54 protein-coding genes and 2 tRNA genes (2 of these 56 only partly in view) are annotated in these 55,650 nt (G+C 62.2%); 27 read left to right on the plus strand and 29 right to left on the minus strand.

Features of this window, described 5'->3' with window-relative positions:
* Positions 1-281: the 5' end (the start) of a translocation/assembly module TamB domain-containing protein gene (locus HBH1_RS02290; RefSeq protein WP_102661416.1), read on the minus strand. It extends 3,775 nt beyond the left edge of the window; only the first 281 of its 4,056 coding nucleotides appear in the window; it begins with the start codon at positions 279-281; its stop codon lies off the left edge, out of view.
* A gap of 54 nt (positions 282-335) precedes the next feature.
* Complete coding sequence (locus tag HBH1_RS02295; protein ID WP_102661417.1) at positions 336-2,111, minus strand: autotransporter assembly complex protein TamA; 1,776 nt, start codon at positions 2,109-2,111, stop codon at positions 336-338.
* Positions 2,112-2,476: 365 nt separating this feature from the next.
* On the opposite strand from HBH1_RS02295, the gene HBH1_RS02300 reads away from it, so the two are divergent.
* A complete protein-coding gene (locus HBH1_RS02300; protein WP_199181515.1) occupies positions 2,477-3,268 on the plus strand; it encodes a ferredoxin--NADP reductase in 792 nt (263 codons plus the stop codon).
* A 398-nt stretch (positions 3,269-3,666) separates the two neighbouring features.
* Positions 3,667-4,332 carry a response regulator gene (locus HBH1_RS02305; RefSeq protein ID WP_102661419.1) on the plus strand — a complete coding sequence of 222 codons (666 nt, stop codon included), beginning with the start codon at positions 3,667-3,669 and terminating at the stop codon, positions 4,330-4,332.
* A gap of 150 nt (positions 4,333-4,482) precedes the next feature.
* Here the strand turns inward: HBH1_RS02305 and HBH1_RS02310 are convergent.
* The 4 genes from HBH1_RS02310 to HBH1_RS02325 form a co-directional block, all read right to left on the minus strand.
* Positions 4,483-4,558 (minus strand) — tRNA-His (locus HBH1_RS02310).
* 128 nt (positions 4,559-4,686) lie between these two features.
* On the minus strand, positions 4,687-5,580 hold the full coding sequence (murI, locus tag HBH1_RS02315; protein ID WP_102661420.1) for a glutamate racemase: 894 nt from the start codon (positions 5,578-5,580) through the stop codon (positions 4,687-4,689).
* Between the two features lie 37 nt (positions 5,581-5,617).
* On the minus strand, positions 5,618-7,159 hold the full coding sequence (locus HBH1_RS02320; protein ID WP_077237926.1) for a fumarate hydratase: 1,542 nt from the start codon (positions 7,157-7,159) through the stop codon (positions 5,618-5,620).
* A gap of 32 nt (positions 7,160-7,191) precedes the next feature.
* Positions 7,192-7,812, minus strand: coding sequence for a YqhA family protein (locus tag HBH1_RS02325; RefSeq protein ID WP_102661421.1), 621 nt, complete (start codon positions 7,810-7,812; stop codon positions 7,192-7,194).
* Between the two features lie 445 nt (positions 7,813-8,257).
* Between HBH1_RS02325 and acs the strand changes: the two genes are divergently transcribed.
* Both acs and HBH1_RS02335 read left to right on the plus strand, forming a co-directional pair.
* Positions 8,258-10,240, plus strand: coding sequence for an acetate--CoA ligase (gene acs, locus HBH1_RS02330; protein ID WP_006462450.1), 1,983 nt, complete (start codon positions 8,258-8,260; stop codon positions 10,238-10,240).
* A 195-nt stretch (positions 10,241-10,435) separates the two neighbouring features.
* Positions 10,436-10,526, plus strand: a tRNA-Ser gene (locus HBH1_RS02335).
* A 475-nt stretch (positions 10,527-11,001) separates the two neighbouring features.
* Here the strand turns inward: HBH1_RS02335 and HBH1_RS02340 are convergent.
* Positions 11,002-11,673, minus strand: a complete 672-nt coding sequence (locus HBH1_RS02340) for a hypothetical protein (protein WP_102661422.1) — start codon at positions 11,671-11,673, stop codon at positions 11,002-11,004.
* Positions 11,674-12,092: 419 nt separating this feature from the next.
* Between HBH1_RS02340 and HBH1_RS02345 the strand changes: the two genes are divergently transcribed.
* Entirely contained in the window at positions 12,093-12,803 is a 711-nt protein-coding gene (locus tag HBH1_RS02345) for a GntR family transcriptional regulator (RefSeq protein WP_208399218.1), read from the plus strand.
* Positions 12,804-12,948: 145 nt separating this feature from the next.
* Here HBH1_RS02345 and HBH1_RS02350 read toward each other — a convergent pair whose 3' ends face one another.
* The 4 genes from HBH1_RS02350 to HBH1_RS02365 all read right to left on the minus strand — a co-directional run bounded on the left by HBH1_RS02350 (position 12,949) and on the right by HBH1_RS02365 (position 16,466).
* Positions 12,949-13,959, minus strand: a complete 1,011-nt coding sequence (locus HBH1_RS02350) for a TRAP transporter substrate-binding protein (protein WP_102661423.1) — start codon at positions 13,957-13,959, stop codon at positions 12,949-12,951.
* Between the two features lie 35 nt (positions 13,960-13,994).
* Positions 13,995-14,792 carry an SDR family NAD(P)-dependent oxidoreductase gene (locus tag HBH1_RS02355; protein ID WP_102661424.1) on the minus strand — a complete coding sequence of 266 codons (798 nt, stop codon included), beginning with the start codon at positions 14,790-14,792 and terminating at the stop codon, positions 13,995-13,997.
* A 109-nt stretch (positions 14,793-14,901) separates the two neighbouring features.
* Complete coding sequence (locus HBH1_RS02360; RefSeq protein WP_102661425.1) at positions 14,902-15,696, minus strand: phytanoyl-CoA dioxygenase family protein; 795 nt, start codon at positions 15,694-15,696, stop codon at positions 14,902-14,904.
* A gap of 83 nt (positions 15,697-15,779) precedes the next feature.
* The gene (locus HBH1_RS02365; protein WP_102661426.1) at positions 15,780-16,466 is read right to left on the minus strand and encodes a GntR family transcriptional regulator; all 687 of its coding nucleotides are present in this window, start codon (positions 16,464-16,466) and stop codon (positions 15,780-15,782) included.
* 348 nt (positions 16,467-16,814) lie between these two features.
* On the opposite strand from HBH1_RS02365, the gene HBH1_RS25545 reads away from it, so the two are divergent.
* A complete protein-coding gene (locus HBH1_RS25545; RefSeq protein WP_255411858.1) occupies positions 16,815-16,949 on the plus strand; it encodes a hypothetical protein in 135 nt (44 codons plus the stop codon).
* An 87-nt stretch (positions 16,950-17,036) separates the two neighbouring features.
* Here HBH1_RS25545 and HBH1_RS02370 read toward each other — a convergent pair whose 3' ends face one another.
* Both HBH1_RS02370 and HBH1_RS02375 read right to left on the minus strand, forming a co-directional pair.
* Positions 17,037-17,450 carry a response regulator gene (locus tag HBH1_RS02370; RefSeq protein ID WP_102661427.1) on the minus strand — a complete coding sequence of 138 codons (414 nt, stop codon included), beginning with the start codon at positions 17,448-17,450 and terminating at the stop codon, positions 17,037-17,039.
* 87 nt (positions 17,451-17,537) lie between these two features.
* Positions 17,538-17,885, minus strand: coding sequence for a hypothetical protein (locus HBH1_RS02375; RefSeq protein WP_102661567.1), 348 nt, complete (start codon positions 17,883-17,885; stop codon positions 17,538-17,540).
* A 191-nt stretch (positions 17,886-18,076) separates the two neighbouring features.
* On the opposite strand from HBH1_RS02375, the gene HBH1_RS02380 reads away from it, so the two are divergent.
* Positions 18,077-19,636: a sensor domain-containing diguanylate cyclase gene (locus HBH1_RS02380; protein WP_102661428.1), complete on the plus strand. Its 1,560-nt coding sequence runs from the start codon at positions 18,077-18,079 to the stop codon at positions 19,634-19,636.
* A 117-nt stretch (positions 19,637-19,753) separates the two neighbouring features.
* Complete coding sequence (locus tag HBH1_RS25035) at positions 19,754-19,900, plus strand: hypothetical protein (protein ID WP_158243267.1); 147 nt, start codon at positions 19,754-19,756, stop codon at positions 19,898-19,900.
* A 163-nt stretch (positions 19,901-20,063) separates the two neighbouring features.
* On the opposite strand, the gene dinB is transcribed toward HBH1_RS25035, so the two are convergent.
* On the minus strand, positions 20,064-21,209 hold the full coding sequence (gene dinB, locus HBH1_RS02385) for a DNA polymerase IV (protein ID WP_102661429.1): 1,146 nt from the start codon (positions 21,207-21,209) through the stop codon (positions 20,064-20,066).
* A 272-nt stretch (positions 21,210-21,481) separates the two neighbouring features.
* On the opposite strand from dinB, the gene HBH1_RS02390 reads away from it, so the two are divergent.
* A complete protein-coding gene (locus HBH1_RS02390; RefSeq protein ID WP_102661568.1) occupies positions 21,482-21,904 on the plus strand; it encodes an EamA family transporter in 423 nt (140 codons plus the stop codon).
* 89 nt (positions 21,905-21,993) lie between these two features.
* On the opposite strand, the gene HBH1_RS02395 is transcribed toward HBH1_RS02390, so the two are convergent.
* Positions 21,994-22,239, minus strand: coding sequence for a hypothetical protein (locus HBH1_RS02395; RefSeq protein ID WP_102661430.1), 246 nt, complete (start codon positions 22,237-22,239; stop codon positions 21,994-21,996).
* A 107-nt stretch (positions 22,240-22,346) separates the two neighbouring features.
* Positions 22,347-22,787, minus strand: coding sequence for a MarR family winged helix-turn-helix transcriptional regulator (locus HBH1_RS02400; RefSeq protein WP_077235013.1), 441 nt, complete (start codon positions 22,785-22,787; stop codon positions 22,347-22,349).
* Between the two features lie 176 nt (positions 22,788-22,963).
* Here HBH1_RS02400 and HBH1_RS02405 point away from each other — a divergent pair, with 176 nt between their 5' ends.
* Both HBH1_RS02405 and HBH1_RS02410 read left to right on the plus strand, forming a co-directional pair.
* Positions 22,964-23,509: a VOC family protein gene (locus HBH1_RS02405; protein ID WP_102661431.1), complete on the plus strand. Its 546-nt coding sequence runs from the start codon at positions 22,964-22,966 to the stop codon at positions 23,507-23,509.
* Positions 23,510-23,548: 39 nt separating this feature from the next.
* Positions 23,549-25,183: an FAD-dependent oxidoreductase gene (locus tag HBH1_RS02410; protein ID WP_102661432.1), complete on the plus strand. Its 1,635-nt coding sequence runs from the start codon at positions 23,549-23,551 to the stop codon at positions 25,181-25,183.
* Here the strand turns inward: HBH1_RS02410 and HBH1_RS02415 are convergent.
* The 4 genes from HBH1_RS02415 to HBH1_RS02430 all read right to left on the minus strand — a co-directional run bounded on the left by HBH1_RS02415 (position 25,168) and on the right by HBH1_RS02430 (position 27,525).
* On the minus strand, positions 25,168-25,836 hold the full coding sequence (locus tag HBH1_RS02415; protein ID WP_006462466.1) for a GGDEF domain-containing protein: 669 nt from the start codon (positions 25,834-25,836) through the stop codon (positions 25,168-25,170). The genes HBH1_RS02410 and HBH1_RS02415 overlap by 16 nt on opposite strands.
* Complete coding sequence (locus HBH1_RS02420; protein ID WP_233207496.1) at positions 25,820-26,359, minus strand: response regulator transcription factor; 540 nt, start codon at positions 26,357-26,359, stop codon at positions 25,820-25,822. The genes HBH1_RS02415 and HBH1_RS02420 overlap by 17 nt, the downstream gene beginning before the upstream one ends.
* A 525-nt stretch (positions 26,360-26,884) precedes the next feature.
* Entirely contained in the window at positions 26,885-27,115 is a 231-nt protein-coding gene (locus HBH1_RS02425; RefSeq protein ID WP_102661433.1) for a hypothetical protein, read from the minus strand.
* 8 nt (positions 27,116-27,123) lie between these two features.
* Entirely contained in the window at positions 27,124-27,525 is a 402-nt protein-coding gene (locus HBH1_RS02430) for a response regulator (RefSeq protein WP_102661434.1), read from the minus strand.
* A gap of 550 nt (positions 27,526-28,075) precedes the next feature.
* On the opposite strand from HBH1_RS02430, the gene HBH1_RS02435 reads away from it, so the two are divergent.
* Complete coding sequence (locus HBH1_RS02435) at positions 28,076-29,647, plus strand: methyl-accepting chemotaxis protein (protein ID WP_102661435.1); 1,572 nt, start codon at positions 28,076-28,078, stop codon at positions 29,645-29,647.
* Positions 29,648-29,875: 228 nt separating this feature from the next.
* Here the strand turns inward: HBH1_RS02435 and HBH1_RS02440 are convergent, their stop codons facing one another.
* Positions 29,876-30,094, minus strand: coding sequence for a hypothetical protein (locus HBH1_RS02440; RefSeq protein WP_102661436.1), 219 nt, complete (start codon positions 30,092-30,094; stop codon positions 29,876-29,878).
* Positions 30,095-30,745: 651 nt separating this feature from the next.
* Here HBH1_RS02440 and HBH1_RS02445 point away from each other — a divergent pair.
* Positions 30,746-31,543, plus strand: coding sequence for a transporter substrate-binding domain-containing protein (locus HBH1_RS02445; protein ID WP_102661570.1), 798 nt, complete (start codon positions 30,746-30,748; stop codon positions 31,541-31,543).
* A 225-nt stretch (positions 31,544-31,768) separates the two neighbouring features.
* Positions 31,769-33,430 (plus strand): methyl-accepting chemotaxis protein, encoded by a 1,662-nt coding sequence (locus HBH1_RS02450; RefSeq protein WP_166758211.1) that lies wholly within the window; start codon positions 31,769-31,771, stop codon positions 33,428-33,430.
* Between the two features lie 105 nt (positions 33,431-33,535).
* Here HBH1_RS02450 and HBH1_RS02455 read toward each other — a convergent pair whose 3' ends face one another.
* The 6 genes from HBH1_RS02455 to HBH1_RS02485 form a co-directional block, all read right to left on the minus strand.
* Entirely contained in the window at positions 33,536-34,333 is a 798-nt protein-coding gene (locus tag HBH1_RS02455; protein WP_102661438.1) for a transporter substrate-binding domain-containing protein, read from the minus strand.
* Positions 34,334-34,871: 538 nt separating this feature from the next.
* Positions 34,872-35,663 (minus strand): MetQ/NlpA family ABC transporter substrate-binding protein, encoded by a 792-nt coding sequence (locus HBH1_RS02465; RefSeq protein ID WP_102661439.1) that lies wholly within the window; start codon positions 35,661-35,663, stop codon positions 34,872-34,874.
* Between the two features lie 90 nt (positions 35,664-35,753).
* The gene (locus tag HBH1_RS02470) at positions 35,754-36,434 is read right to left on the minus strand and encodes a methionine ABC transporter permease (protein WP_102661440.1); all 681 of its coding nucleotides are present in this window, start codon (positions 36,432-36,434) and stop codon (positions 35,754-35,756) included.
* A complete protein-coding gene (locus HBH1_RS02475) occupies positions 36,431-37,441 on the minus strand; it encodes a methionine ABC transporter ATP-binding protein (RefSeq protein WP_102661441.1) in 1,011 nt (336 codons plus the stop codon). The genes HBH1_RS02470 and HBH1_RS02475 overlap by 4 nt, the downstream gene beginning before the upstream one ends.
* A 174-nt stretch (positions 37,442-37,615) precedes the next feature.
* Positions 37,616-38,695, minus strand: coding sequence for a YjhT family mutarotase (locus HBH1_RS02480; protein WP_102661442.1), 1,080 nt, complete (start codon positions 38,693-38,695; stop codon positions 37,616-37,618).
* 297 nt (positions 38,696-38,992) lie between these two features.
* On the minus strand, positions 38,993-40,192 hold the full coding sequence (locus tag HBH1_RS02485) for an aminotransferase class V-fold PLP-dependent enzyme (protein ID WP_102661443.1): 1,200 nt from the start codon (positions 40,190-40,192) through the stop codon (positions 38,993-38,995).
* Positions 40,193-40,537: 345 nt separating this feature from the next.
* On the opposite strand from HBH1_RS02485, the gene HBH1_RS02490 reads away from it, so the two are divergent.
* The 11 genes from HBH1_RS02490 (at position 40,538) to gcvH (ending at position 51,582) form a co-directional block, all read left to right on the plus strand.
* Complete coding sequence (locus HBH1_RS02490) at positions 40,538-41,476, plus strand: LysR family transcriptional regulator (protein ID WP_102661444.1); 939 nt, start codon at positions 40,538-40,540, stop codon at positions 41,474-41,476.
* Positions 41,477-41,639: 163 nt separating this feature from the next.
* Entirely contained in the window at positions 41,640-43,112 is a 1,473-nt protein-coding gene (locus HBH1_RS02495) for a SidA/IucD/PvdA family monooxygenase (protein WP_102661445.1), read from the plus strand.
* On the plus strand, positions 43,109-44,083 hold the full coding sequence (locus tag HBH1_RS02500; protein ID WP_006462491.1) for an ABC transporter permease: 975 nt from the start codon (positions 43,109-43,111) through the stop codon (positions 44,081-44,083). Before HBH1_RS02495 ends, HBH1_RS02500 begins: the two co-directional genes overlap by 4 nt.
* Positions 44,080-45,045, plus strand: a complete 966-nt coding sequence (locus tag HBH1_RS02505; protein ID WP_102661446.1) for an ABC transporter permease — start codon at positions 44,080-44,082, stop codon at positions 45,043-45,045. Before HBH1_RS02500 ends, HBH1_RS02505 begins: the two co-directional genes overlap by 4 nt.
* Positions 45,042-46,034 carry an ABC transporter ATP-binding protein gene (locus HBH1_RS02510; RefSeq protein WP_102661447.1) on the plus strand — a complete coding sequence of 331 codons (993 nt, stop codon included), beginning with the start codon at positions 45,042-45,044 and terminating at the stop codon, positions 46,032-46,034. The genes HBH1_RS02505 and HBH1_RS02510 overlap by 4 nt, the downstream gene beginning before the upstream one ends.
* Positions 46,027-47,034, plus strand: coding sequence for an ABC transporter ATP-binding protein (locus tag HBH1_RS02515; RefSeq protein WP_102661448.1), 1,008 nt, complete (start codon positions 46,027-46,029; stop codon positions 47,032-47,034). The genes HBH1_RS02510 and HBH1_RS02515 overlap by 8 nt, the downstream gene beginning before the upstream one ends.
* 87 nt (positions 47,035-47,121) lie before the next feature.
* Positions 47,122-48,708 carry an ABC transporter substrate-binding protein gene (locus HBH1_RS02520; protein ID WP_102661449.1) on the plus strand — a complete coding sequence of 529 codons (1,587 nt, stop codon included), beginning with the start codon at positions 47,122-47,124 and terminating at the stop codon, positions 48,706-48,708.
* 4 nt (positions 48,709-48,712) lie between these two features.
* Entirely contained in the window at positions 48,713-50,044 is a 1,332-nt protein-coding gene (locus HBH1_RS02525) for an acyl-CoA thioester hydrolase/BAAT C-terminal domain-containing protein (protein WP_102661450.1), read from the plus strand.
* Positions 50,041-50,562, plus strand: coding sequence for a CMD domain protein (locus tag HBH1_RS02530; RefSeq protein WP_102661451.1), 522 nt, complete (start codon positions 50,041-50,043; stop codon positions 50,560-50,562). The genes HBH1_RS02525 and HBH1_RS02530 overlap by 4 nt, the downstream gene beginning before the upstream one ends.
* Positions 50,563-50,573: 11 nt before the next feature.
* On the plus strand, positions 50,574-51,176 hold the full coding sequence (locus HBH1_RS02535) for a peroxidase-related enzyme (RefSeq protein ID WP_102661452.1): 603 nt from the start codon (positions 50,574-50,576) through the stop codon (positions 51,174-51,176).
* Positions 51,177-51,204: 28 nt separating this feature from the next.
* On the plus strand, positions 51,205-51,582 hold the full coding sequence (gcvH, locus tag HBH1_RS02540; protein WP_077235039.1) for a glycine cleavage system protein GcvH: 378 nt from the start codon (positions 51,205-51,207) through the stop codon (positions 51,580-51,582).
* Positions 51,583-52,451: 869 nt separating this feature from the next.
* On the opposite strand, the gene HBH1_RS02545 is transcribed toward gcvH, so the two are convergent.
* Positions 52,452-53,348 carry a LysR substrate-binding domain-containing protein gene (locus HBH1_RS02545; protein ID WP_102661453.1) on the minus strand — a complete coding sequence of 299 codons (897 nt, stop codon included), beginning with the start codon at positions 53,346-53,348 and terminating at the stop codon, positions 52,452-52,454.
* A 75-nt stretch (positions 53,349-53,423) separates the two neighbouring features.
* On the opposite strand from HBH1_RS02545, the gene HBH1_RS02550 reads away from it, so the two are divergent.
* The gene (locus HBH1_RS02550) at positions 53,424-54,575 is read left to right on the plus strand and encodes an MFS transporter (RefSeq protein ID WP_102661454.1); all 1,152 of its coding nucleotides are present in this window, start codon (positions 53,424-53,426) and stop codon (positions 54,573-54,575) included.
* A gap of 121 nt (positions 54,576-54,696) precedes the next feature.
* Entirely contained in the window at positions 54,697-54,852 is a 156-nt protein-coding gene (locus HBH1_RS25185; RefSeq protein WP_166758450.1) for a hypothetical protein, read from the plus strand.
* Between the two features lie 19 nt (positions 54,853-54,871).
* Here HBH1_RS25185 and epsC read toward each other — a convergent pair whose 3' ends face one another.
* Positions 54,872-55,650: the 3' portion of a serine O-acetyltransferase EpsC gene (gene epsC, locus HBH1_RS02555; protein WP_199181511.1), read on the minus strand. Its footprint extends 157 nt past the window's final position; 779 of the gene's 936 nt are visible here — the last part of the coding sequence; its start codon lies beyond the right edge, outside the window — the gene reads right to left on this strand; the stop codon is at positions 54,872-54,874.

A 55,650-nucleotide genomic window follows, 5' to 3' on the forward strand; every position in this document is an offset into this window, starting at 1 on the left:
TCGGCCACGGTGCCGCCCAGCAACTGGCCGGAGAGCTTGCCGTCCAGCGCCTTGACCGCGCCGTTCCACAGCAGGCGGGTGCCGCTTTCGGTCTTCAAGGCGTACAGGCTTGTACCGGCGGTGGCCAGGAGCAGAAGGGCGAGCGTGCCGCCGCTCCAGGCCAGGATGCGGCCCGTGCGGCCCATTCGGCCCATCTTGCCAGCGCGCTTGCGCGAGCGCCGTGGACCCGGCGGCTCCGGTGTAGGGGAAGAATCCTGCGATGCTTGTGGCTGGTCGCTCATGCGTGCCTGTCGTTCGAAATCATATAAATCGTTTGGGCGATTCTGGCGCCTGCGTCAGAACGCGATGCCCAGCGAGATGTGCGGACGGATCTGGCGCTTCTGGATGCCATAGGCCAGGTCCAGGTTCAGCGTCCCCACCGGACTGCGCCAGCGTGCACCGGTGCCCACGCCGTGATAGAAGGTCTTGTTGTTCCAGTTGTCGGCGGCTGCGCCGATGTCGTAGAACACCGCAGCACCCCATTTCTCGCTGAACCAGCGCTGGTATTCGGAGCTGCCCACGGCCAGGTACTTGGTCGGATAGACGGTACCGTTCTGCTCGTTGCCGATGCTCTGGTAGCTATAGCCGCGCACCGAATCGTTGCCGCCGGTGCGGAACAGCAGCGAGGGCGGCACCGCCCCGGCACTGCCGGCCGTGAAGACGCCGCCCAGTTCTGCGCGCAAGACCACGATGTCGCGCTTGCCCACCGGCACGAACTGCTTGAAGCGGCCATACAGGCGACTGAAACTCTGGTCGGTCAGCAAGCCCTTGAGCGCGAAGCCGGCTTCCAGCGTCAGCAGGTTGCCCCGGCGCGGAAAGATCGGGTTGTCCACATTGCGGCGTGACCAGGCGAAGCCCGGCACCAGCGCCCGGTGCTTGCCGGGGGTGACGATGGTATTGGCGGGCAGGGTGCTGCCGTCCTCCTGGCTCAGCTCATCGCGGTAATAGGTCAGCGAATAGGTGGTGTCGTAGTTCTCGCTGTTGCGGGCGCGCTTGAGCCCGATCTGCTGGCTGCGCAGGTCGATGCCTTCCAGCTTGGTGCGGTCGTAGGAGGTATTGAGGCTGTTGACGAAGGCCTTGTCGTCCGGCGGCATGGCCAGGGACATCATGCCGTACTGGCGTTTCTGCTCCAGCCGTGCCTGGCTGTCGAAGACATAGGCCTTGTCAAACACGTTGTAATGCGAATAGCGACCTTCGACCTGGGCGCCGGTGTCGGTGCTATAGCCCACGCCGGTGCGAATGCGCTGGGTCGGGAACTCGGTGACCTGCACCTTCACCGGTGTCAGGTCCGGATGTTCGGGGTCATCGTCGATGGCCACGATGGCGTTGGAGAAGTAGGGCGTGTTCTGGATCTGCCGCTGCAGCGCCAGCAGGCGGTCGACGTCATAGGCTTCACCGATGTTGAGCGGATTGACGTTGCGGATGATGGTCTCGGGATAGCGGCGCGTGCCGGTGATCTGCAAGGGCCCCAGGGTGAAGGCCGGGCCGCTGTCATAGCGCACCGACAGGTCGGCCTGGTGTTCGTCCGGATCGACCCGGGCCTGGGAGGAGGCGATGCGGGCGGCCGCGTATTTCTTTTGCTGCAGCTGGTCCAGGCCGGCATTCTTGGCCTTGTCCCAGTCTTCCTGGCGGAACGGTTGGCCCGGCGGCAATGACCAGTTCTCGCGCAGGGCCGCCACCCGGGCCGCGTCCTCACGGGCGGCTACGCCGGTGACGGTGATGTCGGCGCTGCTGATCGCGGTGCGCGGGCCGGGGTCGACGCTGAGCTTGATGCGGCGCGGCGGCTGCTGATCGGCCGCAGCGGGCTCGGTCTGCATGCTGACCTTGGTGACGGGCGCGAAATAGCCCTCGGTCGAGGTCAGTTCGCGCACCTGGTCGCCAGCGGTATCCATCATGAATTTGAGCTGCTCGTCGCTGATGTCGTCGCGGTCCTGATAGCGCGAGAGGTCCAGGAAATCCTTGAGCAGCGACTGCACCGGCTTGGGCGCTTCGATCTCCACCTTGTAGGCGGCATAGGCGGTATCGGCGGCACACCAGAGGAAGGCGATGGCCAGGTGGCGGGTCCAGGTCATTGATTCACTGCATCTTCGTTTATCGGTTGAGGCGGCCGGCCTGCCGCCCCTTGGGGCAAGTCGGGTAGGATGGAGGGCTTGGCGGTTCATACCACCAAGGCCTGACCTGCGTGCGGCGCGGATAGTTCCTGGCCGGCGCCGGGGCAGGCGCTTCATTCCCGGGCCATGTCTCATTGCGGCGTCGTGGGTTCCTGTGGCGATGACAGGTCCTGGCGACATGGGCAGGGCGATCCACCGCCTTGTTCATCCCGCTATTGTAATGTGCCTGCAGCGTCGCCCGGGCAGGTATTGCGGACCAAAGCTGCACATCGCTTCCCTCGTGGACAGGCGAGTGCGGTCAATCGAAGGAGAGTCGTGTGAGCAGTGTGAATATTGATGTGTATTCGGAGAAGGCCAGTTGCGAGCGCTTGTTGTCGGTCCATCGCTGGACCGACAAGTTGCTGAGCTTTCGCACCACGCGTCCGGCCGGTTACCGTTTCACGGCCGGCCAGTTTGCCCGTCTGGGGTTGGAGATCGATGGCCAGATCGTCTCGCGCGCCTATTCCATCACCTCGGCCGAGCAGGAGGACCAGCTGGAGTATTACGCCATCGTGGTCCCCGGCGGCCAGTTCACCACGCGCCTCGCAGCCTTGCAGCCAGGGGACCCGGTCTGGGTGGAAAAGCTCAGCTATGGCTTCATGACCGCCGACCGCTTCGTCGATGGCCGCCAGTTGTGGATGCTGGCCACCGGCACCGGGCTGGGCCCGTATGTCTCCATCCTGCAGCAGCCCGATGTCTGGCAGCGCTTCGACGAACTGGTCGTCGTGCATGGCGTGCGCCAGCGCGAGGAGCTGGCCTATGCCGACAAATTCGAACAGCTGCGTCAGCACGCCAGTCAGCAGGGCTGGCCAGCGCGATTGCAGCTGCTGCGTTGCATGACGCGTGATGATGCCCTGCCCGATGCGCCGGGCTGGCTGGCCGGTCGCATCACCACGCTGTTGAAGGAGGGGAGGCTGGAGCAGGCCACCGGCCTGCCGTTGAGCGTGGAACAGACGCGCGTCATGGCCTGCGGCAATCCCGAGATGGTCACCGAGGTGCGCGAACTGCTGCGCGAGCGTGGCATGGGGCCATTGCGTCGCACTGGCGGTGGCCAGTTCGTGACCGAAGACTACTGGTGACTGTTGATTTCAGGCCGGCCGACGGCACCACGCCGCTCGGCCATCATCGTCCCACCCCCTCAATTCTGCGCAATCTCGACATCCGTCGACGATAAGGGCCGATTGTTGTTGAAATCGCCATGGAAAGTGAAGTTGGCGGATCTTTCTGCTATTGACACCTCGTATAAATTCGATTTTCAGCCGCGATATCGCGATTTCCTTTCTATTTTCCCCAGAATTTGTCTATCTCCTACTGATGGAAGTTTTTCGATGCCGCCATGGTGTCGACAGACGCGGGGAGCCGACATCGATGAAAGGAAATCGAGGGCATCAAGCCACGGCACTTCATGGGAGAGCGATTTCGGGCGAAGGTCTGCGAAGTCGCCACCTGTCAGTTAATTGAACCATTTGGGGGTAGCATGAATTTGAAGAAGATCCTGCACGTAGCCATTGCCGACGACCATCCTATCGTGCTCGGCGCGCTCAGGAGCGAGCTGGCGCGCCTGCCGGAAATACGCATCGATCTGGAGGTGGATACGGGGGAGGCGCTGCTCGCGGCGCTCAAGCGCGCGCCATGCGAGATCGTCATCACCGATTTCGCCATGCCGGCCGACGACAGCGACGATGCCGACGGTTTTGCGCTGGTCAAGCGAATCAAGAACGAACATCCCTCGACCAAGCTGATCGTCTACACGGCGATGAACAATGGCGCGGTGATCCGGCGCCTGTACCGGATGGGCGTATTCGCCGTCATCAACAAGCGCGAGAAGACCGATGAACTGATCAACGCCTGCCTGGCCACGCAAAGCAGCAAGCAACTGTACTTCCCGGTGTCGCTGCGCGGCGAGCTGGAGATGAGCTGGGCCCAGGGGGAGGGCTTCGGACTGGTGCGCGAACTGACCCAGAGCGAGCTGGAGGTCGTCCGGCTGTTTGTGGAAGGCCAGTCGCTGGGCGAGATATGTGAACGTCTGTCACGCACGCCCAGTACCATCAGCACCCACAAGAACAATGCGATGCGCAAGCTGGGCCTGAGTACCGATGCCGACCTGATCAAGTATGCGTATTCGACCGGGATGATCAACTAGGCGGGCGCAGCCGGATGTTCCTTCCCCCCAAAGAGGTGGACGGACATCCGGTGGCGAACTTGAGGGCAGGAGGAATGCGGTGCGCCCGATGCAGGCGCGATGAAAAGCAAAAAGCCCGGTCACCAGGACCGGGCTTTTTGCTTGAATACTTGGGGTGGCTGATGGGACTCGAACCCACGACGACAGGAATCACAATCCTGGACTCTACCAACTGAGCTACAGCCACCGTCGACTGTCAGACAGACTTGCGTCCGTCATCAAGTAAGCAAAAGATTATACAAACACTTGCGAGGAATGGCAACATAATTTCGATGCAAAAAGGAAAGTTCGCCGAACATTTCTTTTTTGCCCGCTTCAGGCGCCGTCTTGCGGCTGCAGGGCCTGTACCGGTGGCGCCAGCTGCAGCAGGCTGCGGAAGGCGTTTTCCAGTGTGGACTGGCTGGCCGTGGTGAAGCCGGCCAGCGAGCCGGTGGCGGCCTGCGCCAGCAATCCTTGTGTTTCCAGCAGGCGGGCCAGTTGCCGGGTGACGGCCTGGCCGGTATCGATGATGTCCGGCACTTCGCCCGCCAGACGCCTGCATACGCTCTCGATGGCCGGCCGCACGAAGGGGTAGTGGGTGCAGCCCAGTACCAGGGTATCGGCGCCCTGGTCCAGCAGCGGCTGCAGGTAGCGCTCCAGCAATTGCACCGTGGCCGGCGAGTACAGTTCGCCTTTTTCGATCAGGTCCACCAGGCCGACGCAGGCCTGCGGCAGGAAGCGCACCCGGTACTGCTCCTCCATCTGCTGCTGCAGCAAGGCAAAGCGCTTGCTGGCCAGCGTGCTGCGGGTCGCCAATACGCCCACGGTGCCGCTGCGGGTCTCTTGGGCGGCCGGTTTCAGACCGGGTTCGATGCCGACCACCACCAGCCGCGGCCATTGCGCGCGAATGGCCTGGATCGCAGCGGCGGTGGCGGTATTGCAGGCCACCACCAGCGCCTTGACCTGCTGGCCGACAAAGAACGCGGCAATGGCCAGTGACCGTTCCACGATCTGGGCTTCGCTCTTGTCGCCGTAGGGGGCGTAGCCGGAGTCGGCGAAGTAGAGCAGCTTTTCGCGGGGCAGGGCGGCCTGGATGTGACGCAGCACCGACAAGCCGCCGACGCCCGAATCGAAAATGCCGACCGCGGCATCGGCTGCGGTCGGCATCGGGATCGGGCTGGCAGATTGTCCTGCAGAAGGCGCGGCGGCTTGCTTGACTGCTTCATTCATGGTGCTGCGCGCGCTCCTGCGGATCGTCTGGCGTGGCTCAGGCGGTGGTGACGGGGATCTTGGACAGGGAGACGCTCTGGGCGATCTTTTCCTTCCACTCGGCCGGCCCGGTGTTGTGCACCGAGATACCGTTGGCGTCGACGGCCACGGTCACCGGCATGTCCTTGACGTCGAACTCGTAGATCGCTTCCATGCCCAGGTCGGCAAAGCCCAGCACCTTGGCCGACTTGATCGCCTTGGACACCAGGTAGGCCGAACCACCCACGGCCATCAGGTAGGCCGACTTGTGCTTCTTGATCGCCTCGATGGCCGCCGGGCCGCGCTCGGACTTGCCGATCATGGAGATCAGTCCGGTCTGTTCCAGCATCATGTCGGTGAATTTGTCCATGCGGGTGGCGGTGGTCGGACCCGCCGGGCCCACCACTTCGTCGCGCACCGGATCGACCGGGCCGACGTAGTAGATCACGCGGTTGGTGAAGTCCACCGGCAGCTTCTCGCCCTTGGCCAGCATGTCCTGGATGCGCTTGTGGGCAGCATCGCGGCCGGTCAGCATCTTGCCGTTCAACAGCAGGGTCTGGCCCGGCTTCCAGGAGGCGACTTCTTCCTTGGTCAGGGTATCCAGGTTGACGCGCTTGGACTTCTCGGTGTCGGCCACCCAGTGCACTTCGGGCCAGTCCGACAGCGACGGCGGTTCCATGTAGGCCGGGCCGGAGCCGTCCAGCACGAAGTGACCGTGACGGGTCGCCGCACAGTTGGGGATCATCGCCACCGGCTTGGAGGCCGCGTGGGTCGGGTGCATCATGATCTTCACATCCAGCACCGTGGTCAGGCCGCCCAGGCCCTGTGCGCCAATGCCCAGTGCGTTGACCTTCTCATAGAGCTCGATACGCAGCTCTTCGGTCTTGTTCTGCGGGCCGCGCTTCAAGAGCTCGTACATGTCGATGTCTTCCATCAGCACTTCCTTGGCCATCAGCATGGCCTTCTCGGCGGTACCGCCGATGCCGATGCCCAGCATGCCCGGCGGGCACCAGCCGGCGCCCATGGTCGGCACGGTCTTCAGGACCCAGTCCACCAGGTTGTCGGAAGGGTTCAGCATGACGAACTTGGTCTTGTTTTCGGAGCCACCGCCCTTGGCGGCGATCTGCACGTCCACGGTGTTGCCCGGTACCAGTTCCATGTGGATCACGGCCGGGGTGTTGTCCTTGGTGTTCTTGCGTTCGAACTGCGGGTCGGCCACGATCGAGGCGCGCAGCACGTTGTCCGGGTGCGAGTAGCCGCGACGTACGCCTTCGTTGACGGCGTCGGCGATCGAGCCCGAGAAGCCCTCGAAGCGCACGCCCATGCCGATCTTCAGGAACACGTTGACGATGCCGGTGTCCTGGCAGATCGGACGCTTGCCCTCGGCGCACATGCGCGAGTTGGTCAGGATCTGCGCGATCGCATCCTTGGCTGCCGGGCTCTGCTCGGACTCATAGGCGCGGGCCAGGTGGGCGATGTAGTCGGCCGGATGGTAGTAGCTGATGTACTGCAGCGCGGCGGCTACGGATTCGATGAGATCGTCTTGCTTGATGATGGTCATGGCTGGTTCTCTCAGGTTTGGGTGATACGGGTTCAGTGCTTCTCGGATGGATCGTCGCCGTGTGCGCCGGGATGCACCATCAGGCGGTCGCAATAGGCAATGGCCATGGCCGAGAGCAGGAAGGCGATATGGATGCCGGTCTGCGCGATGAGCGTCTTGGCGTCATACAGGTTGGCGTTGATGAAGGTCTTCAACAGGTGGATCGAGGAAATGCCGATGATGGCCGTGGCCAGCTTGACCTTGAGCACCGAGGCATTGACGTGCGACAGCCATTCCGGCTGGTCGGGATGGCCTTCCAGGTTCATGCGCGAGACGAAGGTCTCGTAGCCGCCCACGATCACCATGATCAGCAGGTTGGAAATCATCACCACGTCGATCAGGGCCAGTACCACCAGCATGATGGTCTGCTCGTTGAGCTTGTCGGGGCGGGTGGCGCCGGGGATGGCCACCGCATCCAGGATATGGTCCAGCGAGCTGGCACTGCCCATGGCCGCGCCGATCAGGTCCGACAGTTCGACCCAGAAGTGATAGACGTAGACGCATTGCGCCAGGATCAGGCCCAGGTACAGCGGCAGCTGCAGCCAGCGGCTCATGAAAATCAGGTTGGGCAGGATGCCGATCTTGCGGGGGGTCTTGGGCGACGGGCTGGTCATGGTGTCAGGAGTACGCTGGATGAATTCTGGCGAGTGAGTGCGGTATCCGATTATGTCGCCGGGCGAACGCTGCCCGCTCGGTCTCGGATTTGGGGCCGTATTCTACACGCCCTTGGGCAGAATCCGTCGCGACAGCTTCATCCCGGCCTGGATCAAATGTGAGCAGACAGGTGCCTGCGGGAAACACCGGCCTGTGCCAAAATGCACAAATGTTGTTCTGAACATAAGGGCAATATGAAGGTCTTCGTCATTGGAGGCCAGGACCGACATGCCTCGCCGGCACGCGCCGTTACCCGGCCAAGTGCCCGCGCAAGCGCCTGCGCGGCCCGCAAGACGTTGATGCAGGCGGGTTTGCGCGCCATGACGGCGCTGCATGTGTAAGGACTGAGTAAGTGAAACGGCCTATGTTTTGCGGAAAGCAAAAACAAACCTAGTGGAGACTACCGTGGCAGACATCGAAACTTTCAAGCAAGAAAACCGCGTATTCGCACCGCCGGCCGAGCTGGTCAAGCACGCCGCCATTTCCGGCATGGAGGCCTACCAGGCCCTGAACGCCGAATTCGCCAAGGATTACGAAGGCACCTGGGCCAGGCTGGCCAAGGACAACCTCAAGTGGCACAAGCCCTTCACCCAGACCCTGGATGAATCGAACGCACCGTTCTACAAATGGTTCGCCGATGGCCAGGTCAACGTCTCGTACAACTGCCTGGACGTGAACCTGGAGAACGGCAACGCCGATAAGACCGCCGTCATCTTCGAGTCCGACGATGGCAAGGTTACCCGCGTGTCCTACCGCGAGCTGCACCAGAAGGTCTGCCAGTTCGCCAATGGCCTGAAATCGCTGGGCATCAAGAAGGGTGACCGTGTGGTCATCTACATGCCGATGTCGGTGGAAGGCGTGGCCGCCATGCAGGCCTGCGCCCGCATCGGTGCCACCCACTCGGTGGTGTTCGGCGGCTTCTCCGCCAAGTCCCTGCACGAACGCGTGATCGATGCCGGCGCCGTGGCCGTGCTGACTGCCGACTATCAGGTCCGCGGCGGCAAGCAACTGGCCCTGAAGTCCATCGTCGATGAAGCCCTGGCCATGGGGGGCTGCGATACGCTCAAGCACGTGGTCGTCTACAAGCGTGCCGGTGCCGAGATCAACTGGGTCGAAGGTCGTGACCTCTGGCTCTCCGACGTGCTGGCCAACCAGTCCGACGTCTGCGAGCCGGAATGGGTGGATGCCGAGCACCCCCTGTTCATCCTCTACACCTCCGGTTCCACCGGCAAGCCCAAGGGCGTGCAGCATGCGTCGGCCGGCTATCTGCTGTGGGCCGTGCTGACCATGAAGTGGACCTTCGACATCAAGCCCGACGATGTCTACTGGTGTACCGCCGACATCGGCTGGATCACCGGCCACACCTATATCGCCTATGGCCCGCTGGCCGTGGGCGCGACCCAGATCGTCTTCGAGGGTGTGCCGACCTATCCCAACGCCGGACGCTTCTGGGACATGGTGGCGCGCCACAAGGCCACCATCTTCTATACCGCACCGACCGCCATCCGCTCGCTGATCAAGGCCGCCGATGCCGACGAGAAGGTCCATCCCAAGCAGTATGACCTGTCGTCCCTGCGCATCCTGGGCTCGGTGGGTGAGCCCATCAACCCGGAAGCCTGGATGTGGTACTACAAGAACGTCGGCCAGGAAAAATGCCCCATCGTCGATACCTTCTGGCAGACCGAGACCGGTGGTCACATGATCTCGCCCCTGCCGGGTGCGACCCCGCAGGTCCCGGGTTCGTGCACGCTGCCGCTGCCGGGTATCACGGCAGCCATCGTCGACGAGACCGGCAATGACATCCCCAATGGCAATGGCGGCATCCTGGTCGTCAAGCGCCCATGGCCCTCGATGATCCGTACCATCTGGAACGACCCCGAGCGCTTCAAGAAGAGCTATTTCCCCGAGGAGCTGGGTGGCAACATCTACCTCGCCGGCGACGGCGCGGTGCGCAACAAGGAGACCGGCTACTTCACCATCACCGGCCGCATCGACGACGTGCTGAACGTCTCCGGTCACCGCATGGGCACCATGGAAATCGAATCGGCGCTGGTGGCCAACAGCATCGTGGCCGAGGCCGCCGTGGTGGGCAAGCCGGACGAAACCACCGGCGAATCGATCTGCGCCTTCGTGGTCCTGAAGCGTCCGCGTCCCACCGGCGAGGAAGCCAAGCAGATCGCCAAGGAGCTGCGTGACTGGGTCGCCAAGGAAATCGGCCCGATCGCCAAGCCCAAGGAAATCCGTTTCGGCGACAACCTGCCCAAGACCCGCTCCGGCAAGATCATGCGTCGCCTGCTGCGCGTGCTGGCCAAGGGCGAAGCGATCACGCAGGATGTCTCCACGCTGGAAAACCCGGCCATCCTGGATCAGTTGAAGGAAGCGCAGTAAGCGACAACGGCACGGAAGGGCGGTCGTGAACGGCCGCAACCGGCTGCCTGCAAGCCGGCAGGGCAGGGCGAGAGGAATTCAGCCCGTACCTGCCGGCTTTTTTATGGTCTTTTTGGAAAAATGTTTAGAAAAGGCTTGGCTTCTTTCGGAAGCTTGCTATAATGCATGGCTTCGCTGAACGCGAACACAAATCCAGGAGAGGTGGATGAGTGGTTTAAGTCGCACGCCTGGAAAGCGTGTATAGGTTCATAGCCTATCGGGGGTTCGAATCCCCCCCTCTCCGCCAGGAATCAAGCAAAACGGGCCTTCGCGGCCCGTTTTTGCTTTTGATCCCACATACAAAAGCTCACATACGAATTGGACGTTCCTTCGTTGAACGGGCTGCGCGGTTCCTCTGCGACATGTTTTGCTCGCAAATTTTATTTCCCCTCGCTCTGCTGCTCATATCGTCCGTTTCAAGAGCTTGGCTCAGTTGCCGAAAACCTGCTGCGGGTCGGCCTTCCCCAATCCAGGGCGCTTAATTGCATTTGGCCGCTCCCGGCTGGCGCAAATATTGAACCCCGAGCTTCGAATGGAGGCTGGGGCTTTTTTTCGCGGCTACGCTCTAGCGTTTTGCCCATCTCGCCGGTAGTACACACGGTATGCTCGAATATTTCGGACGCAGCGTCGGGGTCCTCTAAAGCTTATCCCATCAGGCTAAAGCTGCGTGTACCGAAAGCGATCCGAGGTCGGGTCTGGCCATTATGCAGAGGGCAGTGGCCTTACTCTGACTGCGGTAGCGACGCGGAACGCAGTCGCTTGGCCTCTCCAATAGCCTCTGCGAAGATCTCATGAATGTTTCGCGCCGTGAACGCCGGGAGCATGGATTCCGGCGCTGCTGAACCTCCCTGGCCCCCTAGACCCGGGACAAAATCGGAATATCTGATTTCAACATTTCCCTTTTTCTTCACGGCTTGAGCTATCTCCTTGAGTCGGTCCTGCGGATTCAGCGGCGCGTCACTCAGCCCAGGAATAGAGTTCTGTATCGACCCATAACCGCCCGCATCATTCACTTCTGCAAATAATTTGCCGTTCACCAGGACCTGTCCCACGGTCTGGTATTGATGTGCGTTGGCATACTGCGAGTTAATCGCGTTGCGGGTAGCCTCCTCGCTAGCCCGGACCTTCATTTCGTTTATCAGGGCTTCCGGCATCTGGTAAGCGACAGGGGCTATGGAGCTTAATAGGGTAGCAGGGCCAGTCAGCCGATATGCACTTTCAACTTCATTACTCTGGGCTTCACTCTCGGCGGCTTTCTGCACAGCCTCGGAAGAAATGGCAACCTTGGCTGACTCTTCTACTGGGTTGTTGTCCGGCTTTGATGGGGTTTGAGGCGCAATGGAATTTGGTTTGGATGCTACAAGTGCCGAGGCCTGGGCTGCCGTAATCATCATTGCAGTGACTCCTTGATAGGTTGGGTCAGTTCGCGGTGCGGTGCGTTACATGTACCACCGGCAGTATGAAAAGAAATCGTGTGCTTGAACTTGTAAATAAAAACGCATTTCACTCGCAATTCGGCAAATTCTCGCAAAGTGAGAAGTTTTGGGTGGATTTTCGCCCCATTGGGCCTCGCATCCCCATGTCCCATATCCCTTCGTTGCGTGGAGTCCTCTTGAGAGGATCGCCTCGGATGGCTTTGCGTGAAGCCCGTAAGCTTGGTCCATCGACGCGAAATCGCTTGTTACAATACCGCTGCAATCCTGAGACTCATCAAAAACGGTTTGCAAATCAGGATTTGATCCAACCAGTGGTAACCGCGCATCCTCGGGGATCTCCCGCGGGATAGCTCACTCAGCACCGATAATCAACAAGCATGGAATCAAATACAAGCCTCGAAGCAGTGGAGGATAGCCCGCCGTTTATCGAGCAAGTCTTCGATGTGCTTCTCTTCGACATTGCTTTCTGCAAGCTTGAGCCGGGCGAGAGAATTCGTCAGTCGGTATTGGCGAGCCAGCTCAAGGTTTCTCGCCAACCCATCAGCCATGCCTTGCAGCTGCTCAAACATGAGGGCTTGCTGCAGGATTCTGGTCGTCAAGGACTTCAGGTCACACCGATTGAACCGGAGTACATGCGCTTGCTATTTCAGGCGCGCAGACCGCTGGAGGCAAGCGCAGCGGCGCTGGCGGCCCAACGTGTTGCAGATCATCGTGCGAATGACGATGAGTGCGAATTCCTGCGGCGGATGCTCGTCGCCGGTCAAGATAAGGTGAGAGCACATGCGCCGGCGCCGGAGATTGCCATGGCGGAGTTCCAGTTTCATGTCGCGCTTTACCGGCTGTCCGGAAATACGGTGATCGAACAGATGATGAATGGTCGATGGGCTCACATCATGCGGGCCTTGATCACCACCCATGCCAAGGCGGATATCCTGGTTGCGTGGGAAGAGCATGCTGCCATCGCAGATTGTGTTTTGCGTGGTTCCGTTCTGGAGGCTTCGGAACTGGTATCCAGGCACGTCCAGCGGTGTGGCATTGCGCTGTGCAAGCACCTTGAAGAGGTTCTTGCACAGCCCTCTCATCTCTGAAAGTCTTGGTCTTGGTCGCCTCAGGATGATTGTGCTGATCCCTGAAGATCGCAGAACCACGACCACAAATCTCGCCGCTTCCTGATGGATTGGGACGCTATTGGCTGTCCTCTGGATCCGCGATCTTCATCCGCGGCTGGTCGAGTTAGCCGAGCTTGCCGGAATAGGTCTCCAGGACCGCCCATGCTTCCGCGCCGAACTTCTTCTTCCACTCCGTGTAAAAGCCAGCCTCCGCGAGTTTTTTCCTGAAAGGCGCCGGATCGGGTTTATTGAATTTGAGTCCCTTTTGTTCGAGCTCTTTCATGAGCGTGATGGCCAGCTTCTCGCTGTCGGCACGCTGTGCGATTGCAGCAGCATTCATGTTCTTCACGACGACTTCGCGCAGATCTTGTGGAAGCCCCTGCCAGGCGCGACCGTTTGCCAGTAACCAATAGCCATCCCAGACATGGGAAGTCTGCGAGCAGAATTTTTGCACCTCATATAGCTTGGCTGTCGCAACGATAGGGAGGGGGTTCTCCTGGGCTTCCACGATTCTGGTTTGGAGTGCGGAATACAACTCGCTAAAGTTGATCGGTGTAGGCGCGGCTCCCAGCGACTTGAAGAGTGATACCAGCAGCGGGCTGACCGGCACACGAATGCGTGCTTTCTGCAGATCGGTGGGGCTGCTGATCGGGAATTGTGAGGTGATCTCACGGAAGCCGTTGTCCCAGACTTTGTCCATGACCACCAGTCCGGTCGCCTTGATTTTGTCCCGGATCAGATCGCCGACACCGCCATCCATGGCCTTCCAGACAGAGGGGTAATCGGAGAACGCAAAGCCTACGCTGTTCAGCGATGCCATCGGAACCATCGTCGCCAGAATCACGCCGGGCAACGTAAGAAAGTCCATTCCGCCACTGCGTACCTGGCTGAGCATTTCGGTATCACCGCCCAGCTGGCCATTGGGGAAAATGCGCATTTCCACTTTCCCGCCGGTGTCCGATTTCACCCGCTCGGCCGCCTCCATCAGGCGTAGGTAGATTGGATGGCTGACCGGTACGTTTGTCCCGACCTTGAAAGAGTAGGTGGGGCCGGCGGCATATAGAGGTGCAGCTGCGATGCCGGAAAGCCCGAGCGCGGCGCCGGCGGCGATGATGGTGCGACGTTTTTGATCCATGATTGTCTCCGTATTATTTTAGTCGGATGCCATTTTCAAGCGCAGCGTGCTGTCAGTCCGCCGTCGACCACGAGACTCGTTCCCGTGATGTATTTGGATTCATCAGAGGCGAGGAATAGTGCTGCATAAGCCGTATCCCATCCATCGCCCATCTTTCCCATTGGGACTTGCTTATCTCTTTTGTCGATCATCTCGTCGACATTGCCGCCGTAGGTTTCTTTGAGCGGTTCCTGGATCAATGGCGTATTCATGAATCCCGGCAAGATGCAATTTGCCCGTATCCCTTGTGGGGCGTACTGCACTGCCATGTTCTGGGTCATCGCAATCATTGCCGCCTTGGCGGCGCTGTATGCCAGGTAGGGGAAACCGATCCAGCGAATTGCAGCAATTGAGGCAATGTTCACAATCGAACCGCCGCCTGCATCAAGCAGGTGCGGGATGATGTGCTTGCAGGTCAGAAAGACACTCGACTGGTTGATTGCGATCACCCGATTCCAGGACTCCTCTTCAGTCTCGATCGGCCCACCGACTTCGACGATGCCTACGTTGTTATGCAAGACATCGACGCGGCCGAATTGCCTGACGCATCGCTCTGCCATTTCCCTGACGTCTTCGGAGCTGGCGACGTTAGCCCGGGCGGCGACGCACTTCCCCCCTTCGGCAGAAATCAGCTCGGCCGTCTCCTGTGCGGCTTCCATCCGATTGTCTACGGCGAGCACCGACGCCCCGTGCCGGGCGTACAGCACAGCAGCGGCTTTTCCATTTCCCCAGCCTGGCCCGGACGAGCCGGCTCCAGTGACAATGACCACCTTGCCCTTCATTCTTGACGACATACAAATCCTTTGGCTCTTGCGGTTTCGTAAGACGGCGAGGTGACCTCCTGCATGCCGCTTCGCCGATATCTCGGGGCTCTCTCTGCCAGCCCAATCGGGTCTTCCGGCCTCAGGCCGTCACTTCCCCGGCGAGAAACTCCTCGAAGTCCTTGGGAGATGTTTTTTGGACAGGCGTGAAATCGCGGTGAGCAATGAAGTCCGGGCGAGTCGGCTTGACGATCGCGTTGGAGAGTGCAGACAGGGTCAGATAGGCGATGCGGCGAGGGTAGGGCGTGATATTTCCAGCGGAGCCATGCACGATGTTGGCGTGGAACATCAGCACTCCGCCCTTCTTGCCGGTCGGGGTCACGATACCGTTTCGTTCGACCAGATCGGTAACCGTCTTGTTGTCCAGGGTCCAGAGCGGATAGGACGTGGTCTTGACGTCGTGAGACGACTCCAGTGCTCCCGCCTTGTGGCTTCGTGGAACGACCATCAGGGGACCATTGATCGGCATGACATCATCCAGAAACACGGCGATGTTCATCGCGCGAGGTTCCGGCATTCCATCATCCTTGTGCCATGTGGGGAAATCCTGGTGCCATTGCCATACGTCGCCCGTGAATGCGGCTTTCGCATTGATCTTGAATTGATGGAGATAGCAGCGCTCGCCGAACAATTGCTCGACGGGGGTGACCAGGCGCTCGTCTGATGCAAGCAGCTTGCACGCTTCGCTGTATTGCTGGCAGGCGAAGGCCATCCGGGGTGCGCCGTCCTTTTCGCGCCAGACTTCGGCGCGATGTTGAGCAAAGACATCGCTGGCCGCCGCGCGAAGCGCTTCCACTTGCTCCACGGGAAAGCACTCCGGTAAAAAGATGTAGCCCAGTTCGTCAAACTCGGCGAGTTGTTGTTTGGTCAGTTGCATGTTGTGTCTCCATTTTTTTAAGAAAAAGCGACCCCGTGACCCGGTGCAATCGAGCCAGTCAGTCGTTACCGTGAATACCGAAACTAATCGGCGGATTCCGTAAACTTCGTAAGTCGTCGGTACATGTCGTTACTCGCCCTCTGCATGTGACGCGCGGCCAAATCGCTTCCTTCGAGGACGTTTCCCGACAGGAGGTATTCGGTCAGTTCCTCATGCTCTTCCCACGCTCTGCCCGGGGTTTCCGGCTCATCCAATACGATGAGCATGGATCGCATCAGGTGCGCCCAGCGCGTATTCATCATTTGCTCGATGACGTGATTTCCGGAGAGGCGATAGATGGCGCGATGGAATTCCAGATCTGCTCTCACCAGGTTCGCCAGTGGCTCGCCGCCTGCATAAGCTCTTTTCCCTTCCATGAGCGCAGCCTTGAGCGCCATGACCTGTTCGGGCGTGGCGATCCTGTCGGCCACGCGTTGTGCGGCAAGCCCGGCAACAGTGACTTCCAGCGCCTTCCTGGCCTGATACATCTGTTTCATGTAATCCGGATCGATAGGGGACACGACCAGTCCTTGCCGTCCCGAATCCTGCACCAGGCCTTCGTGTTTAAGGAGCTGTAGTGCGTGACTTATCGGTTGCCGGGACACGCTCAGTTCCGCCGCCAACTCGGCTTGCCGAATTCGTTGTCCGGGCTTCAGCGTTCCGAGGGCAATGGAGGTCAGCAACTGCTCGAATACCTGATCAATGAACGGGGAGGTGTCTTCGATAGCCATGATTATTGAATTCCGTATTCCGAACTCGAATAATAGGCAGCGGTTTTTGGACTGTCAACGATTGTTGGCGCGAAAAACGCCGTAATTACGGGGTAAATGGCGAATAGGTCTTGAATTTTATTGCACGGCTCTGATGCAAAAACTTCATCGGGTGCCAGTTATATTGTTATTTTAATAAATATTTCTTGGCTATTTCGAGATAAATATCTCAATTAATGTAATTTAGTCGTTAAATTGGAATTCTGAATTTTGGGGCACTCGGCGCAGCGCCTGGATTCGGCTGGAGCTTGACGCGGAAACAGCGCTGATTCAGAGGCTGATTGATGATGCCCTGCGGGCAGGTGATGGATGTCGCCCCCCTCAGAGTGCGACCACCAGCTGTTCCCAGGTGCGATGTACGTGGCGGCCCAGGCGCAACGCGCCTTCAGGGCTGGAGAAGTGCTCCAGAGCACGCTGTATTCGGCATGGCAGGCACTGGACTGAACAAGGTGGCAAGCAGCGTAGGCCGCTTCGGCGGTGTGGGCTGCTTGCCCCTGGCAGCAGCAGCTTCTTTTGACAGACCCCGCCGGTCTAGGCTGCCGGCTTGCCGGTATCCAGATTTCCGCTCACATCAAGCTGCACCTGGCGCACCGTGTGAATGATTTCCTCCAGCGGGCTGGGCTTCCACAGGAACGCGGAGAATAACTTCAGCGTAGCCCGGGAGTCGGTCAGCGGCGTGGCGCTCAGCAAGACGATGGGAATGTGCCGATAACGGGCATCCGCCCTGACCGCCGTGGCGAACGTCAGCCCATCCATGACCGGCATGCGCAGGTCCGTCAGGATGACGTCGACCTGCCTGTCCTCCATGATTGCCAATGCTTCAGCGCCTTGTCCGGCCTGGAGCACGCCATAGCCCTCCATCTCGAACACATCGGCGAGCAGGGACCTGACATACACATTGTCTTCGATCACCAGGATGGTGGCGGCAGCCGACTTCGGGTTCATGACAAGCCTACGAGCGAAAATGAATAAAACATATCTGTGTGACCTGAGGCATGGCTTTCCCATCCCCTTCCTGCACGATGGCGCGATTCAATGGAAAGTCTTCGCTCTCTGCGCATTGAAGCCGGCTCTTCCCGCCAGCTCATCGTGCTCCTCGATGAAGAGCAGGAATTCCATGTGATTTCTGGCATTGACCCAGGTATCCATTGCCCGCGCATTCGGAATTGCCGATGAGCTGATGTGCTCGCCGATCAGGCCGCCGACCCAGCGCCGGATTTCAGCGCACTCCGCCCCCGCAGCATGCATCGCGACGAGGCAATTCCTTGTCGCCGCCCGGACCAGATCGCCTACGATCAGGTTGGCGCCAGCCATCTCCGCCAGTCTGGTCACGATCAACATGTACCGGCTGGCGATGTCCTGCGCATGACTATTGAGCATTTTTTCTCCCATGGGCGTCGTTATACGCCCCTGGAGAATTCATGCCATCAGGAGAATCCTTAGCGCCTGCATAAGGTCGACCCTGCCTCTTCGCTCCTTCAGGTGTTGCAGCTCAGGTAATTTCTGATACTTGATCCTTAACGGCCAATCAATAATGGGCCCATTGGACGTCACCGTTGAAGGGAGCAGTCATGGACGTTTGTGCTATCAAGGTGGCGTCGAAAGCGGCCAAGCGGTTCGTCATTGTCGTGTGCCTGATCATCGTCGGCCTGGAAGGCTGGTCCAGCTGGCACGAGCGCCGAACGGTGATCGAGGACTCGTTCCGGTCAACGGCCAACATGGCGGTGGCGCTTTCGCAGCATGCGGACCAGGCACTGGACGAAGTCGATATCGTGCTCAAGGCCGCGCTGGAACAGTCGACCAGTACCGGCAAGTCAGCTGCCGACAGGACGCGGCTGCACAACTTCCTGGTCCAGAACGTCAGCGATGTCCCGCAACTGGCGGGGTTGTTCATCTATGACGAGAAGGGCGCCTGGGTCGCATCGTCGCAACCGGTCCTCGAAACCCGGTTCAATAACAGCGACCGCGACTATTTCATTCACCACAAGGAGCAGCGGTTCAATACCGCCTTCATCGGCAAGCCCGTGCGCAGCAAGTCGACCGGCCACTGGGTGCTGACGATGAGCAGGCGCATCAACAAGCCCGATGGAAGCTTCGGAGGTGTCGTACTGGCGACGCTGGACATCAACTTCTTCGAGCGCTTCTATCACCAGTTCGATATCGGACAGAAGGGGGCCATCCTGTTCGGTAGCAACGAAGCCACCGTCCTCTATCGGCGCCCGCTGCTGGCCGATTCGATGGGCAAGTCCTTGACCGATTCGCCCTTGTTCCAGCAGCACGTCAAGCTGGCCGATTCCGGTGCGGTCGAGATTCGCTCGACCCAGGATGGCGTGGTGCGGGTCAACAGTTTCAAGCATCTGAGCAATTACCCGCTCTTCATGATTGTGGCGGTGTCAAAAGATGACGTGCTCCGGAGCTGGACCCGTCACGCCATCGAGAAGGCCGTAGGGATCAGCTTCCTGCTCCTGGCCGTCTGCTACGGCGGCAGCAAGATGGTGACCCAGGTTGCCCTGCGTGAGCGCGCACAGGCCGAGGCCGTGACAGCCCAGGAGAATCTGGAAAAGATGTTCCAGCTGTTGCAGGTGCAGTCGCGCCGGGATGGACTGACCGGCGCCATCAACCGGCGCTATTTCGACGAGTTGCTGGAGCTGGAAGTGGCGCGCTTCGGCCGTTCAGGTGGAGCACTCTCGTTGCTCATGATCGATGTCGATCACTTCAAGAAGTACAACGACAGCTATGGGCACGTTGCAGGGGACCAGTGTCTGCAGAAGGTAGCCACTGCCATCGCCGAGGCGGCCAGGCGCGAAGTCGATGTGGTGGCCCGCTACGGGGGCGAAGAATTCGCCGTCCTGCTGCCGGCATGCGGCCGGGCGGGCGCAACGGTGGTCGCCGAAAGAATCTGCGCCGCCGTCAGGGCACTGGCCATTACCCACCCCTCCAGTGAAGACGGCGTGGTTGGCGTGAGCGTCGGCATCAGCTCGATCGAGTCGGACAAGGGCTTCACATTCCAGCCCCGGGAAATCGTGGAGGTCGCAGACAAGGCGCTCTATGTCGCCAAGGAAAACGGGCGTGGAAGGGCGGTCTACCGGGAGTTCACCTACCGCCCGCCAGTGCTGGTCTGGTCGGCGTAGAGATGGCCCGATCCCGCGTGTTTCAGCTGTAACTTTTCTGCGGCCCGATGCAACCGGGCCGTAACCAGCGCAGGCCAAGATGACTACCTATCGAAACCCCAGTCATCGGAGAACACCATGCGCTTCTACCTCTTCTACTTCGTCGCCGTCGTCAGCCTGATGGCCAGCACCGTGGCCGAAGCGGCTACTGCCGGCCAATATCACAGCCCGGATGAATGGTGGTTCTTCCAGGTCATGGGCGCCCTCGGCGGTTTCTCGTTCTAACTGATCAGACAAGGAGAACATCATGGCCGCAGCTCTGCTCCATCTCGCCAGCGAGATCTACACCCGGTTTGCACCCGCCCTCCAGGAGATGGTCGCGCATACGTTTTGAACGCGATTCGATGCAAGTTGGGCAGCCTGCCTCCGGGGCGACCGGATGCCCGTGTCAGATGTCCAGCTGGAACTGCACCGGTTGCGCCGGTTCGGCAGCACCCGGCTTGAGCAGGCCGCTTGCCTTGACCCCCAGCAGGCGGATGGATTGGTCAAGAACGATGCGCTTGAGGCAATTGCCGGCGGCCTTCCTGATCTCCCGTGCATCGGCCGTCGCTGCCGCCAGGGTGGCATCGCGGGTCACGGTCGAGAAATCCTTGAAGCGCAGCTTGATCCCGACCTTGCGGCAGAGGTAGCCTTTGCGGTTCAGATCGGCCGCCACCTGCTCGCACAGTCGCGTGAAGATCGCCCCCAGTTCATTGCGGTCGCGGATGGCATCGAGATCACGTTCAAAGGTGGTCTCGCGGCTCATGGAGACCGGTTCGGACTCGGTGACCACCGGTCGATCATCGATGCCATGGGAGACGCGATACAGCCAGGCGCCATAGCTGCGGCCGAAATTCTCCACCAGCCAGTCTTCCCGGCAGGCGGCCAGTTCGCCGATGGTCCGGATAGCCAGCACATCGAGCTTCCTGGCCGACTTCGGGCCGATACCGTTGATCTTGCTCACCGGCATGGGCCAGATGCGATCCGGGATGTCCTCCATCGTCACGATGGTGAAGCCGTCCGGCTTCTGGATATCGGAGCACAGTTTGGCCAGCAGCTTGTTGGGGGCGATGCCGACCGAACAGGTCAGTTGGGTGGCCTCGAAGACCGAGCGCTTGAACATCGCGACGATGTCTTCCGATGTCGCCTCCAGCGAGGAGATGTCGGTATAGATTTCATCGATGCCGACATCCTGGATGATGGGGCTGATGGCCCTGATCGCGTCCTTGAAACGGCGGGAATACTGGCGATACAGCTCGAAATTGACCGGCAACAGGATAGCCTCCGGCGCCAGGCGCGCCGCCCGCATGGTGGGCATGCCGGAATGCACGCCCAGCGCGCGGGCCTCGTAGGTCGCCGTGGTCAGCACGCCCCGGCCGACATAATCCTTGAGCCTGGCGAATTCCAGCGTGCCATCCTCCAGCGCCTTGGGCGCGTGCGTCTGTCGCCCGCCGACGACCATGGGCAGGCCGCGCAGTTGTGGATAACGCGAAAGTTCGCAAGACGCAAAGAATGCATCCATGTCGATATGAGCTATGCGCCGCGCAGGGGACATGTTCTTCAGGGACCGAACTGCCAGGGTTCGTGATGGGGAAAGCCGGAAAAGGGGAGATTGTATCCAGAATCCGCTATTTTCTGCGAAAGCCGGCGTATCCCGTCCCAATCGTGCGGATGATCGTGTCCGGGCAGGAGGGGCGAAGAATACAGCGCGCCCCTTGCAGCAGAAAGCAGGCAGCTCATGGTAATTTGGCGGTTCAACCCGGCTTGTCGGCTCAGTTCGAATGCCCGCCGTCCGGGATCAATCAACCTGCCGTGAGGGATAACAAGATGGAGCGCTGGGTCGCTTATGCATTCATTTCGATGGCCTTCGCCGGTTTTACTTCAGTCATTGCAAAGCTTGGGTTGACCGGCATCTCGGGCGACCTGGGGTTGGCGATACGGACCTGCTTCGTGTTCCTGTTCGTACTGCTGTTCGCAGGCGTCGTCGTGCCAGCCTCGCAGCTGGAAGCGCTGACTTGGAAGAACTTCTTCTGGCTCGGTCTCTCCGGGGTGACGACCGCCGGCTCCTGGATTTTCTACTACAAGGCGATCAAGATGGGCGACGTCTCGACGGTCGCGCTGATCGACAAGGGCAGCGTGATCGTGGCCGTCCTGCTGGCATGGTGGATCCTGCACGAGGCGATCACCCCGGCCAAGCTGGCGGGGGCGGGTTTGATCGCGCTGGGCTTGGTAATGATATCGCGGGGGTAATACGCGAAGGGGGAAATACTCGAAGAAGCCGGATCGTGGGCGGAGAGGGCGGCTGCCCATCCACTCCGAATGCTCCGCCCGTCCTGGCGTCAAGGCTTCGGCGTGTCGGGCTTGCCTGCGAGGGCGCCTTCCTCGACCAGTACACCACCCCGACCGCTACGCTGGATCCCCGCCGGGGCGTGCAGGGGCGGTTGGCCGCCCAGCGTGCCTTCATGGCCTTTCTCTTCCTTCTCGAACTGCGTTACCGTCGGCGCCTCACCGGGGCGCACTGGTTGGTCTGTGCCCGCGTTGGCGGGATCACGTTGTTTTTCTGGCCGATTTTCAAGCTGATCCATCGCTGTTCTCCTCAAGATAGTCCAGAGCTTCACGATAGCGCCAGCGACCCACCGCGGACATCAGGCAGGCTCGCAATCCCGCGTCAGCCAAGGCCTGACAAGGCTCATCATGGGGCAGCGTCCTGTTCCATGGCCCGCGTGCGTATCGTTTGCATGGCACGCAGCAGGAGCTCGCGCTCACTGGCGCTCAGCGCCTGCAGCAGATAGGCCTCGCGTTCTTCGACCATCGGCACGATCTTGCGGTAGAGCCTGCGCGCCTGGGCGGTCGGCTTGACGATGCGAGCACGGGCATCCTCCGGGCTGGGTTCGCGCAGGATCAGGCCTGCCGTTTCCATCCGGCCCAGGGCACGGCTGACCTGCATCTTGTCCAGTGAGGTATGGGGCACCAGATCGCTGGCCTGCATCTGGCCCTGTTCGGCCAATGCGGCCAGGATGCGCCACTCGTCGCGGCTCAGGCCGAAGCGGTCGGCGTAGACCGAGGCGACCGAGCGACTGACGGCCTCGGCCAGTTGCGCCAGCTGGTAGGGAAAGAATGCTTGCAGTTTCATTTCGACATGGTAACAGACGTTACCAAACCGCAAAAGCCGGGCAGGGCTTGATGCAGATCAATTCCCGCTGCGAAGCTTGTCCATCGGTAGCGCCTGCGCGTTGACCGCACTCCTCATGCATCCATATAGTAACAACCGTTACTAATCAGAGCTGCGCCCGTCCGAGGAGATCCACCATGCATATCGATCGTATCCACCACGTTGCCTACCGCTGCAAGGATGCCAGGCAGACCGTGGAGTGGTATGGAAAATACCTGAACATGAATTTCATCCTGGCCATTGCCGAAGACCAGGTGCCCTCGACCAAGGCGCCCGATCCCTACATGCATGTGTTCCTAGATGCCGGCCAGGGCAATGTGCTGGCCTTCTTCGAGATTCCCGCCTCGCCGCCCATGGGGCGCGATATCAATACACCCGCCTGGGTCCAGCACATCGCTTTCAAGGTCGACAGCGAAGCCACGCTGCGCGAGGTCATGCAGCGGCTGCAGGCCGATGGCATCGAGGTGGTCGGCATCACCGACCACACCATCTTCAAGTCCATCTATTTCTTCGATCCCAATGGTCATCGGGTCGAACTGGCCGCCGACTGTGCCACGCCGGAACAGTTGCAGCGGCTGGACGCGGTGAAATGGGACATGCTGGAAGAGTGGTCGCGCACCCGTCGCGCGCCCCGCCATGCCGCATGGATGCATGCGGATGAATTCAGTGAGCAGGCCCACTGAAGCAAGCCGTCGCGATAACAATATTCCAAGGAGACTTCTGTGCAGAGCACCTATACCTACCCACGCTTTACCTATCGGCAATCCGACGAGCAGCGCGACGGCGAGCCGCAGCTTCATCCCGTGGTCATCATCGGCGCCGGGCCGATCGGCCTGACCGCCGCCCTGGAATGCGCCGCGCGCGGCCTGCCGGTGGTGGTGCTGGATGACAACGACACCGTCAGCATCGGCTCGCGCGCGGTCTGCTATGCGCAGCGTCCGCTGGAGATATGGGACCGGCTGGGCGTAGCCAGGCGCATGGTGGACAAGGGCGTGAGCTGGCAGGTGGGCAAGGTGTTCTTCGAGGACCGCCAGGTCTATCGCTTCGACCTGCAGCCCGAGGCGGGGCACAAGATGCCGGCCATGATCAATCTCCAGCAATACTATCTGGAGCAATACATGGTCGAAGCCTGCCAGGCCCATCCCCTGATCGAGCTGCGCTGGAAGCACAAGGTGCTCAATCTGAAGCAGGACGATCACTGCGCCACGCTGTCGCTGGAGACACCGGACGGCTTCTACCACACGCAGGCGCAATGGATCATCGCCTGCGACGGTGCCAACAGCGATACCCGCAGGATGGTGGGCGCAGCATTCAGCGGGCAGTTCTTCCAGGACCGCTTCCTGATTGCCGACGTCATCATGAAGGCCGGCTTCCCCGCCGAACGCTGGTTCTGGTTCGACCCGCCTTTCCATCGCGGCCAGAGCGTGCTCCTGCACAAGCAGTGCGACAACGTCTGGCGCATCGATTTCCAGTTGGGTTGGGATGCCGATCCGCAAGAAGAGAAGAAGCCCGAAAAGGTGATTCCTCGCATCCAGGCCATGCTGGGCAAGGACGTGGAGTTTGAACTGGAATGGGTCTCGGTGTACCAGTTCGCCTGCCGTCGCATCGACAACATGCGCTACCAGCGCGTGCTCTTCGCGGGTGACGCCGCGCATCAGGTCTCGCCCTTCGGCGCCCGTGGCGCCAATACCGGGGTACAGGATATCGACAACCTGGCCTGGAAACTCAAGCTGGTCATCGATGGCCATGCCCCGGTCAGCTTCATCGACAGCTACCATGAGGAGCGCGCCTGGGCGGCCGATGACAACCTGCGGCAATCGACCCGCTCGACCGATTTCATCACCCCCAAGAGCCCGGTGAGCAAGCTTCTGCGTGACGCCGTCCTGAGTCTGGCCGAGACCGAGGCGTTTGCGCGTACCCTGGTCAACAGCGGCCGCCTGTCCACGCCCACCCCCTACCGTGACTCGTCCCTTAACACCCCTGACAGTGCGTTCTTCAGCGCACACATGGCCCCCGGCACTCCCTGCGCCGACGCCCCCATCCTGCGCGATGGTCGCCCCGGGTGGCTGCTGGAAGAACTGGGAGAGGGCTTTACCATCCTGGTGTTCGCGGCCGAGGCGCCGGATCTGGTCATTGACGTTCCCGGGGTCGAGGTCAGGATCAAGACCATCGCCGCACCCGGCTCAGGCGCCGACCTGATCGACCTCGAAGGCCTGGCCGCCCGGCGGTATGCGGCACGTGCCGGCAGCACCTACCTGATCCGTCCCGATCAGCACGTCGCAGCCCGCTGGCACCAGGCCGATGCCGCCGCGATCATGGCGGCCGTGGCGCGTTGCGTCTGTCATTGTGTGGCGTAGATGGCTGCGCTCTGGCGCTGGCGTTTGAGGTGGTACATGCCCTGGTCGGCGCGCGCCAGCAGTGCGTCGATGCTGCTGCCATCATCCGGGTAGCGGGCGTGGCCGAGGCTGGCGCTGATGCAAAGCGCATCGGCGCCGATCTGGAAGGGCTGCGACAGGGCCTGATGCAGCTTGTCGCGGATAATGCCGATGTCCCCGGCGGACACGATCTCGGTGAGCACCACGAATTCATCGCCGCCGATACGCGCAATGGTATCGGCGTGGCGCAGACTGTCTGACAGGCGGCTGGCGATCTGCATCAACAGCAGGTCGCCCGCCGCATGACCGTAGCGGTCATTGACCGTCTTGAACCCGTCCAGGTCCAGGAACAGCAGGGCGAAGGCGCCCTGTTCGCGCTCGGCGCGGGTGAGGGCGGAGCTGATCCGCTCTTCCAGCAGCAGACGGTTGGGCAGGCCGGTGAGGCCATCGTAGAGCGCTTGCCGGCGCAGGCTTTCATTGAGCGCGCAGGCCTGTCCCAACTGTTCGCTGAGATGCCGGCAGCGACGACGCGCATGCCGCAGCAGGCCGCCGAAGATGCCCATGGCACCCAGGCAGGCGCCGCTGACGGCCAGTTGCCCGATCAGGGCCAGTTCGCTGTTATCCATCCCAAACATAGAAGACCGCACCTTCCTTCATTGCGACGCACATGAATCCCCGGCCATAGATGTTCCTGATCTCGAACCGGGTATGGACGAGTTGCGCCAGCTTCTTCCGGATGCGATAGATGATGGTATCGATGCGATGAGGATCGAAAATCTCCGCCGTGATGTTGAGCGCATGCAGCAACTGTTCCGAACTGACCGGAAAATGCGGACTGAGAAACAGCGTGGTCAGGATCGCGCATTCCTTGTCGCTCAGCGCCAGTCGCTCGTTATGCGGGCTGACCAGAGTCCCCTGGCGGCGGTACAGGCTCCAGGCTTCGGGAGGCCCATTGGTGGGCGCATGCCGGATATGCAGGCGTCGCATGAAAGAGCGTATCGTCGCCAGCAATACGGAATCCCTGACCGGCTTGTGCAGGAAGTAGTCGGCGCCGTCATGCAGTGCGTTTTCATGCGCCGCTTCACTGCCGTTGTCGGCAATGACGACGATGCCCAGCAGCGGGAATTTCTGGCGCAGGTCCGCCACCAGTGGACGCAAGCCGCTGGTGATCCGGCGCGTCTCGAGAATGAGGATGGCCGGTTTTTTTTTTGAACCTCGCCCTCCAGCTGCGACAGTGCCGCTACCGCCCTGACCGGAAGTCCACTCGCTTCAAGGACCTTCAGCACGCTCCCCGGTCCCGTGTCTGGATGCTCTACGATTAACACTGCCACGTCGACTCACATCCCCAAAATGAAACAGCCCTGATCTGTTATAGCGCTCTCAACGGATGAGTCTGATTATTGGTTACGTTATACCCGCTTTTGTAAGCGGGGAGATTCACAGAAAATCTCTTGAAAATTGCCATTTTGCAATAAATTGCCTTCTCATGATCATGCCCGATGCAATGGCTTACAGGCCTGACGAAGCTCAAGACGGCGTATGGGTGGGAGGGGAAGGGGGATGGGGATGCGCCGGTGAGCCGGATGCCCGCAGGAGAGCGGGCATGCGCGCAAGGAAGAGGGGAGAGCGGGTGCGGCTGGTGCAGCGCAGTGGCCTTGCGGAGCACCGGTTGTGGTCATGCATTCATTCGATGTCCCGACCGAAATACTGGGCCACGTCGCCCTCGGTCCAATCCTTGATGACGTCGCGCTCCAGCAGCACGCGATACTCGGAACGGACCTCGCCGGCTCCCAGCTGGATCGCGCGATTTTCCAGCGTGTAGACGGTCTGGTGGATGCGGGTGGTCATCGAGACATGCCGGATGACGGCGCCGATTTCCGGCTCCTGCCGGTCGTCGTTGGCGGGAATGTCCATGGCGCGTCCTATTTCATCTGCGCGCGCCGGGACAGGATCTTCTCGATCTTCTCCTTCAGCGTGGCGGCGTTGAATGGTTTGACGATGTAGCCGTCGGCCCCTTCCTGGGCAGCCATGACGATGTTCTCCTTCTTGGCCTCGGCGGTGATCATCAGCACCGGCAGGTGCGCCAGCGCGGGTGAAGAGCGAATCTTCTTGAGCAGGGTCAGACCGTCCATGACAGGCATGTTCCAGTCGGTGAGCACGAAGGTGATATTGGAGGCGCCGGACTCCAGGATCTTCAGCGCCGTGGAGCCATCGTCGGCTTCCACGATCCTGGTGTATTCCAGTTCCTTGAGCAGACCGCTGACAATGCGGCGCATGGTCGAAAAATCGTCGACGACGAGAAAATGCTGGTCTGTATCTGCCATGTGACTTGTGCCTCAAGCGATGACGTATCTCCCCTCAGGTCAGCAAGATGCATGCCGGCAGGTACAGCCGGCCAGACACCTGCGTCATCACGACGATTCAGGTGAACGGTGGCGGTCATGCCAGCAAGTGCAGCCGTCGCCATGGCCGGTGGGCCGGAGGGGGAGGGACGACGAAGCCCTTGTTATACCAGAAGTCAAGTGGCCGCCAAACCTGTGCGTAAGCGGGAAAGCGCCCGCTTTTTTCGCTTTGCCGATCTGCCCGCATCGGCGTGCAATGCAAACTGTCGCTCCATGCGCTGGGTCGTGCCTACCATGAAAGACGGTGTGTCATGCGAGCCGGCAGTCAGATCTGGCATTTGTGCAAACGCGAATCCTGCCAGCTCGGTGCTTGCCCTACATCGATGTGGCCGACCGTGGGCCATGCCGATGAGCCGATAAGGCTGGACTCTACCCCTCTGTTCGGGACAGGGGGCGGTCGGCGTCCAACGTATCATCGCCTGCGCGCCGACGTGACCCCACCGGCCCCATTCCAATCCACACCAAGACTCACATGAATCCTCTCCGTCGTCTCCGCCTGGGTACGCGCCTGGGTGCCGGCTTTGCCGTTCTCCTCGCGTTGCTCATCATCACCACCCTGGTCGGCATCATCCGCATGTCATCGCTGGACCATACTGCCAGCGAGCTGAGCAGTCGCATCTATCCCAAGGTCAATGCGGCCCAGAAGATGCAGTACCTGATGATGAACATCGCCCGTTCAGCGCGCAACATCATCATCCTGAACGACCAGGCCCAGATGGCGAGCAACCAGCAATCCATCGACAAGGATCTGGTGGAATTCCAGAAGGCGCTGGATTATCTGCGCAGCAATGTGGCCACCGAAGAAGGCAAGCGTCTGATCAATGCGGTCGACGAAGCCAGCAAGAACTACTTTGCCTTCACCAGTGATGTCGTGGCGCTGGGCCTGAAGAACCAGGGAGAAGAAGGGCAACGTCTGCTGTTCGGTCCGCGCTACAAGACCCAGGGTGAGTTGCTGGAATCGCTGCGTCAGCTGGTGGCGCGTTATGAGGAACAGATGCGCGAGGCCACCACCGCCGCACATGACACCTATGTGAATTCGGCCGCCATCCTGATCGTCTCGGCGGTCATTGCGATCTTGATCGGTCTGATCGCCGCCTTCATGATCAGTCGTTCCATCACCGTGCCGATGGCCGATGCCCTGGACGCTGCACGCAAGGTGGCCAACGGTGACCTGACCAAGCACATCGATGATCGTGCTCCCGACGAAACCGGAGAACTGCTCGGTGCCCTGCGCGAGATGAACCATTCGCTGGTGGATATCGTCTCCAGCGTGCGCACCGGTGCCCACACCATTGCCACCGCCTCGCAGGAAATCGCGGCCGGCAACCAGGATCTGTCCTCGCGTACCGAACACCAGGCCAGTTCGCTGGAAGAAACCGCCTCGTCCATGGAAGAACTGACTTCTACCGTGCAGCAGAACAGCGCCAATGCCCGCCAGGCCGCCGAGATGGCGCAGGCCGCCTCAACCATCGCCGGTCAGGGCGGCGAGATCGTCGGGCAAGTGGTGGCGACCATGGACGACATCGACGCCTCCGCGCGCAAGATCGTCGACATCATCGGCGTGATCGATGGAATTGCCTTCCAGACCAATATCCTGGCCTTGAATGCTGCAGTGGAGGCCGCCCGTGCCGGCGAGCAGGGGCGTGGCTTCGCCGTGGTGGCCACTGAGGTGCGCAGCCTCGCACAGCGATCGGCTGCGGCCGCCAAGGAGATCAAGGTGCTCATCGGCGATTCGGTGCAGAAGGTCGATTCGGGCGCGCATCTGGTCAAGCAGGCCGGACAGACCATGCAGGAAATCGTGCAGAGCGTGGCCCAGGTCAATACCATCATCGGACAGATCAGCGCCGCGGGAGAAGAACAGCGCGCCGGTATCGAGCAGGTCCATCAAGCGGTGACGGCCATGGACGAAGTCACACAACAGAATGCGGCGCTGGTCGAACAGGCCGCCGCCGCGTCACGCGCCATGCAGGGGCAGGCCGGTGAGCTGGCCGAGCAGGTCAGCATCTTCCGACTGCCGGTACAGGGCGCTGCGTCGATGCGTTGATTGGTCTTGGCCAATGCCTACCGCGTGGATCGCGGGAGGGATCTGGACCAATAAAAAGCGGCTGCCTGAATGAAGACGGGCAGCCGTTTTTTTTTTTTGCGCGCTCGTGAGGAATGACGAGAATGTCGCCACGCACCCAGGGTGGGGAGCTTGGAGGGGCGCAGAGGGATGTGAAGACTGTCGCGACCGGAACCGGTCGCGACCAGGTCGGGGCGTCTCCGCCCGGCCTTACTCCTCGCCGCGTGCGGCCAGATCGATGGCGCGCACGATGGCCACGGCCTTTTCGATCACTTCTGCCTGGCTGCTCACGCGCATGCTTTTCTTGAGATGGTGGATGTCATCCCGGGTCTTGCGGCTCACCGGAACGTTGAGGAAGCCGTCGGGCTCGACCAGAAAGCGAGGCTGCGTCGCGGCAACGGTTTCAGGTGTCTTGGAACGTCTGGGCATGGATCTCTCCCTTTTGATTGGTCTGGATGAGGGCAGCGGAGTGCCTGCGGCAATATAACTGCGAACTGAAAAATATTAGAACTTATTTTTTCGATTTTACGTTTTTTCTTCGTCTTCTCCTATTTGGCGAGAATGCGAAGCTGATCTATAGCGCCATCGCAACATCGCAGGAAACAGAAAAGACCAGGCTTGCTGCAACTGCGTCATGGAGGTGATTTTCATTACCGTGGCAGCGGTCCGGCCAGTTTGAAACTTTAGTTTTCGTATGATCAGCTGCCCGCCCGTGTTGGACTATTCCTAGGTGGAATCGGCTGTACCGGGCAGCTTTTGTCAGGAAAGGATGAGCGCTTGCAGAAATTGCGGAAACCTAATATTTTTTCCTGACCTGCAGCTGTTTTTTGCCTGACCCGGACTTCACGAGAAGGGTGGGCGAATCCGGATCTCTGGGAAGAGCGGGCATGGTACTTGCATCAGTGCGGAGGCGTCCTGTGCGCTGCCCGATAGGGGTGGATGCGCATCGCAGGGGACGGGACATCGGGGGTATTTTCTAAGTTAGACATCGCCTGCATCGCCACGAGTGATACCGAAACAGGCTCCCCCTGTTTGCCCGTCAGCATGGATCATCAATTCAACGACAACAAGGGAACCACCATGAAGTTCGTCAAGACCGCAATCGCTGCATCCCTGGGCCTGATCGCCGGTTTGGCCGGATCGGCCCACGCCGACAACCTGGCCGACATCCAGAAGGCCGGGGTGGTGAAGATCGGCGTGCCACAGGACTTCGCGCCCTACGGCTCGGTCAATTCCGACTTGCAGCTGCAGGGGCTGGACATCGAAGTGGCCAAGCTGGTGGCCAAGGGCATGGGTGTCAAGGCCGAGCTGGTGCCGGTCCCCATCTCCAGCCGCATGGCCTTCCTGCAGACCCACAAGATCGACCTGATCATCTCGACCCTGGGCAAGAATGCCGAGCGCGAGAAGGTGATCGATTTCTCGCAGGGCTATGCGCCCTACAACAACAGCGTCTTTGGTGTGGCCGCCATCAAGGTGGCCGGTCCGGCTGACCTCGCCAACCAGACCGTGGGCGTGGCGCGCTCCACCTTCGAAGACCTGATGCTCACCGACAGCGTCCCCAAGAGCACCGTCATCAAGCGCTATGAAGACAACAACGGCCTGATCTCGGCCTATGTCTCGGGCCAGGTCCAGATCGTCGGCACCGGCGACTTCGTGGCCTATGCGCTGGCCGAGAAGACACCCAACAACAAGCCGCTGCTCAAGTACATCATCAATGTCTCGACCTGTTATGTCGGCATGAACAAGGGCGAGCCCGCACTCATGGCCAAGGTCAACGAGGCCCTGACCGCCTCCAAGAAGAGTGGCGAGCTCAATGGCATCGTCAAGAAGTGGCTCAATGTGCCGCTGCCGGAAAAGATCGCCACCACCTACCAGTAAGAAGCATGATCCGGTCCGCGTCGCGGGCCGGTACTGGTCCTCTGCACTGCGTGCCGCGTCCTGCGGCGCTGCTCTCCCCACTCCCCGCTCTCCACATTCCTGCCTTCCGCCCCGCCCAGGCCGTGTCCCCGGCCGCTGCCGTCGCAGGCGGGTACGTTTCTTGCTGGAAAAATGACAAGCGGCAACCTCGGGGGCGGCCGCATGCACCATTACTGGGGAATCATCATGAAGGTCTTTGGGAACCTGCGTATCGGCAGCCGTCTGGCTGGTGGTTTCGCGCTGGTATTGGCGTTGTCCATCCTGATCATGGGCATTGGCGTCTGGCGCCTGCAGGTGGTCAGCAATGTCACGCAGGACATGGTCAGCCAGTCGGTGCGCAAGGAGCGCCTGATCTCGGGCTGGTATGGCAACCTGCGCGCCGCCATCCTGCGCACCATCGCCATGTCGCGCAGCACCGACCTCACGCTCAACAATTATTTCCTCAACGAGGAACTGGCTTCGGTCAAGGAGAGTGCCGATCTGCAGAAGGAACTGGTGCCGATGTTCGACACCGCCAATGAAAAGGCGCTCTACGCCGAGATCGAGGGCATGCAGAAAGACTACAAGGCGATCACCCTGAAGATGATGGACCTCAAGTCCACCGGAGAACAGGACGCCGCCAACAGCGTGCTGATCCAGGAGTTCATGCCGCTGTCCAAGAAATACCAGGCCGCCATGCGCAAGCTGCAGCAGGCCGAGCAGGCCGAGATCGATGACGCGGCCGCCAACATTGTCGCGCTGGCCGCGCGCAGTCGCATCCTGTTGATGGTGCTGGAGGCGGCCGCGCTGGTCTTTGGCGTGCTGTGCGCCTGGCTGCTCACGCGTAGCATCGTGCGCCCGCTCAAGCAGGCCGTGGGCCTCTCGCAGCGGGTGGCCGCAGGTGACCTGACGGCGCAGATCAGCGTCACCTCACGCGATGAGGTCGGCCAGTTGCTGGCCTCACTGCAGGACATGAACACGCGCCTGCGCGACCTGGTCGCGCGGGTGCGGCATGGCACCGACGCCATTGCTACGGCATCCGGCGAAATCGCCGAGGGTAACCAGGACCTGTCGGCCCGCACCGAGCAGCAGGCCGGTGCGCTGGAGCAGACCGCCTCGGCCATGGAAGAACTGATTTCCACCGTCCGCACCAATGCCGACAATGCCCAGCAGGCCAGCCGCCTGGCGGCCTCGGCTGCCGGCATCGCCGGCGAGGGCGGGGTGGTGGTGGGGCGTGTGGTCGATACGATGGACGCGATCAACGGCGCGTCGCGCAAGATCGTGGACATCATCAGCGTGATCGACAGCATTGCCTTCCAGACCAATATCCTGGCCTTGAATGCCGCAGTGGAAGCGGCACGCGCCGGCGAGCAGGGGCGTGGCTTTGCCGTGGTGGCCTCGGAAGTACGCAGCCTGGCGCAACGTTCGGCGGCAGCGGCCAAGGAGATCAAGTCGCTCATCGACGATTCGGTGGACAAGGTCAGTGCCGGCAGCACGCTGGTGGAACAGGCCGGCGCCACCATGTCGCGCGTGGTCCAGAGCGTGGAGCAGGTCAATGCCATCGTCAATGAGATCAGCGTGGCCAGCACCGAGCAGAGCGAAGGTATCCAGCTGGTCAATGACGCCGTCGCGCAACTGGACGACATGACCCAGCAGAACGCCGCACTGGTGGAACAGGCGGCAGCTGCTGCGGCTTCCATGCGTGGTCAGGCAGGGGAATTGACGGAACTGGTCAGCGTGTTCCGGGTAGAGGGGCAGGCGGTGATCACGCCAGCGGGTGGGGCCGATGAGTCCGACGAGCCTGGCGCTTCAGCCGGAGGTCGCCGGCTTGCCTTGTTCTCCCGTCGTCGGCCGCTGCTGACGGCGTGAGAGAGGCAAGCCAGGGTAAAGCCGATGATGCAAGGGAGGTAGAACAGTGCAGGCCTGACGGGACGCCCTCGCGGTCGTCCCGTCATCTGCGGTGGTGGCTTGCTCTTACTGGAAGGTCGTTGCCATCTTGGTCGGCAGCGGCACATTGAGCCACTTCTGCACGATGCCATTGAGCTCGCCGCTCTTCTTGGCGGCGGTCAGCACGTCATTGACCTTGGCCAGCAGGGCGGCTTCGCCCTTGTTGAGGCCCACGCTGCAGCTGGATTCGTTGATGATGTACTTGAGCACGGGCTTGTTGTCCGGCGCTTTCTCGGCCAGTGCATAGGCCACGAAGTCACCGGTTCCCACCAGTTGCACCTGGCCCGAGACATAGGCCGAGATCATGGCGTTGTTGTCTTCGTAGCGCTTGATGGTGGCGCTCTTGGGAGCGGTATCGGTCAACTGCAGGTCCTGGAAGGTGCCACGGGCCACGCCCACGGTCTTGCCGGCCAGGTCGGCCGGGCCGGTGACCTTCACTGCGGCCACGCCGAAGACGCTGTTGTTGTACGGCGCATAGGCTTGCGAGAAATCGATGACCTTTTCACGCTCGGCATTCTTGCCCAGCGTCGAGATGACCAGATCGGCCTTGTGCGTCTGCAGGTAGGCGATGCGATTGGCGCTGGCCACCGGAACCAGCTGCACCTTCACGCCCATTTTCTGCGCGATCAGTTTGGCCACGTCGATGTCCAGGCCCTGCAATTGCAGGTCGGCGTTGACCGAGCCGAAGGGGGCGAAATCCTGCGGCACGGCGATGCGCAGGGTGCCGGACTTCTGGATATCGGCCAGTGCGTCGGCGTGGGCGGTATTGACGGCCAGTGACAGCAGGGCCAGGGAAACGGCCAGGGCCGGTTTTGCAAACTTCATGGAAACCCCTTGAAAAATAGATGCGTCTGGAGCTTTCCCAATTGCAATGAGCGTGCCAGACGCTATGGACAGGTAATCGGCCGGAATTGAATCGGTAATCGACCCGGAAGCGGCTGATCGGGGATGATACGCCAGGATGCCCTTCCTGGGCGGGTGTTCATGGGGCATGGAAGGGACGAACTTGGGGCGGGGGTTCACCAAGTTCGGGCTTGTCTCATTGATTGATAATCGCCGGCGGTACGCCTGGGCATCTACTTCAGGATGGATCCCCAATTCTGGCTCAAGCTGCAGGCCGAATACGATGTGCGGATCGCTCAACGTGAACTGCTGCCGAACATCAAGGCTCGCATCCGTTTCATCAAGGTGTCAGGCGTGTGAGGCGAGCGTGTTGCCAGCATCGCGCAAGGCCGTGGTGGGGCGCTACGGTTTTTTGAGACGGGGGAAATGGCGCTGCAGAAAGCGCGGTGGCTGCGCCTTGCGCTGGCTGGCAGCCCGCTTGCGCGGCGCTGCCAGAAGGGGGAGGACGATGGGGAGTGACTTAGAAGGCCGGTACGACCGCGCCCTGGTATTTCTCTTCGATGAACTTCTTGACGTCAGGCGTGTTCAGGGCCGCTGCCAGTTTCTTGATGGCGGCGCTGTCCTTGTTGTCTTCGCGCGCCACCAGCAGGTTGGCGTAGGGCGAGTTGGCATCTTCGATGAACAGCGAATCCTTGACCGGGTTCAGCTTGGCTTCCAGGGCGTAGTTGGTATTGATGAGGGCAACGTCGACCTGGTTGAGCACGCGCGGCAGGGTGGCGGCTTCCAGGGCGCGGAATTTCAGCTTCTTCGGATTATCGGTGATGTCCTTCTGGGTCGAGGAAATGTTGGAGGTGTCCTTCAGCTTGATCAGGCCGTTGCGGGCCAGCAGCAGCAGGGCACGACCGGAATTGGACGGGTCATTGGGGATGGCGATGGTGGCGCCATCGGGAATGTCGGCCACCTTCTTGTACTTCTGCGAATAGGCGGCGAAGGGCTCCACGTGAACCTTGGTCACCGGGACTTCGATATCGTTCTTGTGGCTCTTCTTGAATTGCTCCAGGTAGGGCTGGTGCAGGAAGAAGTTGCCATCCACCTGCTTTTCATTGGTCTGCGCCGCCGGCTGCACATAGTCGGTAAAGACCTTGATCTGCAGGTCGATGCCTTCCTTGGCCAGGGCCGGCTTGATGTGTTCCAGGATCTCGGCGTGCGGTACCGGAGTGGCGGCGATCACCAGCTTGTCGGCGGCGTGCGCGCCCACGGAAAAGGCCAGTGCGGCACCGGCGACGAGGTGAGGGATCAGTTTGCGGATCATGGTTTTTCTCCAGTCTTTTAGTGAGGATTGACGTTGTACGTCGGTGGTTCAAGCTTGGACGGGCACTTTGTCAGTGCCTGCCCCAGGGATTTACTTACGGGTGAAACGCAGTACCAGGCGGTCGCCGAAGAACTGCAGCAACTGCACCAGCACCACCAGGATGGCGACCGTCACCACCATCACTTCGGTCTGGAAGCGCTGGTAGCCGTAGCGGATGGCCAGATCGCCCAGCCCACCACCACCGATCACACCCGACATGGCGGCATACGACATGAGGGTGATGGCGGTGATGGTGACCGCTGCCAGCAGACCCGGCAGGGCCTCCGGCAGCAGGGCGCCAAAGATGATCTGGCGGCGCCGCGCACCCATGGCGGTACAGGCTTCGATGATGCCGCGGTCGATTTCCCGCAGCACGCTTTCGGTCAGGCGCGCAAAGAACGGGGCGGTCCCGATCACCAGCGGCGGAATGGCGCCGGTCACCCCCAGCGAGGTCCCCACCAGCCATAGCGTGAAGGGGATCAGCACGATCAGCAGGATCAGGAAAGGCACCGAGCGCAGCACGTTGACCAGCAGCGACAGCACCAGATAGATGCCACGTTGCGCCAGCAACTGGCGTCGATTGGTCAGGAACAGCAGGATGCCCAGCGGCAGTCCGAGCAACACGGTGAAGAACAGCGAGCCGCCTGTCATCGCCAGGGTTTCCACGGTGGCTTCCCAGACTTCGCCCCAGTCGATCTGCGAGAGGTCGATCAGATTGTTCAGCGTGCTCATGCCAGCACCTCGTGATCGATGCCGGATTCGCGCAGGCGCGCCAGCACCTGACTCACCGCCACGTCGCCGCCCGAGAACTCGACCAGCAATTGGCCGTAGGGTGTGTCCTTGATGCGCGCGACCGTGCCTTGCACGATGGTGGCCAGCGCCGAGGTGGCCGCCGTGAGCTGCGACAGGATGGGTTGCGCGGCAATCTCGCCAGCATAGGTCAGGCGCACCAGCTTGCCGTCGGGACGGCGTTCGTAGAAACTGTCGCCGGCCTCGTAGGCATGGTTCTCGGCCAGCAGCGCGCGGGTGACGGCGTGTTGCGGGCGCAGGAAGATGTCCACCACGCGACCCTGTTCGGCCACCGAACCGGCATCCAGCACCGCGACGCGGTCGCAGAGGGTACGGATGACTTCCATCTCGTGGGTGATCAACACGATGGTCAGGCCCAGCTTGCGATTGATTTCCAGCAGCAGGCGCAGGATGGATTGCGTGGTTTCCGGGTCCAGCGAGGAGGTGGCTTCATCGCACAGCAACAGGCGCGGCGTATTGGCCAGGGCACGGGCGATGCCCACGCGCTGCTTCTGCCCGCCGGAGAGCTGCGATGGATACTGGTCCCGATGGCCTTCCAGGCCCACCAGTTGCAGCAATTCATCCACCCGCGCAGCACGCTCCTGGCGGCTGTAGCGACCGGTGATCTTGAGTGGCCAGTCGATGTTCTGGGCCACGGTCTTGGCGTTCAAGAGATTGAAGTGCTGGAACACCATGCCGATGCGCTGGCGCAGTCCCAGCAGGGCATCGTGGCCGAGCACGGTGATGTCTTCGCCGTCGATGAGCACGCGGCCGCTGTCGGGGCGTTCCAGTACGTTGAGGGTGCGGATCAGGGTGCTCTTGCCGGCGCCGGAGCGGCCGATGATGCCGAAGATTTCTCCCTGGGCGATGTCCAGGTTGATGTCGTGCAGGGCGACGATGTCGCGCTGGCCGGCATGGTAGGTCTTGTGGAGTTGCTCGATGCGAATCACGTTGGTCAGTTTTAATGAAACTGACCGAGTCTAACTTTTAGTTATTAAGCGGGGAACGTACTAAAAGTTTTTAGCTTATGAGAAAAAACAAAGTTCGCTCGCCACGTGGCGGGAAAAATCGTTCGGCAACCCGGGAGATGGTCGTTACCTTTGCCGGCGTGTCGCAGCCAAGGCTTAACGCATGATGAGTCGATCCCGCAGCCATAGCGTATCCAGGCAGGGCCGCCCTTCATCACCATCGCCGCCGATGAGGACCAGGCCGTCCCCGACTTCGACGCTGATACCGTTGGCGCGAGGGCAGGGCAGGCTGTCCAGGTAATGCCACTGCCTGTCCTCCAGGACGAAGATGTTGCCCAGCCATTTCTTGCGCAGTCCTTCATGGGCGAAATAGTCGCCGCGGGCGTAGCGCTCCCAGGCGCCGGCAAAGTGCGTTCCGCCGGCGACCACGTTCATGTTCCCGACGCGACCGCCGAAGCAGCCACCGAAGCCGTCGTTGACCGGCACCGCGTGCGATGCCTGCCACTGCACGCCGGCAGGTCCCAGCCGGCCATGCTTGATCGTGCTGGCATGCAGGCCGGGTTTGACCTCACCACCCAGCAGATAGAAGTTGGCGCCATCGCGCACGGCCGCTGCCTTGCAGTGGCCGTGGTGGGGCTGGGTACCCATGCTGTGCCAGGTCATGGTGAGCAGGTTCAGGGCCCAGGTCTCGGCGTTCCAGTTGAATCTGGCGATGGGCCGGTTCATGTAGCGCACGGTGATGTCCTCGCGATCCTTTTCGTCGGCCGTTTCCAGGTCGCGGTGGAAAGCATCGAACTGCTCCCGATGGTAACCACCGAAGAACAGCAGGGTGCTTGCATTGACTGCGATGGCAGCGGCGCCACTCAAGCCCACCGGCAAGACGGTGTTCAATTGCTCCCAGCGGTCGCTGGCGTGCAGGTAGCGGTAGGCTGTGTCGAATTGCGTAGTGACCACAGCCGGGGACGCCTTGCCGAAGCCGCCAAATACGTAGACTGCATCGCCGGCGGCAATGACGACTGCGCAGCGCGGTGGTGGCCCGGGGAAATCGGCGCAGCGCTCCCAGTGATGGCCGGGAAGGGACAGGTCCAGGCAATACCAGCGCTGGCCCGCGCTGCCGAGGCCGGCATAGATGGTCTGGCCCACCCGCGCACCGCCGCCGTCCACGCACTCGCCCGGCAGGGCCGGCAGGTGCGTGGTGATGATCTGGTGGGGACGCGGAGGGGGCTGGCTTGGCATGGATTCGGTTTCTTGGACGTGTCATCGGAATGCCGGATGCAAGGTAAAAGTGCCCACCTTCCCGGTCAATGAGAAAAGTCCTAAAAATCGAATCCGTGTGCGTGCTTGTGAAAATGGAAACGCCTCCGTCGTTGGCCGTCTGGGCAAGATGGAGGTGATCGTGAGTGATCCGTATGGAGCGCGAAAGCTCAGGCCGGGGGCGATCTCAGGCCTGGAGCGATACGCGAAAGGCAGGTAGGGGAAGAGGTAGGCAAGCGCGCCGGTGCCGCGCCAGAGCAGCTACCGGGCCGGGCCGCGTCAGGCCGGCAGCGCCGTGGCAAGCTCGCAGGCCAGCACCTGCCGCACGGCGGCGACCACGTAATCGATCTCCGCTTCTGTGGTGCCGCGTCCCAGCGAGAAGCGCACCGCATTGCGTGCCACTTCCGGGGAACGGCCGATGGCCAGCAACACGAAAGACGGCGCGGAGGCAGCCGAGTTGCAGGCCGAGCCGGCCGATACCGCGATGCCCAGCAACTGGCTGGCCAGCGTGCCATAGCGGGTGGGCGGGAAGCTCACGTTCAGGTTGTGGGGTACGCGCTGCTCGGCGCTGCCATTGAGCTGCACGCCGGGCAGGTCTGCCAGCCCCGCCCACAGGCGATCGCGCAGGCTGCGGATGCGGAGGCCTTCTTCCTGCAGCAACTGGCCGGCCAGGGCGAAGGCTTCGCCCATGCCGACGATCTGGTGCGTGGCCAGGGTGCCGGAACGCATGCCGTTTTCATGGCCGCCACCATCGATCTGGGCTTCCAGCTTCAGGTCCGGATTGGTGCGCACGTAGAGCGCGCCTATGCCCTTGGGGCCATACACCTTGTGCGCGGAGAAGGACATCAGGTCCACCGGCAACTGCGCCAGGTCGATGGCGATCTTGCCGGCGGCCTGCACCGCATCGACGTGGAATACCACGCCGCGTTCGGCGCAGAGGCGACCCAGTTCGGCGATCGGCTGGATCACGCCGATCTCGTTGTTGACGTACATGACCGACGCCAGCAGCGTATCGTCGCGCAGGGCGGCGCGGAACTGCTCCGGGGTGATCAGGCCATCGGCGCCGGGCTGCAGATAGCTGACCTCGAAGCCGGCCTTCTCCAGGGTGTGCATGGTATCGAGCACGGCCTTGTGCTCGGTCGCCACGGTGATCAGGTGCTTGCCACGTCCACGCGCGCGCAGGGCATGGGCGCAGCCCTTCAGGGCCAGGTTGTTGGATTCGGTGGCACCGGAGGTCCAGATGATTTCATTGGCCTGCGCACCCACCAGGGCAGCCACTTGCGCCCGCGCATGATCCACGGCGCGTCGCGCCTCCCAGCCGAAGGGATGGGAGCTGCTGGCGGCATTGCCGAACTTGTCGGTGAGGAAATCGCACATCACCCGCGCCACCTGCGGATCGACCGGCGTGGTCGCGCCATAGTCAAGGTAGATGGGGAATTGCAGATCGGCCGGCGGGCGACAGGGGGCAGGGGCGTTCATGTGGGCGTGGTCGGACTAATCGGAATAATCGGAAGCTCGGGGTTGATCCAGCCGTGCGGCCGGCACATCGTATCCATACGTCATGGGTCATACGTTAGCGCGCCTGGCCACGCCGGGAAAAGGACTTTGAAGGTATTTGTATATACGCTTTACAGTTTTTCCTGGCGGCAATGCCGTGGCAGCAAGCGCAATGGCGCCAGCGGCGGCCCTGATTCCCTCGAATTCCAGGTCAAGCAACGCCGGCATGCATTTGCTTATACAAAATTATTATACTGAAATAGAATACAGACAAACCTATAATTCGAAAATCATATGCAAGCACTTTGATCAAGGAAAGCGATTTCGATGGACCTGAACCAGCTGGAGGCATTTGCGGCGGTAATGACCCTGGGTAGTGTGACCGGTGCCGGTCGCAGCCTGGGGCGTTCGCAGCCGGCCGTCAGCAAGGCCGTCGGTGATCTGGAGGCCGAGCTGGGCTATGCCCTGTTCGACCGCAACGGCCCGCGGGTCACCCCCACAGCCAAGGCCTTCCTGCTCTATGAAGAAGTGGAGCGCTCGCTGGTGGGCCTGCGCAGCATCCGCGAACGTGCCCAGGAAATCGCCCGGGAAGAAGTCCATCCCCTGCACCTGGTAGCGACTCCCGCGCTGGCCTCGACCATTGCGCCGGCCGCCCTGCAGTTGCTGGCCAGCGACAAGGGGCGCGCCTTTCCCGAACATGTCCATCTGCGCAGCGCGTCGGCCGAGCAGGTGGTGCATGCCGTCCTGCACCGTACCGTGAGCCTGGGGCTGACGTCCTTGCCGGTGGCTCATCGCGGGCTGGACCTGCACTGGATCGGCGAGGCGCCCTGCGTGGCGGTGGTGCGCGCCGACCATCCCCTGGCCGGGCGCGACAAGCTGACCCGCGCTGCCCTGCGCGGGCAGCGCGTCATCACCATGTCCAATCGCTACCGCCTGCGCCAACGCGTGGAGAGCGCCCTGGGCGAAGACAGCCAGCTGGACGTGGCCATCGATACCAACACCTCCTTCAACGCCATCATGGCCGCCCGCGCCGGGCTGGGCGTGGCACTGGTGGAGCCGGCCACGGCCTATGGCATGCCCATCGAGGGGATGGTGGTCAAGCGGCTGGCGGTGGAGATTCCTTTCTATTTCGGCGTGGTCACACCCTACGGCAAGCCGGTCGAGGGGGTGACACAACGTCTGATCGATGCGGTGGAGCAGGCCGCACGCCACACCCTGCAGGGCTTCGTCAAGCGTGACGCCAGCCTGCACGATGAATTGTTATAAATGATTTGCAGTTTTTGCGGTGATGCAGGGCAGTAGTAGCAACGAGAAGCAAGCAACAGCGGCGTCAACCGGGAAGGGTGCCGCATCACAAGAACCCGAAACGAGACGATCGACGGCAAACTACCGTGCCGGCGACGTCTTTTCATGCTTTTGACGAGGCGATATGGACAACACCCAAGCGACAACATCGAGCGCCCCCAGCCCGGTTGGACTGGCCGCCCTGGAGGCGCGTCTGCGCCAGGACCTGGAATGGCTGGCGCTGCCCGGCAAGTCGTGGACTGCGACCCTGGAACGCGATGGTCAGCCCGTGATCGACGTGGCCATCATCGGCGGTGGCCAGGCCGGCATGGCCGCCTCGGTGGCGTTGTCGCACCTGGGTATTCCCAATGTCATCTACGATCAATCTCCCAAGGACTTCGAAGGCCCCTGGGCCACCACGGCGCGCATGGAAACCCTGCGCTCGCCCAAGACCCTGACCGGTCCAGCGCTGGGCTTTCCGGCGCTGACCTTCCGCGCCTGGTTCGAGGCCCAGTTCGGCCTGGCAGCGTGGGACGCACTGGACAAGATCCCGCGCCTGCAGTGGATGGATTACCTGCGCTGGTTCCGCCGCGTGATGCAACTGGATATCCGCAACGAGCACCGCGTGCTGGCCGTGCAGCCGCGTGCCGATGGCATCGTCGCATTGAAGCTGCAGTCGCCTGCGGGCGAGTCCACCGTGCTGGCGCGCCGCGTGGTGGTGGCCACCGGCCGCGATGGTCTGGGCGGTGCCTACCTGCCGCCGCTGGTGCAGCAATTGCCGCGCGACCGCTGGGCGCATTCGTCCGACCTGTTGGACTACGCCAGCCTGAAGGGCAGGCGCGTGGGTGTCATCGGTGGCGGTGCCTCGGCCATGGACAGCGCGGCCACCGCCCTGGAAGAGGGTGCGGCGCGAGTCGATCTGCTGATCCGCCGCAAGGACCTGCCGCGCATCAACAAGGGCAAGGGCTCGGGCAGTCCCGGCCTGGTCAACGGCCACCTGCACCTGCCGGATGCCTGGAAGTGGCGCATCCGCCATTACGTCAATGCCCAGCAGGTGCCACCCCCTTCGGGCAGCACCCGCCGCGTTTCACGCTTTGCCAATGCCCGTTTCCTGTTGGGGACGGCCATCGAGGCGGTCGAGGTCAAGCAGGATGGCACGCTGCTGCTGCAGACCAATCGCGGGCCGCTGGAGCTGGATTTCCTGTTCTTCTCCACCGGTTTCAAGATCGATTGGAGCCTGCGCGCCGAATTCAAGGACATCGCGCCGCACATCCTCAACTGGAGCGACCGCTATACCCCGCCGGCCGGAGAAGAGGACCAGGAACTGGCCGATTCGCCCTACCTGGGCCCGGTCTTCGAGTTCCAGCAAAAGACCCCGGGCAGCCTGCCGGGGCTGGAGCGCATCCACTGCTTCTGCTACCCGGCCGCTGCCAGCCATGGCACGGTGTCGGGCGATATCCCGGCCATCAGCGACGGTGCCTATCGTCTGGCGCAGGGCATCGCCGCGCTGATGTACAGCGAAGATGTCGAGTACCACTACCGCAATATCCAGTCCTATGAAGAGCCGGAACTGGAAGGCGACGAGTGGACCGAATCCCCCTGGGAGCTGCCCGCATGACGGTCGCCATTGCAAAGAGCGTGCTGCAGGCGCTGATGGTGGTGCTGTTGATGACGGTGATCGTCTTCTTCGGCCTGCACATGATCGGCAATCCGGTCGATATCCTGATCGGCCAGGACGTCGACCAGGTGGACCGCCTGCGCATCATCCAGGAGCTGGGGCTGGACCAGCCGGTCTGGCGCCAGTACCTGGCCTTCCTCAATGGCGCCCTGCACGGCAACCTGGGCAACAGCTTCGTGTACAACACGCCGGCCATCCTGCTGATCTTCCAGCGCTTGCCGGCCACGCTGGAACTGGCTTTCGCGGCGCTGTTCCTGGCGCTGCTGGTGGGGGTGCCGCTGGGCCTGTTCGCAGGCATGAAGCCCGACCATCCGCTCTCGCGCCTGGTGATGACCACCAGTATTCTCGGTTTTTCGCTGCCCACCTTCTGGATCGGCCTGATGCTCATCATGGCCTTTTCGGTCACGCTGGGCTGGCTGCCTTCGGGCGGGCGCGGCCAGACCGCCGAACTCTTCGGGGTGCAATGGTCGTGGCTGACGGCGGACGGCTGGCGCCACATGATCCTGCCGGCCATCAACCTGTCGCTGTTCAAGATCTCGCTGGTGATCCGCCTGACCCGCGCCAACGTGCGCGAGGTGCTGCCGATGGACTTCGTCAAGTTCGCCCGTGCCAAGGGGCTGTCCCCGGCGCGGGTGGTGCTGATGTATGTGCTGCGCAATACCCTGATCCCGCTGGTGACCGTGGTCGGCCTGGAGTTCGGCTCCACCATCGCCTTTGCAGTGGTGACCGAGAGCATCTTCGCCTGGCCGGGCGCCGGCAAGCTCATCCTCGATAGCATCAATGCCCTGGACCGGCCCGTGATCGTGGCCTACCTGATGGTGATCGTCTGCATGTTCGTCACCATCAACCTGGTGGTCGACGTGCTCTACAAGATACTGGACCCGCGCGTGCGGGTGGAGGCCAAGGCATGAGCGTGCCGCCAACCGAAATGACCCCGATGACCCAGGAGCAGGTGCGCGTCCGTGTGGCCGAGCTGTCGGCCTTCCAGGCGCCGCGCCGCGAGTCGCCCTGGCGCCGCGTGCTGCGCCACTTCCTGGCCTCGCGCTCGGCGGTGCTGGGCCTGGTGATCGTGCTGCTCTTGATCGTGGGCGCCATTGCCGCGCCCTGGATCACGCCGCAGAACCCCTATGACCTGATGCAGCTGGACGTGCTCGATGCGCGCCTGCATCCCGGCACCATCAACGGCCTGGGGACCTATACCTATTGGCTGGGAACCGACGGCCAGGGCCGCGACCTGGTCTCGGCCATCCTCTACGGCCTGCGCATCAGCGTGGGCATCGGTGTGGGCTCGGCGCTGATCGCCGGCGTGATCGGCACGCTCGTCGGCCTGCTGGCCGCCTACGCCGGGGGCAAGGTGGACACGGTACTGATGCGTTTTGCCGATCTGGTGCTGTCGTTCCCGTCGATTCTGGTGGCGATGCTGATCCTGGCTTACGTTGGCAAGGGCATCTTCAACGTCATGGCCACGCTGGTGGTGCTGGAGTGGGCCTACTATGCCCGCACCGCCCGGGGCCAGGCGCTGGTGGAACGGCGCAAGGAATACGTGGAGGCGGCACGCGGACTGAACCTGTCCTCCTGGCGCATCATGGTGCGCCACATCCTGCCCAACTGCCTGCCGCCGCTGATCGTCATCGGCACCCTGCAGGTGGCGCGCGCCATCACGCTGGAAGCCACGCTGTCCTTCCTCGGCCTGGGCGTACCCATTACCGAGCCCTCGCTGGGCCTGCTCATCTCCAACGGTTACCAATACATGCTCTCGGGCGAATACTGGATCAGCTTCTATCCCGGCATCACGCTGTTGGTCGTGATCGTCGCCATCAACCTGGTGGGCGACCGCCTGCGCGACATCCTCAATCCAAGGTGGCAGAAATGAGCGCCCTCACGCTGGAAGTGCGCCATCTGCGCACCCATTTCTTCACGCCCGATGGTGTGCTGCCGGCGGTCGATGACGTCTCGCTGTCGGTCGGCCGTGGCCGCATCCTCGGGCTGGTGGGCGAATCGGGCTCGGGCAAGAGCGTGACCGGTTTTTCCATCCTCGGCATGGTCGATGCCCCGGGACGCATCGTCGGTGGCGAAATCCTGTTCCAGGGACGCGACCTGGTGCGCATGGACAAGACCTCCCTGCGCGAACTGCAGGGCAACCGCATCGCCATGATCTTCCAGGATCCGATGATGACCCTGAATCCGGTGCTCAAGGTTGAGGCGCAGATGGTCGATGCCGTGCTCGCGCACAGCAAGGTGAGCCGCCAGCAGGCCCGCGAACTGGCCCGCGACACCCTGGGAATGATGGGCATCGCCAGCCCCGAGGAGCGGCTGCAGGCCTATCCGCACCAGTTGTCGGGCGGCATGCGCCAGCGCGTGGCCATTGCCATCGCCATGCTGCACAAGCCCGACCTGATCATCGCCGATGAGCCAACCACCGCGCTGGATGTGACCATCCAGGCGCAGATCCTGTCCGAAGTACAGAAGCTGGCGCGCCAGCATGGCACGGCGCTGATCTGGATCACCCACGACCTGTCGGTGGTGGCGGGCCTGGCCGATGAAGTGGCGGTGATGTATGCCGGGCGCATCGTCGAGCAGGGTAGTGTGGAGGCGGTGCTCGACGCGCCGCTGCATCCCTATACCCAGGGCCTGATCGGCAGCCTGCCCAGCAACAACCGGCGCGGTGCGCGCTTGCGCCAGATTCCCGGCATGACGCCCAATCTGCTGCACCTGCCGCCCACCTGTGCCTTCGCGGCGCGTTGCGAGCGCGTCAGCCAGCACTGCCTGGAAGCCCCCGGGATCAGCGAACCGCTGCCGGGCCACCGCGTACGTTGCTATCACCCCACCACCAGCCCACAGGGCAATGCGCAACATGGATAAGGCCGTCATTCCCCTGATCGAAACCCGCGCCGTCAGCCGTCGCTTCGGCGAGCGTCGCCAGGGCTGGCTGGAGCGCCAGTTGCAGGCACGCGGCTGGAGCCGTCCACCGGCCGTCACGCACGCCCTCGACCAGGTCGATCTGCAAGTCTTGCCCGGTGAAGTGGTGGGGCTGGTCGGCGAATCCGGTTGCGGCAAGTCCACGCTGGGCCGCGTGGCCTGTGGCCTGCTCGATCCTTCGGACGGGCAGGTGCTGATCAACGGCCGCGAGCGTTCCACGCTCACCAGCAAGGAAGAATCCGAGGCCCGCCTGCAGGTGCAGATGATCTTCCAGAACCCCTACGCCAGCCTGAACCCGCGCCTGCGCATCGACCAGATCGTGGGCGAGGCCGCGCAAGTCAACGGCAAGGTCGAGGGTGACCTGGATGAGTACGTCTGCCGCCAGCTGCTGCGTGCCGGCCTCGATCCGGCCCTGCGCGACCGCTACCCGCACCAGTTTTCCGGCGGCCAGCGCCAGCGCATCGGCATCGCCCGCGCCCTGGCGGTGCAGCCGCAGATGCTGGTGTGCGATGAGGCCGTGGCGGCGCTGGATGTGTCGATCCAGGCGCAGATCCTGAACCTGTTCATGGACCTGCGCGAAGAACTGGGCCTGACCTATCTCTTCATCAGCCACGACCTGGGCGTGGTGGAGCATGTCTCCGACCGCGTGGTCATCATGTACCTGGGCCGTGTGGTGGAGAGTGCGCCGGTGGCCGAGCTGTTCGGCCAGCCCAACCATCCCTACACGCAAGCCCTGCTGGCCGAGGTGCCGCGCATGGCGGCACGCAAGAAGGAGTTCACCGCCATCAAGGGCGAGATTCCCAGCCCGCTCAATCCACCCACGGGCTGCCATTTCAATCCGCGCTGCCCGCATGCGATGGCACGCTGCCGTGAAGAACAGCCGCTCCTGCGCGAGATCGCGCCGGGGCATATGAGTGCCTGCCATCTCAACGATGGCGGCTGAAAGAGATACAAAAAATCTAGTACCGAGCAGTCAAGAACTTGGAAATCCCGTAGTGCCTCCACCATGACCACACAGAGGAACCCGACCATGAAGAAGACCCTCCTGACCCGCCTGCTGGCCGTTGCCCTGACCGGCGTGGCCCTGGCCGCCGCTGCCGACGCAGCGCACGCGCAGAACCTCAACATCGCCTTTGCCGACCCGCTGTCCTCGCTGGACCCGCAATTGAACAACCACGCCGGCGACCGCTCGGTGGACCTGCATTTCTGGGACCTGCTGGTCCAGAACGACTACAACAAGCTGGTCCCCGGCCTGGCCGTGAGCTGGAAGAACATCGACCCCAAGACCTGGGAGTTCAAGCTGCGCCCCAACGTCAAGTGGCAGGACGGCAAGCCCTTTACCGCTGACGACGTGATCTTCTCCTACCAGCGCGCCCGCGCGGTGCCGGGCAGCGTGGCGACCTTCGCCGGCTACCTGCGCACGGTGGAATCGGTCACCGCCAAGGACCCGCTGACCCTGGTCATCAAGACCAACATCCCCAACCCGGACCTGCCGCTGAACCTGGCCTCGGTGCACATCGTCAGCAAGCACGTGGGCGAGAAGTCCACCACCGAGAACTACAACAGTGGCGCGGCCGTGGTGGGGACCGGCCCCTACAAGTTCGTCTCCTACACCCCGGGCGACCGCGTGGTCATGCAGCGCAATGACGACTACTGGAACGGCAAGGCCCTGTGGGACAAGGTCAACTACCGCTACATCAACAACGGCGCGGCCCGCACCGCGGCGCTGCTGTCCGGTGACGTGGACGTGATCGACAAGGTCTCGGTGTCCGATCTGGCCAAGCTGAAGCAGTCGCCCAACGTCAAGGTCTATCCCTACAACGGCCTGCGCGTGCTGCTGATCCAGCCGAGCTTCCACGAAGGCCCCAGCCCCTTCATCACCGACAACAACGGCAAGCAGCTGGACAAGAACCCGCTGCTGGACGTGCGCGTGCGCCGCGCCATGTCGCTGGCGATCAACCGCAAGGCCGTGATCGACCGCATCCTGCAGGGCGCCGCCACCGAGGCCAACCAGTGGATGCCCTCCGACACCTTCGGCTACAACCCGGAGATCAAGAACATCCCCTTCGACGCCGCCGAGGCCAAGAAGCTGCTGGCCGAGGCCGGTTTCCCGGACGGTTTCAGGCTGACCATCCACGTCCCCAACGACCGTTATCCGCAAGCGCCGGAAACCATGCAGGCGGTGGCCCAGTTCTGGACCCGCATCGGCATCAAGACCCAGGTCGAGGTGCTGCCATGGGCATCGTATTCCTCGCGTGCCAACAAGAACGAGTTCGCGGTCTCGGTCCTGGCCTGGGGTAACGGCACCGGCGAAGCCAGCTATGCCCTGGTCAACGTGCTGGGTTCGGTCGATCCCAAGAAGGGCATCGGCGCCTCCAACTGGAACCACTACAGCAGCCCGGCCGTGGACAAGGCCCTGGCCGATTCCACCGCGGAATTCGATCCTGCCAAGCGTGAAGCCATCCTGCGTGGCGCCGCCAAGACGGTGTCGGAAGAAGTGGGCGTGATCCCGCTGTACCACTACCAGAACATCTGGGCCGCCAAGAAGGGCCTGAAGGTCACCCCCATCAGCAGCGATCGCACCACCGCCATGATGGTGACCCAGGACAAGAAGTAAGCCCATGCCCAACTTCTCCATCGAGGTCAGCCCGGCCGACGACCTGATCGACGTGCCACGCCGCATCATCGTGCGTGGCGCGCATCCGGGCGAGCCGGTGCGGATTTCATCGGCGACCCTGCGCAACGGCGCCCAGTGGCAGAGCAGCGCCTGCTACATCGCCGATGCGTACGGCAATGTGGATGTGAGCATGAACCCGGCCATCGATGGCGACTACTACGGCATCGATCCGATGGGCCTGCTGTGGTCGCAGCAACCGGTGCAGGCCGGGCGCCGCGACAACTTCCATTCCGATGTGATGGCGCCGCTGGTGACGACGCTGACCGTGTCGTCGCTGGACCAGCCTGGCCTGGCCCGCTGCACTCCGGCCAGCACGGAGCTGGTGCAGCGCCTGGCAGCCGAGGGCGTGATCCGGCGCGAGGTACGCGAAGAGGGGCTGGTCGGCAGCTTGTTCCTGCCGGCCACGCCCGGGCCGCACCCGGCGGTGATGATCGTCAACGGTTCCGGTGGCGGCATCAACGAACCGCGCGCGGCGCTGTATGCCTCGCGCGGCTATGCTGCCTTCGCGTTGGCTTACTTCAAGGCGCCGGGGCTGTCCAGCTACATCTCCAACACGCCGCTGGAATATTTTGAACGTGGCCTGGACTGGCTGCGTGCCGAGGTACAGCCGCTGCACGACTTCGTGGCCATCAGCGGCCAGTCGCGGGGTGGCGAACTGGTGCTGTTGCTGGGCGCGACCTTCCCGCAGAAGGTATCGGCCGTGCTGGCCTATGTGCCCAGCGCGCTGGTGCACAGCGGCCAGAACGCGGCCGACCCGGCCGTGGGCCGCGAAGGCCCGACCTGGCTGCTGCGTGGCGAGCCGCTGCCACACCAGTGGCAGGACAACCGCAGCGCCAGCTGGGCGCCCTTCGACGAAGGCCCGGCACCGCATCGCCATGAACTGGCGATGCTGACTGCCTTGCAGGACGAGGAGGCGGTGGCCCGCGCCCGCATCCCGGTGGAGAAGATCGCCGGCCCGGTGCTGCTGCTGTCGGCCACCGACGATGGCTCCTGGCCTTCCAGCCTCTACTGCGGCATGGTGCGCGACAAGCTGGCCGAGGTGGTGCATCCCTGGCCGGTGGTCTGGCGCAATTACGCCAATGCCGGCCATTCCATCTTGTTCCCGTTCGTGCCGACCACGCAGACCACCTATGCCCACCCGGTATCCGGCCGCATCAGCACCGGTGGTGGCGAGCCGTCCGCGAATGCCCGCGCCGATCTCGACTCCTGGCAGCAGGCGCAGCACTTCCTGCGCGACGCGCTGACCAGGCATTCATCCAACAAGGAGACTTCATGACTACCCCCGCCTACGACATCAGCAAGGATGTCATCGACCAACTGTCCGGCCTCGACGCCGGCAGTCCGCTACACAGCCTGCGCCACCAGCGCGAGAAGGTGGCGGTGGCTTCGCAGGGCAGCTATGACACGCTGTTCGATCCCGCGCTGGCAGGCATCGGCCTGGATGAGCGCCTGCTGGTGGCGCTGTACGCCTGCCGCCTGGCCGGTGCCACCGACCTGGCCGCGCACTATCGCAGCCGCGCCCAGGCAGTGCCGGCAGATACGGCGCAACTGGCCGTGGCCGACAGTGGTGAGCCTGGGCAGTTGCCGCCGGGGCGCCTGCGCGCCATGCTGGAGTTCACCCGTGCGCTGACGCAGCGCCCGGTCGACGGCGACAAGGCCGCCATCGAGAAGCTGCCGGCGGCCGGCATCAGCACCCCTGCGGTGGTGGCGCTGTCGCAGCTGATCGCCTTCGTGTCCTATCAATTGCGCGTGGTCGCGGGCCTGAAGGCCATGCGTGCTGCGGCGGCTCAGTAAGGAGAATCGACATGAGCGACATCATCAAGGCCAACGGCTTTACCAATGAAACCCTGGAGTGGGATGCGTGGCTGGATGTGATCCAGCTGGACCACGCCAGTGAAGACCAGGTGAAGGTGCTGGAGGAGAGCCATCCCAAGGCCAAGACGTCGGACTATTACCTGTTCCTGGCGCACCAGCCGGACATCCTGCGCCAGCGTTCGGCGGCTTTCAACGCCATCATGTATGCGCCGGGGGGCTTGTCGCGCGCGGAGCGTGAGCTGGGCTCGCTGGTGGTTTCGCGCATCAATGGCTGCGTGTATTGCGCGTCGGTGCATGCGCAGCGGTTCGAGCAGTTGGCCAAGCGTAACGATACGGTGAAGCAGGTGTTCGATTCGCCTTATGGCGCGGGCGTGGATGCGCGTGAGCAGGCGGTGGCGAAGTTTTCTGCGGAGTTGACGGAGACGCCGGGTGAGATCGGTGCGGCGCAGATCAAGGCGTTGTATGACGTGGGTCTGTCCGAGCTGGAGGTGCTGGATCTGATCCATTCGGTGGCGATCTTTGCCTGGGCCAATCGGCTGATGCTCAATCTGGGTGAGCCGGTGTTTGCGGATGGTTCCAGGGCTGAGGCTTGAGGTTCGTCTTTATTTTTAGGAGGCTGTGATGCTGATTCCCGATCATCTTGTCTATGCCCAGACCCATGAGTGGGTGCGGGTGGAGGAGGACGGTTCGCTGACCATCGGTATTACCGATTTTGGGCAGGAGCAGTTGGGGCCGTTGGTCTATGTGGAGATGCCGGCTGTTGGGCGTTCTTTGGTGCGGGGGGAGGAGTCGGGGATTGTTGAGTCCAACAAGACGGCTTCGGATTTGCATGCGCCTGTTGATGGGGTTGTGCTGGCGGTCAATGAGGCGCTTGTCGAGACGCCTGATGCTGTCAATGATGCGCCCTATGAACAGTGGATCTTCAAGCTGCAGCCGGCTGTGGCGTTTTCTTCTGAGGGGTTTTTGGATGCTCAGGGGTATTTGAAGCTGGTTTCCTGATTTGGTTTTTGGTTTTAGTTTGGGGCAGAGTAGTCTGCACGGGATTTCTTCCTCCGCCCTGGCTTAATTTCTATCTCTCTCCGGGCGGAGGGGAGCGCCGGGGGCGGCCCGGCAGCCGCTCACTTTCTTTGGCCCGCCAAAGAAAGTAAGCAAAGAAAACGGCCCCCAAGAGCCAGCCCTCCTGCGGAGGGTTCCCGCCGGAGTGGAGCGGCAAGTGGGAAAAATAGAGTCGCTTCGCTCCCACTATTTTTCTGATCCACTTGCCGCTCCACTCCGGCGGCTGGCTCCCAAGGGGGAAAGCGTGTCCGGCTCGCCTTCGGCCTCGCGGGGGGCTCGCCTTCGGCTTCGTGGGGGCTTGGCACATCTTGGTGGGGCGCTGCTGGTACTTTTTCTCTCTTGATTTTTTTCGTCTGTTCGACTGAGCAGGGTCGTATCGGGATACTCCGCCAGCATTAAGTTTTGATTAATACATCTACCAAGATCATTAAATCCGTGGCATTCCGAAGCCGGAGGCGAGCCCTCCGCGAGGCCGAAGGCGAGCCGGATCGGCTGTCCGCTTCTGCCCCGCCGCGTTGGACCCCACGAGAACGGATAAGAAAAATAGTGGGAGCGAAGCGACTCTATTTTTCCCGTTCTCGTGGGGTCCAACGTGGGGACCCTCCGAAGGAGGGCGGGGCAGTAGCGGTCGCCTTCTTTTGCTTACTTTTCTTGGCGAAGCAAGAAAAGTGAGCGGCTGCCGGGCCGCCCCCGGCGCTCCGTTCCGCCCGGAGAAAGATAGAAATTAAGCCAGGGCGGAGGAAGAAATTCGTGCAGACTACCCAGAAGTTCGCAGACTACCCAGAAGTTAAAAGACAGAGCCAGAAAAAAGCTCAGCCATAAAAACCAGCCGTCCCCCGATACTCCCCCAACCACTTGGCAAACAGCAAAGCCTCCGCCCCCGCCTGCGGAGAAATCCCCAGGTAATAAGGCGCCAAGGCCATCCGCAAATCAGGCAGCGGACACACCAGCCGCCCCGAGCGCAGATCATTGTCCGCCAGCGACACCGGCGACAACGCCAACCCCAGCCCATCCACCACCGCCTGCAACACAAAATGCACGTGATCGAAATACAGCATCGCCTGCCCCCGCGAGCGCTTCAAGCCCGCCAGCCTGCGCCAGTCCTCCCAGTCATTGCGCCGACTGCGCGACAGCAACAGCGTATGCCGCCCGATGCCTGCCACACCCTCCAGCGGCATCGACTTCAGCAACGCAGGCGAAGCCACCAGCACCAGCTCGTCCTCCATGAAACGCTGCACCTTCAAACTCTCCGGCCAATTGGTCTCCCCCCGCCGCACCGCGATATCGAAAGAAGACCCGGCCCGGCCAACCGCCGCCGTGCTGGTCACCACCTGCGGCGCAATGCCCGGATAACGCTCCACGAAATCGGAAAGATGCGGAATCAGCCAGCGCACCGCAAAGGACGGCCGCACATTGATCACTACCGTACGGGTAGGGGCGTCGCGCATCACGCGGCGTGCCGCCGTGGCCAGGATGTCCAGCGCCGGGCTGGCTTCCTCGAAGAACTGCCGACCGCGCTCGGTCAGCAACACCTGACGCACGCGACGCTCGAAGAGCGGCATGCCCAGGTAGTCTTCGAGATTCTTGATCTGGCGACTGATCGCGCCATGCGTGACATTGAGCTCGTGCGCGGCCAGCGTGAAACTCTGATGGCGGGCCGCCGCCAGGAAGGCCCGGATGGCATTGAGCGGAAGGGAAAGGTCGGCCATGCGTCAGATTTTATCACGTATGCCAGGAATTAATATCGTTTGTCAGCGCCGCCCACGCGGCGCAACATCAGGCCCATGACCACGCCAGACCTCCGCCAGGCCGATCTCGATTCGCGCCATGCCGCCATGTCGCTGTCGGCCGCCTTGCCCTGCGACATCGTTCTCTACCTCCTGTTGCCGATGTACTCCGACCAGTTCCACGTGAGCCTGGCCGAGGCCGGGGTGCTGCTGGCGGCCAACCGGCTGGTGCGCATCGCCGGTTATCGCTGGGTGGCGGCCTTCTATGCCAGACGTGGCGATCGACCCACCTGCACCCTGGCGGTGTGCGCGGCGATCCTGTGTGCGCTGGGCTATACGGTGGCCAGCGGTTTCTGGGCGCTGCTGCCGCTGCGGCTGCTGTGGGGCATGGCGTTTGCCGGGCTCAACCTGTCGACGCAAGCGATGTCGACGTCCAATCCGCAAGGGGCGGCGCGGCGCTCCGGGCGCTCGCGCGGGGTGATCGCCATCGGCCCGATGCTGTGGTTGCCCACGGCGGCCTTGCTGGCCGCGCATGTGGGACCGCGCATGGTGTTCCTGCTGGTGGCCTGCACCGCCGTGCTGGGCCTGCTGGCCGCGCGTCGCTTGCCGGTCCATGGCTATGCACCTCCGCAGCCACGCCGCTGGAAGCTGCCCAATGCGCTGGACTGGTGGTCTTTCCTGGAAGGGCTGACGCTGGACGGGCTGTTCATCGTCGGACTGGCCTACATGAGCAAGCAATCCTTTGGGGCCGATGGCGAGCTGGTGGCCGGGGTGCTGATGGCGCTGCGCTATGCCGGCGAGATCGTATTGAGCCCACTGGGCGGATGGCTGGCCGAGCGCTTCGGTGCGGTGAAGGTGCTGGTCACGCTGTCGCTGGCGACCTGCGTGGCGCTGGTGGGATTCGGAGGTGGCCTGCTGTGGCTGTTCGCCGGCTTGATCGTGATCCTGCGCGCCTTGCAGCTGCCGCTGCTGGCGCCCATCGTGGCGGCCCGTACGCCTCCGGGGCAGCGGGTGCATGCCCTGGCGGGGCGGGCCATCTGGCGTGATATCGGGGCCGGCATGGGGCCGATGATGGCGGGCTTGCTGTTGCCGGTGATGTCTTCGCTGTGGCTGTATGGCCTGGCGGCGGCAGCCCTGGCCGTGGCGGCGCTGGCCTGCGGCCGGGAGCCGGCGCCCTTGCACAAGCCCTCGGCCGCGCCCGGTCCCTAGTCGATAGCTGGTAGCCGGGCGGGCTTATGCGCCTGCCGGATATCGATGCGTCGATCGCTTCGTTCACAGCCGGGCAGCGCTTCGCTAGCATGGGCTCCTTGTCCTTCGTCCCGGAGCCCGCATGCAAGACCATCACATCTACCAGGAACTCGGCAGCCTCGCGCTGGAGCCCCTGCAACCGTCCGAGCGCAAGCTGATCGGTACGGTCTTCCTGTTCGGCCTGGCCCTGCTGGGTGCGCTGTACCTGCTGCAGCGCTGCCTGCCGCTGGGCGGCTGAAGGCCAGGCAGGGCCGGTATCAGGGCTGGTGGCAGTCGCTCAGCATTTCCGCCTGCGAGATATTGCTGGCCGGCGGCACGCTGTGGGTGAGCCAGACATTGCCGCCGATGACCGAGCCCTGTCCGATGGTGATGCGGCCCAGCAGGGTCGCGCCGGCATAGACCACCACGTCATCCTCGACGATGGGGTGACGCGGGATACCCTTGACCAGTGAGCCATCCGGCTCCTGCGGGAAGCGCTTGGCGCCCAGCGTCACCGCCTGGTACAGACGCACATTGCGGCCGATGATGGTGGTCTCGCCGATCACCACGCCAGTGCCGTGGTCGATGAAGAAGCTGGGGCCGATCTGTGCTGCTGGGTGGATGTCGATGCCGGTGGCAGAGTGCGCGATGTCGGCGATCAGGCGTGCCAGCAAGGGGGCGCCCAGCTGATGCAGGGCATGCGCCAGCCGGTGGTAGATGATGGCGGTGGTGCCGGGATAGCAGAGCAGGATTTCCGAAATGCTGGAGGCCGCCGGGTCGCCGTGGTAGGCCGCCTGGATATCGCTGACCAGCACGTCGCGTATGCCCGGCAACTGATGCGCGAACTCACGCGTGATCACGTCAGCGCGCTCGCGCAACAGGCTGTCTTCTTCGCTGTCGCTGCTGAAATAGAGGCTGCGGCGCACCTGTTCCTTCAGGATGCACAAGGCTGCATTCAACTGACTCCCCACGAAATAATCGATGGTCTCGTCCGACAGGTCGGTGTGGCCGTAATGCGTGGGGAACAATGCCGCTTGCAGATGCGCCAGCAGCGTCT

The sequence above is a fragment of the Herbaspirillum sp. BH-1 genome (assembly GCF_002870055.1).
Taxonomy (GTDB): domain Bacteria; phylum Pseudomonadota; class Gammaproteobacteria; order Burkholderiales; family Burkholderiaceae_D; genus Herbaspirillum; species Herbaspirillum frisingense.

Excerpts from the sequence above, each read along its gene's own strand:
- HBH1_RS02530 (WP_102661451.1), top strand. The coding sequence starts at position 50,041 with ATGACTACCCCCGCCTACGACATCAGCAAGGATGTCATCGACCAACTG.
- HBH1_RS02515 (WP_102661448.1), top strand. The coding sequence starts at position 46,027 with ATGGATAAGGCCGTCATTCCCCTGATCGAAACCCGCGCCGTCAGCCGT.
- HBH1_RS02375 (WP_102661567.1), bottom strand. The coding sequence starts at position 17,885 with ATGCTCAATAGTCATGCGCAGGACATCGCCAGCCGGTACATGTTGATC.
- HBH1_RS02545 (WP_102661453.1), bottom strand. The coding sequence starts at position 53,348 with ATGGCCGACCTTTCCCTTCCGCTCAATGCCATCCGGGCCTTCCTGGCG.
- HBH1_RS02295 (WP_102661417.1), bottom strand. The coding sequence starts at position 2,111 with ATGACCTGGACCCGCCACCTGGCCATCGCCTTCCTCTGGTGTGCCGCC.
- HBH1_RS02500 (WP_006462491.1), top strand. The coding sequence starts at position 43,109 with ATGACGGTCGCCATTGCAAAGAGCGTGCTGCAGGCGCTGATGGTGGTG.
- HBH1_RS02425 (WP_102661433.1), bottom strand. The coding sequence starts at position 27,115 with ATGGACATTCCCGCCAACGACGACCGGCAGGAGCCGGAAATCGGCGCC.
- HBH1_RS02370 (WP_102661427.1), bottom strand. The coding sequence starts at position 17,450 with ATGAACCCGAAGTCGGCTGCCGCCACCATCCTGGTGATCGAAGACAAT.
- HBH1_RS02450 (WP_166758211.1), top strand. The coding sequence starts at position 31,769 with ATGAAGGTCTTTGGGAACCTGCGTATCGGCAGCCGTCTGGCTGGTGGT.
- HBH1_RS02405 (WP_102661431.1), top strand. The coding sequence starts at position 22,964 with ATGCATATCGATCGTATCCACCACGTTGCCTACCGCTGCAAGGATGCC.
- HBH1_RS02390 (WP_102661568.1), top strand. The coding sequence starts at position 21,482 with ATGGAGCGCTGGGTCGCTTATGCATTCATTTCGATGGCCTTCGCCGGT.
- HBH1_RS02455 (WP_102661438.1), bottom strand. The coding sequence starts at position 34,333 with ATGAAGTTTGCAAAACCGGCCCTGGCCGTTTCCCTGGCCCTGCTGTCA.
- HBH1_RS02490 (WP_102661444.1), top strand. The coding sequence starts at position 40,538 with ATGGACCTGAACCAGCTGGAGGCATTTGCGGCGGTAATGACCCTGGGT.
- HBH1_RS25545 (WP_255411858.1), top strand. The coding sequence starts at position 16,815 with ATGTCGCCCCCCTCAGAGTGCGACCACCAGCTGTTCCCAGGTGCGATG.
- HBH1_RS02325 (WP_102661421.1), bottom strand. The coding sequence starts at position 7,812 with ATGACCAGCCCGTCGCCCAAGACCCCCCGCAAGATCGGCATCCTGCCC.
- HBH1_RS02305 (WP_102661419.1), top strand. The coding sequence starts at position 3,667 with ATGAATTTGAAGAAGATCCTGCACGTAGCCATTGCCGACGACCATCCT.
- HBH1_RS02520 (WP_102661449.1), top strand. The coding sequence starts at position 47,122 with ATGAAGAAGACCCTCCTGACCCGCCTGCTGGCCGTTGCCCTGACCGGC.
- HBH1_RS02360 (WP_102661425.1), bottom strand. The coding sequence starts at position 15,696 with ATGCAACTGACCAAACAACAACTCGCCGAGTTTGACGAACTGGGCTAC.
- HBH1_RS02470 (WP_102661440.1), bottom strand. The coding sequence starts at position 36,434 with ATGAGCACGCTGAACAATCTGATCGACCTCTCGCAGATCGACTGGGGC.
- HBH1_RS02480 (WP_102661442.1), bottom strand. The coding sequence starts at position 38,695 with ATGCCAAGCCAGCCCCCTCCGCGTCCCCACCAGATCATCACCACGCAC.
- HBH1_RS02365 (WP_102661426.1), bottom strand. The coding sequence starts at position 16,466 with ATGGCTATCGAAGACACCTCCCCGTTCATTGATCAGGTATTCGAGCAG.
- HBH1_RS02430 (WP_102661434.1), bottom strand. The coding sequence starts at position 27,525 with ATGGCAGATACAGACCAGCATTTTCTCGTCGTCGACGATTTTTCGACC.
- HBH1_RS02495 (WP_102661445.1), top strand. The coding sequence starts at position 41,640 with ATGGACAACACCCAAGCGACAACATCGAGCGCCCCCAGCCCGGTTGGA.
- HBH1_RS02440 (WP_102661436.1), bottom strand. The coding sequence starts at position 30,094 with ATGCCCAGACGTTCCAAGACACCTGAAACCGTTGCCGCGACGCAGCCT.
- HBH1_RS02350 (WP_102661423.1), bottom strand. The coding sequence starts at position 13,959 with ATGGATCAAAAACGTCGCACCATCATCGCCGCCGGCGCCGCGCTCGGG.
- HBH1_RS02535 (WP_102661452.1), top strand. The coding sequence starts at position 50,574 with ATGAGCGACATCATCAAGGCCAACGGCTTTACCAATGAAACCCTGGAG.
- HBH1_RS02340 (WP_102661422.1), bottom strand. The coding sequence starts at position 11,673 with ATGATGATTACGGCAGCCCAGGCCTCGGCACTTGTAGCATCCAAACCA.
- dinB (WP_102661429.1), bottom strand. The coding sequence starts at position 21,209 with ATGTCCCCTGCGCGGCGCATAGCTCATATCGACATGGATGCATTCTTT.
- HBH1_RS02485 (WP_102661443.1), bottom strand. The coding sequence starts at position 40,192 with ATGAACGCCCCTGCCCCCTGTCGCCCGCCGGCCGATCTGCAATTCCCC.
- gcvH (WP_077235039.1), top strand. The coding sequence starts at position 51,205 with ATGCTGATTCCCGATCATCTTGTCTATGCCCAGACCCATGAGTGGGTG.
- HBH1_RS02465 (WP_102661439.1), bottom strand. The coding sequence starts at position 35,663 with ATGATCCGCAAACTGATCCCTCACCTCGTCGCCGGTGCCGCACTGGCC.
- HBH1_RS02435 (WP_102661435.1), top strand. The coding sequence starts at position 28,076 with ATGAATCCTCTCCGTCGTCTCCGCCTGGGTACGCGCCTGGGTGCCGGC.
- HBH1_RS25035 (WP_158243267.1), top strand. The coding sequence starts at position 19,754 with ATGCGCTTCTACCTCTTCTACTTCGTCGCCGTCGTCAGCCTGATGGCC.
- HBH1_RS02445 (WP_102661570.1), top strand. The coding sequence starts at position 30,746 with ATGAAGTTCGTCAAGACCGCAATCGCTGCATCCCTGGGCCTGATCGCC.
- HBH1_RS02415 (WP_006462466.1), bottom strand. The coding sequence starts at position 25,836 with ATGTTTGGGATGGATAACAGCGAACTGGCCCTGATCGGGCAACTGGCC.
- murI (WP_102661420.1), bottom strand. The coding sequence starts at position 5,580 with ATGAATGAAGCAGTCAAGCAAGCCGCCGCGCCTTCTGCAGGACAATCT.
- HBH1_RS02395 (WP_102661430.1), bottom strand. The coding sequence starts at position 22,239 with ATGGATCAGCTTGAAAATCGGCCAGAAAAACAACGTGATCCCGCCAAC.
- HBH1_RS02320 (WP_077237926.1), bottom strand. The coding sequence starts at position 7,159 with ATGACCATCATCAAGCAAGACGATCTCATCGAATCCGTAGCCGCCGCG.
- HBH1_RS02380 (WP_102661428.1), top strand. The coding sequence starts at position 18,077 with ATGGACGTTTGTGCTATCAAGGTGGCGTCGAAAGCGGCCAAGCGGTTC.
- HBH1_RS02400 (WP_077235013.1), bottom strand. The coding sequence starts at position 22,787 with ATGAAACTGCAAGCATTCTTTCCCTACCAGCTGGCGCAACTGGCCGAG.
- HBH1_RS02345 (WP_208399218.1), top strand. The coding sequence starts at position 12,093 with ATGGAATCAAATACAAGCCTCGAAGCAGTGGAGGATAGCCCGCCGTTT.
- HBH1_RS02510 (WP_102661447.1), top strand. The coding sequence starts at position 45,042 with ATGAGCGCCCTCACGCTGGAAGTGCGCCATCTGCGCACCCATTTCTTC.
- HBH1_RS02355 (WP_102661424.1), bottom strand. The coding sequence starts at position 14,792 with ATGTCGTCAAGAATGAAGGGCAAGGTGGTCATTGTCACTGGAGCCGGC.
- HBH1_RS02505 (WP_102661446.1), top strand. The coding sequence starts at position 44,080 with ATGAGCGTGCCGCCAACCGAAATGACCCCGATGACCCAGGAGCAGGTG.
- HBH1_RS02550 (WP_102661454.1), top strand. The coding sequence starts at position 53,424 with ATGACCACGCCAGACCTCCGCCAGGCCGATCTCGATTCGCGCCATGCC.
- HBH1_RS02525 (WP_102661450.1), top strand. The coding sequence starts at position 48,713 with ATGCCCAACTTCTCCATCGAGGTCAGCCCGGCCGACGACCTGATCGAC.
- HBH1_RS25185 (WP_166758450.1), top strand. The coding sequence starts at position 54,697 with ATGCAAGACCATCACATCTACCAGGAACTCGGCAGCCTCGCGCTGGAG.